This is a genomic window from Massilia arenae, assembly GCF_008014745.1.
GTDB lineage: Bacteria > Pseudomonadota > Gammaproteobacteria > Burkholderiales > Burkholderiaceae_D > Telluria > Telluria arenae.
The window spans coordinates 56,062-113,417 of the sequence record NZ_VPFD01000003.1 but is presented as its reverse complement, the minus strand read 5'-3'; the positions used below and the strand labels follow the sequence as shown (position 1 = coordinate 113,417).

Below are 57,356 nucleotides of genomic sequence, written 5' to 3'. Positions count from 1 at the left end.
CAGGGCCACCGCGATCCCGGCGATCACCACCAGGAACACGATCGCCGCGATATAGGCGAAGCCGGATTGTGGGCGCGGTCGGTTCATGGCACGTTGTCCACGTGGGCGCCGATGATGAGCGGGACCGACTCGCCCTTGTCGCTCAGGGTCAGTTGCAGCTGGACGAAGCCGCTTTCCTGGGTCGCGCCCTGGTTGGGGGAATAGATGAAGGCGCAATGCGATACCTTGTCCGCGACCAGCGCGGCGCCGGCCGGTGCATCGGTCGGGCAGGTCGGTTCGCGATGGAAGGTCGCGTCGGCGAGGCGATACAGCTTGCCCTCGCCGGTGCACAGGTAGGTGACGACTTTTTCGTCCTTTGGCACGACAACAAAGCGCCCGCCGTCATAGCCTGGGGGGATCTGGATGGCGGCGTCGAGGGTGATGCTGAAGACACCGGTGGCGGCGTTCGTGGGGGCGCCCGATGCATTGACGATGCCGACGTTAACCTCCTTATAGACGTCGTCCGTGTTCTGGTTGCCGATCACGATGGCATCGCCCTGAACGGGCGCATTGGTGGCGTCGGTCAGCACATCGAACCGGCTCCTGGCTTCGGTATCGTCGAGGAAGTCGCCGGCCACAGTGTCGCCGTCGATGTGGGGACCCATGCGATAGCGGCCGCCATCCTTGGTCGGCACCAGTTCCATGCACCTGGACGACCCGAGCCGCAGCGAATTGGGCACCGCGCTGCGCACTTCGCCGACGATCTTGCGCAGGGCGGTGTCGGCCTGGTTGGTCAGCGCCGCGCGCTGCCCGACCAGCAGGTAGCTGCGGATCGCCGGCAGCAGTTGCAGGACCAATACGCCGCCGATGATGCCGATCAGGACGATGACAACGATCAGCTCGACCAGCGTGAAGCCACGCGCAGGCAGGCGCTTCATGGTGTTGTTGGCTGCCATGGCCTGGTCCTCCATCCGGTGAGCTGCAATTGCTGGCCACCGCGTTCCGTCACCACCACCTGGATGCGCCGGGCATCGGCGGTATCGGCGATGTTCGTCAGCGTTGTCGGTGTGACGCTGACCGCGACGTCGTAGCGGTCCAGGCCCGCGACTGCGCTGCCGTCCACGGCCACGATGCCGCCGGCGGTCGCATACTTGTTGTAGTGGTCGATCTCGGTATAGTCGGCGCGGTCTGCGGGCTGTGCGGCGTTGCCACCGTCCGTCAGATAGGGCTTGAGCATGACCTCTTCCATCATGGTCTCGGCGATCGCCAGCATCTGCTGGGTGATCAGCGGGTCGGCGCTGGCGACGTTGGCGCGGTTGTAGACCGCGACCAGGCCGGCCAGCGCCGTGCCTACGATCACGATGGCGATGATCAGCTCGACCAGGGTCATCCCGGCCATGCGCTTAATTGACAAGGCCGGTCCTCCCGTCGACGTGGATCGTGCGCCGTACGCCACTGGAATCGCTGACCGTGATGTCGAAGCCCGTGAGCGGTGCGTCGCCCGCCGTGGCGGCGATGGTGCCGTCCGGACGGAAGAACAGGGCGGGCCGCGGGTTGTTCATGCTGATCTTGTCATCGTTGCTGTCGAACGTGCCGTCCCCGGCGCCGTCGAGCTGCAGGTTGCAACTGGCGGTGCCGGCAGTCGGGCTGATGCGCAGTTGGAGAGTGCGTTGGAGGGTCGTCACGCACACGATGCGGCGCTTGGCCACCGCGCTCTTCTGGGCGGTGCGCAATGCGCTGGCCACCTGGTCGCCGAAGACGATCGCATTGATGCTGTTCTCGCCCATCAGCCGTGGGATGCCGATCGCGGCCAGCACGCCGATCAGCACCATGACCGTGATCAGTTCGACCGTCGTGAAGCCGTCCTGCGGCCTAGTGTGCTTCAATTGAACACCTCGCGCATGTGGATGATGCGGCGGCTCTCGGGCGCGAAGATGCCGAAGGTGGCGCGGCCGGATGGGTCGGTGCAGCCGCTGAGCGATTGCAGCCAATGCAGGTTGGCGAACGATGTCTGAGGATGCGACTTCAGGCAGGATTGGTCCTGCCCGGTGCCTGCGCCGGCGCCGAGGTTGAATGCGATGTCGATCCAGCCCGCCGTATCGCCCTGGACTGGCAGTTTTGCCTTGCCGCCCTCGAGTTTTAGATCGGATAAGACCTGGGTCTTGGGCTTGGCGCCGTTTCCGTTGGCATGCGCATGCGAGGTCTGTGCGATGGCCACCGCAGGCAGGATGGTGAAATCATCCCGGTTGTTGAACAGCCAGCTCTTGCCGCTCCAGTATTCCGCCGTGACTGGTAGATCGAGCGTGGAGCCTGCGCGGCCGAATAGCGTGGCGATGCGCAGGCGTCCGCTGCGGATTTCCGGCTGCGCTTTTTCATGGGCTTTTTCGCCCGACGACGTGATGTCGTGGCCGGCAGGCAGGATGCCGGTGGCCGCCTTGTTTGCTACGCGCAGGCGAATCGGCGTGGGCGTGGTGCGCGCGTTACCGAACTGGAAGGTCGCCTGGGGCGACTTCGTCGAAGAAGTCCAAGTGGCGATGCCTGCCACGAAATCGCTCGCCGCGAGCGTTCCGGCAAGTGTGCCGAAATCGTCGGTAAACGGCGTGCCTTCGGTATCGACAGCACTCAGGGTAAATGCGTGATCCGACCCATACACGGCCGGATAATTGGTCGTCGGCTGGCCCTTCGCGTTCATGGCCGTGATCTTGAGCGGAATCGGCTCGCGCGAATAATAGAAGGTCAGGTCCTTGCCGTCCTGCTGCACGATGCGCGCGGTGTCGTTCAGCTCGACCTGGAAGTACATCGGCACAAAGGGGCCGACGGTGCTTGTCGTGCAGGGCTCCGGTTCATTCTTGCCTGTGGTGCTGACGGTATCCACTTCGGTGCCCAGGAAATCCTGCAAATCCGCCCGCAGGTTGATCGAGCCGGCTTCGGAATAATTCGCCGCTACCGTTGCCTTGCCGTCGGTGAACTCGGTCGTGACGGGCGCCAGGGCGCCTTTGGTGCAGGGCATGCTGACCGTGGTTCTGGTTGCATTAGCGGTGGTGGGATAGCCGGCCTTATTGAAGTTGGGTGTCGTGGCGCCGCCTGCGTTTCGCGCGGTCAGCTTCACGTCGAAGTCCAGGCCGGCGCGCAAGGGGCTCGGCGTGACGATGTCGAAATGGTCCGGTGCGGCCACGAACGTGACGGCACCGCTGATCTCGTCGGTCTTGGCGTTCAGCGCCACCTTGCCGGCGTCGGTGTAGGTCAGGCCGATCTGCGCTTTGGCGTTGCCGTCGAAAGCGGTGTCCCACAAGACCAGCTTGGTGGCTGAGCACATCAGTTCGACAGGATTGGCGGGATTCGTTCCGAGCGTGCGCGCGAGCATCACCGGCATGGTGCCGCTCTTCGGCTCACCATGGCTGCAGGTGTACTGGACCGGCTTGGTGACGTTGACGAAGGCCGGTTTGCATTCGGTGCCGTTCGACTTGAGTGCCTGCAGTTCGGCCGTCACCCAGTTGCCGGCCTTGTGGTTCGGCACCTTGATCTGGAAACCGACGTCGCCCGTGAAGTTGACGTCGCAACTGGACGAATTGTTCTTCGTGTTGCGGCACCTGAACTGCGTCGCCCCGCCGTCGAGCGTCAGCGACAGCTTGTTGACGCCCTTGCGGGCGCTCGATACCTGGACCGTGCCCGAGCCGATGAAGTTGGCGCTGGCGCCGCCCGGCTGCATGATCACCCTGGTGGAAGTGGCGAGCTTCTGGCTGCAGTCGTCATTCGCGCACGCACTGACCTTGACGTCCTTTGTCGAGCAGGTGGCGACGTCGTTGCCGTCATGTTTGATGAGGAAGTGGCTGAACGTGCCGCCTACGGGTTTTGGACTTTCGCAGCGCGGCCCATTGGCGGTATTGACCGGATAATCGCTCTGGTTGTCGACGCAGTCGCAATATCCCGGCCGCGTGCCCTTCTTGCAGAAGATCTTCTCGCTGACGCGACCATGCCAGTACAGGGTCGCGAAGTCCACGGCAGCATTGCCGTTGACAATCGCGTCCGAGGCTTCCAGCTTGAGTTGGCCGGTATCGACGTCGCCGTTGATGCGCACGGCGTGCCCCATGGTGAGGTATTTGGCCGCAGTGACCTTGCCGGTGACGACGCTGCTGGCCGCATACATGTCGATCTCGGGCGAGGTGATGTCGCCGTTGACCGTGCTGCCCGAGGCCAGCGTGAAGCGGCTGGTTGCGACGATATTGCCTTTCAGGGTGACGGGCGAACTGGTGGTGACGACGGTGCCGCTGATCGCGCCATCGATGTTCGCGTGCGATCCGATCGTGATCGGCCCTTTCGAGGTCACGGTGCCCACGATGGTCGACGGCGAATTGAGCGTGATCGAGGTCGTGCCGCTGATCGGTCCGCGGATCGACGAATGCGAGCCCACCGTCAGGACGTCGCTGGCCTTGACCGCGCCGGTGATCGTGACCGAAGCATCGAGGGTGATGGCGGTGCCGGTGACATCCGAGCCCACGCTGCTGCTGGAGCCGATCGTTACCCGCCCCGCCGAGGTCAGGCTGCCGCCGATCTTGACCGACGAGTTGGTGGTGACCTCGGATCCGCTGACCGCGCCGGTGACGATACTGCTGGAGCCGATCGACACCGCGCCTGGCGACGCCAGGTTGCCGGTAACCGTGACCGATGAGTCGGCGGTAATGGATGCGCCGGTGACGCCCGCGCCGATGCTGCTGCTCGAGCCGATTGACACCGCCCCCGTCGCGTTCAGGCTGCCGCTGATCTTGACCGACGAGCCGACGGTGACCTGGACGCCACTGACCGAGCCGTTAACGATGGCGCTGGTGGCGACCGACAGCGCGCCTTTCGACACCATATTGCCGGTGATCTGGAAACCCGCTTCGCCACCGAGCGTCATGGAGCCAGCCGTCACATTGGCCGTCACGCGGATCGGCTTGGTCAAGGTGAACTCGCCGGCCGCGTCGAACGAACCGCCGGAAATGCTGATTTTTGCCGGGTTGATCCCGTTGAGGTTGATGGAGCCGCCACTGGTCAGGCGTGCGCTGCCGGACATCGACACGCCATAGTCCCAGCCCGGACTGACACTGGATTTAATATGGACGCTGTAGCCGTTGGCGATCGCCATCGAGTCGTCCCATGCGGTCGAGGGCAGGTTGCCGCAGGTGTAGGCATTGCCGTCAAGTTGGCAACCTTTTACTTTATTTCCATTGAATGCATGCACCTCTCCAGCTTCGGCCGGCGCCTGGCTCAGGCATAGGGCGCCCAGCAGCAGCCACGCCCACAGGCGTAACGCTGGAGTCGGAATCGCGAAGAAGACGGAAGGTAAATGCACGAAGACCCTGACGCTATGCGTAATGCCCGAAAGTGTGCACTGGATTGCCGCCAGGCGACAATAAGTTTTTCACTTCGGCAACGATTCCCTTGCTTTCTCAGCCAATAATGCGTTCCCCCGACAACGGTGTGTGACTATCAGGGAAACAGACTTACAATAGTTTCCACCTTACTAACGCTTGCGGACACCATGGCCCATATCCAACCTGCCGGCTGGCGCGAGATGGCCGTCACCGGCGCCGCCGCGCGCGAGATCGAAACCCTAAGCTACCTCGAGCAGCGCCTGGCCGACACCCCCTACGTCATCTACCACGGCGTGCACTGGACGAATGTCGAGCAGGGTTACTCCGTATATGGCGACGTCGACTTCATCGTGCTGGCCCCGAACGGCCGCATGCTGGTGATCGAGCAGGTCGCGGGCTTTCTCAACGAGACGCCGGAAGGCCTGGTGAAAAGCTACCAGGGCAAGCCGCGCAAGATCCGCAGCCAGATCCTGACCACCATCGAGGGCCTGACCAGGCGCTACCACGGCACGCTGTCGGTCGACTATCTGCTGTACTGCCCCGACTACATCGTGCGCGACCAGCAGCTGGCCGGGATCGATCCGGACCACATCATCGACGCCACCAACAAGCCCAGGCTGGCGCGGGTGATCCGCGAGTCGCTGCCGGTCACCGACCGCACCGACGACTTCGACAAGGTCACGCGTTTTTTGGGCGACACGCTGAACCTGCGGCCCGACCCCAGCGCCATGATCGGCAACGCGGTCAAGATGGTGACGCGGCTGTCGGGCGGCCTGGCGACATGGGCGCGGCGGCTGGAGTTTTCTCCGTTCCGCCTGCACGTGATCGGCACCGCCGGCAGCGGCAAGACCCAGCTGGCGCTGGCCGAGTACACGGCCGCGCTCGACGCCGGCCTGCGTCCGCTCTACGTCTGCTTCAACCGGCCGCTGGCCGACCACATCGAACGGCTGGTGCCGGCCGGCGGTCGCGTCGCCACCTTCCACATGCTGTCCGACGCCTGGCTGCGGGCGCAGGACGTCACGCCCGACTACGGCGCGGCCGACGTCTGGGACCGCATCGAACACTCGATGACGGGCGCCGAGCTGCCCGAGACCTGGCAGTTCGACGTGGTGATCGTCGACGAGGGCCAGGACTTCTCGGTGGCCTGGCGCGACATCGTGCTGCGCATGCTCAAGCCGAACGGGCGCGCGATCTGGATGGAGGACCCGGACCAGAACCTGTACGGCCGCGCGATGGTGCCGCTGCCGGGCTGGGTCACCCTGCATTCGCACACCAACTACCGCAGCCCGCGCCAGATCGTCGACATGCTGACGGAGCTCGGCGCCGCGCGCCAGCCGGTGGAGGCGGGCAGCCCATTCAAGGGCGCCGACATCGAGGAGCTGACCTATCCGGAAGGGGACGAGGAAGCGATGCTGGCCCAGACGCGGCGCGCCGTGACCTCCTGCCTGGCGGCTGGCTTCGGGCGCCAGGACATCGCGATCTGCGCGTTTCGCGGGCGCGAAAAATCGGCGATCCTGAAGCTCGACCGCCTGAGCGATGCGCACACGCTGCGCTCGTTCACCGGCGCCTATGACTTGTTCGGCAACCCGGTGTTTCGCGAAGGAGGCTTGCTGGCGGAGTCGGTGTACCGCTTCAAGGGCCAGTCGGCGCCGGCGCTGATCTTCACCGAGATCGATTTCGAGGAACTGGACGAACGCGCGCTGCGTAAGCTCTTTGTGGGCATGACGCGTGCGCGCCTGAAGCTGGTGCTGGTGATGAGCGAACGGGCCTCGCTGCAGATACTCGACCGGATGAGCGGACCGGGAGCCGCCGAGTGAAGCGCGCGCCGCCTGGCGCGCGCCGGTGTATAGTCGGTGCATCCGGCCACATTGGCGGGGCACAGGAGGCAGCATGCGCGAAGCGACCCCGGGCACCACGTTCCACGGCCTGCCATTGACCTCCGAACAGCATAGCGAGATCCAGCACTACATCCACCGCCGGCAGCGCGTTGGCGAGGACTGGGACACGCCGGAACTGCAGGCCATGCTGGCCGACATGCTCGATCCGCCCGAGGCGGCCGTCCATTCCCCATCCGACGACGATGTATCGACCGTAGCCGAGCGCTTCACGGCCGGCCGCGACGACGGCGAAGAGCCGATGCCGCATTGAGCCAGTACGAACATTATTTTGTGCGCCGCACAAAAATGCTGTTATACTGGGTTGCTCGATCAGGTAACGCCTGCTCGAAAGTCCTCCGATCCGTGACCGCGCCTGTGCAGTGCGCGACTTTCCGGAGGACGTGTTTTCGGTATGTCAGTCAGCCTGTACAGCGGACGCACCGCGCAGATAGCGCGGGCGCCCACAGCTCCGGCACCACGCAGATAGCATGGGCGGGAGCGGCGATAAATCGGTAATGCTTTGAAACGAAGCCCGCAGGATGCGGGCTTTTTTTTCATCCCTCTCCTGGCGTTGCATGCCGGGCCCTAACGATCCCCCGCATCCACGACGCCCGGCGCCTGCCGGCGCCACACCAGGAGAACCCGCATGGCAAAAGAAGAACTGATCGAAATGAACGGCCTCGTGTCCGAAGTGCTGCCCGAACTGCGTTTTCGCGTCGAGCTGGAAAACGGCCACAAGATGATCGCCTATACGGCCGGCCGCATGAAGAAGAACCACATCCGCATCCTGATGGGCGACCGCGTCACGCTGGAGCTCTCGCCTTACGACCTGACCAAGGGGCGCATCGTGTTCCGTCATCTCGAGTCGCGCGGACCGGCCGGCCCGCGCCGCGCGCCACAGCGCCGCCGCTGATCGATCGGCGGCGCAGGCAGGGCGTTCCTCGCCCCGCCGCCCGCCCCGAACCTCAGGCCGCCAGCGCGGCCGAATTCTCTCCGCCCGCCGCCATGTGACGGTTCACCGCCGACAGCACCGACTTGAACGAAGCGGTCACGATATTGCTGTCGATGCCGACGCCGAACAGCGTCGGGCCATTCCCCACGCGCAGTTCGACGTAGCAGGCCGCGCGCGCATCGGCGCCCGAGCCGATCGCATGCTCGTGGTAATCCATCAGGCGGATATCCAGGCCCAGCGCCGTCACGAAGGCGTCGATCGGACCGTTGCCGGTGCCGCTGAAGGATTGCTGCGCATGGTGGCGCGTTACCGTCACGTCCAGCTGCACGTCATGCTCGCTGTCCTCGACCATGCGGTGCGAGACGTAGTGATATGGCTCGTCCTGCTCCAGGTATTCGCGCGCGAACAGCGCGTGCAGGTCGCCCGCGTTGATCTCGCGGCCGCTCTCGTCGGCCACGCGCTGCACGGCGCGCGAAAACTCGATCTGCAGGCGCCGTGGCAGCTGCAGGCCGAATTCCTGCTCCAGCAGGTAGGCCATGCCGCCCTTGCCCGACTGGCTGTTGACGCGGATGACGGCGTCGTAGCTGCGGCCCAGGTCGGCCGGGTCGATCGGCAGATACGGCACCTCCCAGATCGCGTCGGGCTGCTGCTTGGCGAAACCCTTCTTGATCGCGTCCTGGTGCGAGCCCGAGAAGGCGGTGAACACCAGGTCGCCCGCATACGGATGGCGCGGATGCACGGGCAGCTGGTTGCAGTCTTCCACCAGCTGGCGCACGGCGTCGATGTCCGAGAAGTCCAGGCCGGGGTTGACGCCCTGCGTGTACAGGTTCATCGCCAAGGTGACCAGGTCGACGTTGCCGGTGCGTTCGCCATTGCCGAACAGGCAGCCTTCGACGCGGTCGGCGCCGGCCAACACTGCCAGCTCGGCGGCGGCAACGGCGGTGCCGCGGTCGTTGTGCGGGTGGACGCTGATGACGAGCGATTCGCGATTGTTCAGGTTGCGGCACATCCATTCGATCTGGTCGGCATAGACGTTCGGCGTTGCCGCCTCGACCGTCGATGGCAGGTTGACGATCATCTTGTTATCCCGCGTCGGCTGCCACACGGCGCTGACCGCATCGGTGATCTGCTTCGAGAAATCGAGTTCGGTGGTCGAGAACGATTCCGGCGAATACTCCAGGCCCCATTGGGTCTGCGGGTGCTGGGCCACCAGTTCCTTGATCAGCTGGACGCCCTTGACGGCGATCTGCACGATCTCGTCGCGCTCCATATTGAACACCACGCGGCGGAACACCGGGGCTACCGAGTTGTAGACGTGGACGATGGCGCGCTTGGCGCCGACCGCCGATTCCACTGTGCGGCGGATCAGCTCATCGCGCGACTGGGTCAGCACGATAATGGTGACGTCGTCCGGAATGTGCTTGTCTTCCACCAGCATGCGCACGAAGTCGAAGTCGGTCTGCGAAGCGGACGGGAAGCCGACCTCGATCTCCTTGATGCCGATCTTGACCAGCATCTTGAAGAAGCGCAGCTTTTTCTCGACGCTCATCGGCTCGATCAATGCCTGGTTACCGTCGCGCAGGTCGGTGCTCATCCAGATCGGCGGCGTGGTGATGCTGCGGCTCGGCCACTGGCGGTCGGCCAGGGGGACGGCGGGGAAGGGACGGTATTTGGTGGCGGGGTTGTTCAGCATGATCGGGGCTCCTGATGGGGTGGTCACTGGGGCGACCTTTTGGGTCTGAGGGGTGGCAACAGGCTGCCGGGCGGGCCACGAAAACGCTAGGCCCGGCAACTGATCGGTAGCTTTAGCAGCGCACGCATCGGTGCGCGCAAGCCGGTCGCCAGGACGAACCCGGTGAGGAAAAACGATGGTGCGAAAAATTGGGTGGTAGACATCGGTGCGAATCCTACTGCTGTTGGGGCCGGCGGAGCCGGAACGTACGGCGGAATTTACGCGCGTAGTAGCAGGGCAGCGGGCGATAGCGCGCCGGCGGCTGGTAGGGTGGTCGACAGATGCGGGGTGAAAGACATAATTTCGACTTTAAGGAACTCTTGGCCGTATGTCAAGCGGGCAATTGGCAATTGTGGGAAAGAAAGTACGGGAAATTTTTCGTGTTACTTAAGTGAATTGCTTAGCGAAGGTGTCACTTCGACGTAGTGGCGGCGGATTGGCAATGCAGTTTATGCAGCTACCATGGCTGAGAGCAGGGCGGGTAGTTTGCTGCGTGGTAGCATCGAAGACGGACCTTTCTGGAGAGATTCATGACCCGCCGCGCCGTGACCGATACTGCCCGTCTTCGCCTCAAGCTGTGCGGGGCCGCCGCCCTGATGCTGCTGTGCTCCGCCTGCGGTGACGGCATCCCGAAGGACAAGGACGACGAGGACGGCGGCGATCCGCCGCCAGCGCCGGTGGCAGCGCTGTCGATCCTGGCAGGCGATCCGACGATCGAAGGCACGATGGACGGCGCCGGTACGGCCGCACGCTTCAAATCGCCGCGAGGCATTGCGATCGATGCCGATGGCAATCTGTATGTCGCCGACACCGGCAACTTCGTCATTCGCAAGATCACGCCGGCAGGCGTGGTCACGACGGTGGCGGGGGCCGCCGGCACCAGCAGCTTTGTCGATGGCGACACGGGCAATGCCCGCTTCGAGAATCCTATGGCCGTGGCGGTGAACCGGCGCGGCACCATCTATGTGGCCGATAATCTGCGCATCCGGAGCATTACCTCCGCTGGACGCGTCGGCACGACAACCTCGATCCCCATCGGAAGCAATGTCGCTGCGGGCCGCGTGACCTCGGTGGTGCTTGGCGCGATCGCAGTCGATGCCAACGATAACCTGTTTATCACCAATAGCTACAGTACACGCAGGATTTCGGGGGGCGACACGCTGATGCTGGAAGGCCAATCCGTCGTGAACGGTCTGACCGGCGTGAGCCTGTTCGAACCGCGCGGCGTGGCGCTGGACAGCAACAACAACTTGTTCGTGTTCGACCTGGAGCGCGAGATCAGCCGCTGGAACCCGAATGGCTTTATCGGCGTCAATAATATGATTACCCTGGCCGGCGCGCCGAATGCCAGGGGATCGTCCAACGGCGTCGGCAACGCCGCGCGCTTCGAGCAGGTGGTGGCGCTGACGGTCGACCCGCGCGGCAATGTGTACGCGGCCGATGCGATCAATAACCTCGTGCGCAGGATTACGCCGGAAGGCGTCGTCACGACGGTGGCAGGCTCGACGCGCTCGACCACCCTGCGCACCGGAGACCTGCCGGGTAGCTTGGCCGACGTGCGCGGCATCGTCACGGATGGCAAGGGAAATCTGTATGTCACGTCCGGCAATGCGGTGGTCAAGATCAGGCTGCCGTAGGCCCTGATCCGCATCTTCGGATGATCGTGCAAGCTTCCCGGATGATCGAGCTAACGTGCGCCAGCGCGTGCGCTGCACACTAGCCGGAAGCGGAAGAGCCCTAAATGGCCCTTCTCATCCAACGATCATCAAGGAGTGCGATATGAAATTCTCTCGATCCGGTTCGGGTACTGCGTTACGCTGGACGGCCGCCTGGATGTTGATGGCTGCGCTGGCGTGGTCCGCGTCCCCGGCACGTGCCGACAGCGGCTCGGCGCAAGCGCAGGGCAACAAGGAAGCGGTCGGCAAGGCATTCGCCGCCTGGGCCGCCGGCGGGCAGACCTTCTTCGACGACATGCTGGCGCCGGATGTCGTCTGGACCATCAAGGGTAGCAGCCCGACCGCGCGTGTTCTTCGCGGCAAGCAGGAATTGATCGACGGCGCCGTCACACCGCTGTCGACCCGGCTGCAACGCCAGATCCGGCCCACGATCCGCAACCTGTGGGCCGATGGCGACCACGTCATCATCGAGTGGGATGGCGAAGCGGTGGCGAAGGACGGCAAGCCCTATCGCAACAGCTATCTGTGGATTTTCCGCATGCAAGGCGGCCGCGCGACCCAGGTGACTGCTTATCTCGACCTGGCGCCTTATGACGACGTGTTGCGGCGGGTGCCGGCTTCGCAATAAAGCCAGTCAGGCAGTAATCGCGTCAAGTTAAGGCAAATTTCTTCTCGAGTTAGCATAAAAACGTCATCCCCACGAAGGTGGGGACCTAAGTTGCAAGCGTTTCGACGACGTTTGCAGCACTTGGGTCCCCGCCTGCGCGGGGACGACGTGCGGTTAGCTCAGCAGCTAACTTGACGGCATCACACTCTGCCCGGCATCACACTCAGCCAGGCATCACGACAGCCTGCTTCCCATACTCGACCATTCGCCCGCCGTGTTTGCGCTGCCAAGCCGCGGCCGTGGGCTGGTCCGCAAACCAGATCTGCTCATGGTCACCGAACGCGCCGAGGTCGAGCCGGAAGCGGTCCAGCACGTCCGGTGGATGGCGGTCAATGTCGCGCTTGCACGCATCCCATGTCGCGTAGCCCAGCTCCGCCGCCAGCGTGCGGAACATGTGCTTGAGCTGCAGCGTCGTGCGCGCATGATAGAGCTGCGTGACGCGCGCGTCGGCTGCCGTTCCAGCCGCGTGCACGCGGCGCACGATGGGCAAGGCTTTACTGGGCTGGTCCGAATGGGCGCTGCGCAGCATGCCGCGGGCGTAGCGGCGCAGGAAATCGGTATTGGTATCGGGAGGGGTGTTTCGATGGAGGCGCATGCCAAGTCCTTTTCACATGGTATTGGCCGTTCTCGCTACGGCATCAGTGAATGAACAGGGGATGACTCCTGAAAAACGGTCACGTCATGGACGTTGGCAGGTGCGCTGGCTTTCGCGAGAGTGGGCGTACTGCACAGCCCGGAGCGGATGGTAGCACGAGTTTTATGTCTTGTTGTCGCTGTGTTGCAAACATGCCATGGCAAAAAAGGCGCCACCAGTCAGTGATCGTGTTTGATACCATCCCGAAATGAACGTTACCCCTACTCACCTGGTCGCGACTTCGCGCATCCGCTACCGCCAGAATCTGGCACTGACGCTGCTGGTCGTCACCGGCGTCATCAACTACCTGGACCGCGCCACGCTGGCCGTCGCCAATGAATTCATCCGCGCCGACCTCGGCCTCTCGCTCGGCGAGATGGGCGTGCTGCTGTCGGCCTTTTCGTGGAGTTATGCGCTGTGCCAGCTACCGGTCGGCGCCCTGGTCGACAAGATCGGGCCGCGTTGGTTGCTCGGTGCGGGATTGGTGATCTGGTCGCTGGCCCAGGCCGCGGGAGGTCTGGTCTCCACCTTCGGCTGGTTCGTGCTGGCGCGCGTCGTGCTCGGCATCGGCGAGGCGCCGCAATTCCCGGCCGCGGCGCGGGTGGTGAGCAACTGGTTCCCCTTGCGCGCGCGCGGCACGCCGACCGGCATCTACAACTCGGCCTCGCCGCTGGGCTTCGCGCTGGCGCCTTTGTGCCTGTCGCCGCTGATCGCCGCGACCAGCTGGCACTGGGCCTTCTTCATCACTGGCGCGCTGGGCATCGTCGCGGCCATCGTCTGGGTCATGCTGTATCGCGACCCGATGCGCGAAGAGTTGACCGAGGCCGAGCGTGCCTACCTGGACGAAGGGCAGACCTCGGAAGACGCGCCGGCGGCGGGCTTCGCATCCTGGCGCGCGCTGTTCCGCCAGCGCGCCACCTGGGGCATGCTGCTTGGCTTCTTCGGATCGGTGTATTTGAACTGGGTCTTCCTTACCTGGCTACCGGGATATCTGCGCACGGAACGTCAGATGGACGTGGCCTATGTCGGTGTTGCGGCGACGATTCCCTTCCTGTGCGGCTTCCTGGGTGCGCTGTCGGCCGGCTGGGCGTCGGACCAGATCACCCGCCGCGCGAAATCGGTCGTGTCGGGGCGTCGGACAGCGGTAGTGCTGTCGATGTTGGGCATGGTGGCGTTCACGATTCCTGCTGCGCTGGTCGAGAGCAATACCGCGGCCATCGCCTGCATCTCGGTCGTGATCTTCCTGGCCAATGCGGCGTCGGCCTGTTCGTGGTCGCTGGTGACAGCGGTGGCGCCGCGCAGCCGGATTGCCTCGCTGGGTGCGATCCAGAACTTCGGCGGCTTTATCGGCGGCGCCTTGGCGCCGATCTTTACCGGCTATATCGCACAGGGCTGGTCGTTCGTGCCGGCCCTGCTGACTGGCGCCGGCATCGCCTTCCTTGGCGCGATGTCATACCAGTTCCTGGTGGTTCGGCCGATACCCGAGCAGGATTGAGCAGCAATAAAAAAACGGCCTCACGAAGAGGCCGTTTTGACTTGAAGTGCAATACGATCAGACGTCGATATTGCCAGCGCGCAGAGCGTTGGCCTCGATGAAGTTGCGACGTGGTTCGACCTCATCGCCCATCAGCGTCGTGAAGATCTGATCCGCCGCAATGGCATCCTCGATCTGCACTTTCAACAGACGACGCACGGTCGGATCCATCGTGGTTTCCCACAGCTGTTCCGGATTCATCTCGCCCAGACCTTTATAACGCTGCTTGGACACGCCACGTTCCGCTTCTTCACGCAGCCATTCCATCGCTTGATGGAAATCGCGCACCGCGAATTCCTTCATGCGCTCGCCTTCGCCGCGGCGCACGAAGGCGCCTTCGCCCATCAGGCCCTGGAAGGTCGCAGCCGAATCGGCCAGCAGCGCGTAATCGGCGCCTGCGACGAAGTCGGCGTCGATCGACGTCACCTGCACGTTGCCGTGGTAGACGCGTTCGATACGCAGGGCATGCTTCTCGGACAGCTCGTCCGAACGCACCTTGACCTGCACGGCCTTGTCGTTGATCGCGCTTTCCATGGCCTTGGCCGATGCTTCGGCGCTCTCGAGCGTCGTCAGGTCCAGCGCCACGCCGCCGCTGAAGATCGCGGTCAGCGCAGCGCGGTCGATCACGCGCGCCAGGCGCAGCATGATGGCGTTGGCCAGGTTGTACTTGCGCGCCAGTTCGCCCAACGCTTCGCCGTTGACCGGGTCCGCGCCTTCTTTCGGCAGCAGCGACGCGGTGTTCAGCGCGAACGTCATCATGTAGCTGGCTTCTTCGACGTCATCCTTCAGGTAACGCTCGTCGCGGCCGGCCTTGACCTTGTACAGCGGCGGTTGCGCGATATAGATGTGGCCACGTTCCACCAGCTGCGGCATCTGGCGATAGAACAGGGTCAGCAGCAGGGTGCGGATGTGGGCGCCGTCGACGTCCGCATCGGTCATGATGATGATGCGGTGGTAGCGCAGCTTGTCGACGTTGAATTCGTCCGGGCCGATCGAGGTGCCGAGGGTCGCGATCAGGGTCGTGATCTGCTCCGACGACAGCATCTTCTCGAAGCGCGCCTTTTCCACGTTCAGCACCTTGCCGCGCAGCGGCAGGATCGCCTGGAATTTACGGTCGCGGCCTTGCTTGGCCGAACCGCCTGCCGAGTCACCCTCGACGATGTACAGTTCGGCCAGCGCCGGGTCGCGTTCCTGGCAGTCGGCCAGCTTCGACGACAGGCCCAGGCCGTCCATGATGCCCTTGCGGCGGGTCAGGTCGCGCGCCTTGCGCGCCGCTTCGCGGGCGCGGGCGGCTTCGACGATCTTGCCGCAGATGATCTTCGCGTCGTTCGGCTTTTCCATCAGGAAGTCGGTCAGCGTCTTGGCGACGATTTCCTCGACCGGGCCACGTACTTCGGACGACACCAGCTTGTCCTTGGTCTGCGACGAGAATTTAGGTTCAGGCACTTTAACGGACAGCACGCAGGTCAGGCCCTCGCGCATATCGTCGCCCGAGATCTCGACCTTGGCCTTCTTGGCGAAGTCGTGCTCGTCGATGTACTTGTTGATCACACGCGTCATCGCCGCGCGCAGGCCGGTCAGGTGGCTGCCGCCGTCGCGCTGCGGGATGTTGTTGGTGAAGCACAGCACCTGTTCGTTGAACGAATCGTTCCACTGCATCGAGACGTCGACCGAGATATTCGTGTTCTGGTCCGACATGCGGTCGCCGGTCGCCTGGAACACGCTCGGGTGCAGCACGGTCTTGGCCTTGTTGATGTACTCCACGAAGCCGCGGGTGCCGCCTTCGAAGGCGAACAGCTCTTCCTTGCCGGTGCGCTGGTCGGTCAGCTTGATGCTGACGCCATTGTTCAGGAACGACAGTTCGCGGATACGCTTCGACAGGATTTCGTAGTGGAACTCCACCAGCGTGAAGATCGTTTCGTCGGCCCAGAAGTGCACCTCGGTACCGCGCTTGTCGGTTTCGCCGGTCACCTTCATCGGGGAGACTTCGAAGCCGTCGCGCATCTCGATCAGGCGATCGACCGGGACGCCGCGCGTGAATTCCATCTGGTGCACCTTGCCGTTCTGGCGCACGGTCACGCGCAGCAGCTTCGACAGTGCGTTCACGCAAGACACGCCGACGCCGTGCAGGCCGCCCGAGACTTTATAGGAGTTCTGGTTGAACTTGCCGCCGGCGTGTAGCTCGGTCAGGGCGATCTCGGTTGCCGAGCGCTTTGGCTCGTGCTTGTCGTCCATCTTGACGCCGGTCGGGATGCCGCGGCCGTTGTCGGCGATCGAAATCGAGTTGTCGGAGTGGATGATGACGTGGATCTCGGTGCAATAACCGGCCAGCGCTTCGTCGATCGAGTTGTCGAGGACTTCGAACACCAGGTGGTGCAGGCCGGTGCCGTCCGAGGTGTCGCCGATATACATGCCAGGGCGCTTGCGCACCGCTTCGAGGCCTTCCAGGATCTGGATGGAGGACGCGCCGTAATCATCCGCGCTTGGGGCGGGCTGTTCTGCTGGAATATTCTCGGACATGGACTGCTTTCTATAAAACGGTGAATCCGGTTGCCTGCGGCCAGCCGGCTTCAACACTGGCCTGCAACCCCGGAAACGTCGTTCCCGCGCAGGCGGGAACCCAAGTTCGTTGGCGTTCAAGCAAACTTGGGTCCCCGCCTGCGCGGGGACGACGGTCTTGAGGCTAACTGTTGTTGGCGCGCCGTCTGCCTGCCAACCTTCTTAAATGCGCATCGGCATGACGACGTATTTAAAGTCGCCATTGTCGGGAATCGAGATCAGGGCCGACGAATTCGAGTCGCCCAGGGCGATGTTCACCTGGTCGCACTTGAGGTTGTTCAGCACGTCGAGCAGGTAGGTGACGTTGAAGCCGATGTCGATCGAATCGCCACCGTAGTCGATCTCGAGTTCTTCGACCGCTTCTTCCTGGTCGGCATTGGTCGAGCTGATCTTCATGACGCCCGGCTCGATGATGCAGCGCACGCCCTTGAACTTGTCGCTGGTCATGATCGCGGCGCGCTGCAGCGAACGCAGCAGTTCATCGCGGCTGATCGTGAAGTCGTTCTTGTAACCCTTCGGGATCACGCGGGTGTAGTCAGGGAACTTGCCCTCAACCAGTTTCGAGACCAGCTCGATGTCGGCGAAGGTGAGCTTGACCTGCGAGGCCGCGATGTCCAGGCGCACGGTTTCATCGCTTTCTTCCAGCAGGCGCTGCAGCTCGATGATGGTCTTGCGCGGGATGATGACTTCCTGGCGCTCGAACTGCTGCTCGGTCTCCACCTGGCAGAACGCCAGGCGGTGGCCGTCCGTTGCCACGGCAATGATATTGCTGCCGTCCAGCACCAGCAGCAGGCCGTTCAGGTAGTAACGGATGTCTTGCTGGGCCATCGAGAAGTACACCATATTGAACAGGTGCTTCAGCGTTTTCTGCGGCAGGGTCACCGAGGCGTTGTAGCTGTCGGCCACCGAGACGGTCGGGAATTCCTCGGCCGCCAGGGTTTGCAGCGCGAAGCGCGACTTGCCGCTCTGGACCGCCAGGCGCTTGTTCTGCAGCGTCATCGTGACGTCGCCCGATTCCGGCAGCGCGCGCAGGATGTCCAGCAGTTTACGCGCGGCCACCGTGGTGCCGGTCACGTCGTCGCCCGAGCCGATATTGGCGTGCGTGGTGATCTGCACTTCGGTGTCGGTCGACAGGAAGGACACGCTCTCGCCGGTCTTGCGAATGAGGATATTGGCCAGAATCGGCATAGTGTGCCGACGCTCGACAATACCGCTCACGATCTGCAGTGGCCGGAGAAGCGTATCTCGGGTGGTTTTGACCAATTGCATAGTTATCCTCAGTACGTTTGAAAGGTGATGTGTTACTAAAGCGATATTGTGCCATTGCCTGAGGCAAACACAAAAAAACTGCTCAAAAGCAGGCGATCAGCCCTTGAGCGTCTGTTCCAGCACGTGCAGCTCGTGGTTGCACTCCGGATTTTTTTGGCGGTCGCCGGAGATCTTGCGCACCGCGTGCAGCACGGTCGTGTGGTCGCGGCCGCCGAACAGTTCGCCGATCTCCGGCAGGCTCTTTTGCGTGAGTTCTTTTGCCAGGTACATGGCGATCTGGCGCGGACGGGCTATGTTCGCCGGCCTGCGCTTCGAATACATGTCCGCGACCTTGATGTTGAAGAAGTCGGCCACCGTCTTCTGGATGTTTTCCACCGAGATCTGGCGGTTCTGCACCGACAGCAAATCCTTCAGTGCTTCCTTGACCACGTCGATCGTGATGTCCTTGCCGTGGAAGCGCGAGTAGGCCAGGATCTTGCGCAGCGCGCCTTCGAGCTCGCGCACGTTGGAGCGCAGGTGCTTGGCCACGAAGAAGGCGACGTCGTCCGACAGCGTCACGTCCTCGGACTGCGCTTTTTTCAGCAGGATCGCCACGCGCATCTCGAGCTCGGGCGGCTCGATCGCCACCGTCAGGCCGGAATCGAAACGCGAGATCAGGCGGTCGTCCATGCCCGTGATCTCTTTCGGATAAGTATCCGAGGTGATGATGATCTGCTTCTTGGCCGCGATCAGTGCCTCGAACGCATAGAAGAATTCTTCTTGCGTCCGGCTTTTGCCACCGAAGAATTGAATATCATCGATGAGCAGCATGTCGAGCGAATGGTAGTAGTGCTTGAAATCGTCGAAGCCCTTGCGTTGATAGGCGGTGACGACGTCGCGCACATACTGCTCGGCGTGGATGTAGCGGATGCGCGCGTTCGGCTGGTCGGCCATGACCTGGTTGCCGATCGCATGGATCAGGTGGGTCTTACCGAGGCCGACGCCGCCGTAGAAGAACAGCGGGTTGTACGACACGCCCGGGTTGTTGGCGACCTGGATCGCGGCGGCGCGCGCCAGCTGGTTGGCCTTACCGGTCACGAAGCTATCAAAAGTAAGCTCGGTGTTGATCCGGCTTTGCTCGCGCTTGGGCGAGTTGGCGATGTTCAGGTTCTGGGTCGAGCTCGGCCCGGCGGACGGCTGCGGGTTCTCGGCGCCAGGCGCAGGGCGCGGCGCGTTGAAATCGACGGTGGCCGAGTTGCCGGACGCGCTCGAGTCGGTCGCCTTGCGGGCAGGATTGTTCTTCGGGTCGAGCACGAACTGCACCTCGACCGGCGCTTCCCAGTACTGGGCGGCCAGTTCGGTGATGCGGGTGGCGAACTGCGTCTTGACCCAGTCGAGCTTGAAGCGGTTCGGCGCAGCGATGCGCAGCTTGCCGTCTTCGTAGTCGAGGGCGACCAGCGGTTTGATCCACGCGCTGAATTGCTGCGGCGTGAGCTCTAGCTCAAGCTGCGCGGATGCTGACTGCCAAAAATTTTCCATACTTCGCTTTTGATACGTAACACGCTATTTTACCTGTCTCGGCCCAAGTTATCCACAGGCGCTGCACATATTTTCCACCGAAATGGCGAGCCGGGCCGACCCCTTGCCAAGCTGGAAACGTACGCGGGTGGCGCTTGGTGAAACAACACCTGCCTTGACACAAGGGTGCGAAGTAGAGTCTAATTCAGGGTTCCCCGTCCATGCGCCATGCCAGGCTGTGATTTTTCAGCGGCTGGTGGTTGGGCGACGAAAGACCTGCTGTGGCGTGACGCTGGTATAACCTTGAGCGAAACTGTCATCGGCGCCGAATCTGACACGACGTCAGACCCGATTTTGCATCTTATTTTGCTTTAAGCGAGACCACCATGAAACGTACTTACCAACCTTCCGTCGTCCGTCGCAAGCGCACGCACGGCTTCCGCGCACGTATGGCTACCCGTGGTGGCCGTCAAGTCCTGAACGCTCGCCGCGCCAAGGGCCGCAAGCGTCTGGCTGTCTAAGTCACGCACCGCAGATCGATTGCGGTCGGTGATGACAGGCGAAGGTTCGCACGACTTCGCGCGCGCTCGGCGCATCGTTAAAACGGATGAATTTTCATCCGTTTTTCGTTTGCGGCCGACGCAAAAAACGGCGCATTTCGTGCTCTACACGCGTCCGAACGACCTGCCGCATGCGCGGCTGGGCGTCGTTGCGGCCAAGCGTTTTGCGCCGCGCGCGGTGACCCGCAATACGATCAAGCGCATGACGCGCGAGCTGTTCCGTACGAGCAGCCTGGCGCAGGTCGATTGCATCGTCCGCCTGTCGCGTCCCGTCAATGCCAAGGACGGCCCGGCCACCACGCGCGCCCTCAAGGCCGCGCTGAAGGTGGAACTGGCGCGCCTGTTCGGGTCACAGCAAGCCCTGCAGCAGCGGCCGCGTCCTACGCCGGCCAGCACGCCATGAAGACGCTGCTCGTCTGGTTGCTTCGCGGCTACCAGCTGCTGCTGTCCCCCATGCTCGGGCCGCGTTGCCGGTTCTATCCCAGCTGTTCCAATTATGCGATCGAAGCGCTGCGCGTCCATGGCGCCGCACGCGGTTCCTGGCTGGCCGCGCGCCGCGTGGGCCGCTGCCATCCGTGGAATGCGGGTGGCGTCGACCCGGTGCCGCCGAAAGACGGCCCCAAGGAATCTCACTCAGCCGCTTGCGGTTGCAACCACTCCTGAAGACTCCAATGGAATTCAATAAACGTACTGTCCTGTGGATCGTGTTCGCCATCTCCCTGATTGTTCTCTGGAACAACTGGATGGTGGCTAACGGAAAGCAGTCGCTGTTCTCGGCGCAACCACCAGCGCAAGTCGCGCAGCAGACCAAGCCGACGGATGTTCCAGCTGCGGCGCAGCCGGGCAGCGCCGCCGTGCCGGGCGCTCCGGCCGCCGCCGCTACCGCGGTGCCGGGTGCTCCCGCTGCCCCTGCAGCGCCTGCCAGCCAGATCGTCACCGTCACCACCGACGTGGTGAAAGTCGACATCGACTCGGTCGGCGGCGTCATCAAGCGCCTCGAGCTGCTGCACTATCCGGATCACTTCGACAAGACCAAGAACCAGGTCCTGTTCAATGTGAACGGCCCGAGCGTCTACCTGGGCCAGACCGGCCTGATCGGCACCAGCGCCGCCGGCGTGCTGCCGAATCACACGACGCCATTCACCGTCAAGTCGGCGCAGACCACGCTGGGCGGCAACAACCAGGCGCAGGTCGTGCTGGAAGCCGAGCAGGGTGGCGTGCGCCTGACCAAGACGCTGACCTTCCGCAAGGGCGACTACCTGGTCGGCGTGCGTCATGACGTCACCAACATCAGCGCCGCGCCGGTCCAGCCATCGATCTACCTGCAGCTGCAGCACGACGGCAACAAGCCGGCGACCGATTCCTGGTTCATGCCGAGCTACACCGGCCCGACCCTGTACACCGACGCCGACAAGTACCAGAAGCTGACCTTCGAGGAAATCGAAAAAGGCAAGGCCGACCACTCGACCAAGGCCGACAACGGCTGGGTCGCGATCTCGCAGCACTTCTTCGTCTCGGCCTTCATCCCGGCCGACAAGTCGCCGCGCGACATCTTCACCAAGAAGATCGCCAACAACCTGTACGCGATCGGCACCGTGCAGTCGCTGGGCACCGTGGCGCCTGGCGCGACCGTGTCGAACGACACCCGCCTGTATTCGGGTCCGCAGGACGAGCAGATCCTGGAAACCATCACCCCGGGCCTGGAGCTGGTGAAGGACTACGGCATGCTGACCGTGATCGCCAAGCCGATCTTCTGGGTGATGACCCAGCTGCACTCGATGCTGGGTAACTGGGGCTGGACCATCGTCGCCCTGACCATCCTGATCAAGCTGGCCTTCTTCCCGCTGTCGGCGGCCGGCTACCGCAGTATGGCGAAAATGCGCGTCGTGACGCCGAAGATGCAGGCGATCCGCGAGCGCTACAAGAGCGATCCGGCCAAGATGCAGCAGGCCACCATGGAGCTGTACAAGACCGAGAAGATCAACCCGCTGGGCGGCTGCCTGCCGATCCTGGTGCAGATGCCGGTGTTCTTCGCCCTGTACTGGGTGCTGCAGGCATCGGTCGAAATGCGCGGAGCGCCATGGATCCTGTGGATCCAGGATCTGACCCAGCCCGACCCGTTCTACATCCTGCCGGTGATCTACGCGGTGTCGATGTACATCACGACCAAGCTGAACCCGCAGCCGACCGATCCGGTGCAGGCCAAGATGATGCTGTTCATGCCGATCGCGTTCTCGGTGGTGTTCTTCTTCTTCCCGTCCGGCCTGGTGCTGTACTGGGTGGTCAACAACATCCTGTCGATCGCCCAGCAATGGGTCATCACCCGCAAGTTCGAGACCGCCGCGGCCAAGTAATCCGCAGCTTCTCGTGAAAAGCCCGCGCTTGAAAAGCGCGGGCTTTTTGTTTTTGAAGATCCCGTATCCCTTACAATCGTTCCATGAAACTCGACACATCTCCCATCGCCGCCATCGCCACCGCTCCGGGCCGCGGCGGCATCGGCGTCGTGCGCGCCTCCGGCAAATCGCTGGCCTTCCTGGTCGACGCCCTGTTCCCCGGCGTGACCCTGGCGCCACGCCACGCGACCTATATCCCGTTCAAGGCCGCCAATGGCGACATCCTCGACGAGGGTCTGGCCCTGTTCTTCAAGGGACCGCATTCGTATACCGGCGAGGACGTGCTCGAACTGCAGGGCCATGGCGGCCCAGTGGTGCTGCAGATGCTGCTGGCGCGCGTGCTGGAAGCCGGCGCGGCGTCCGGCCTGCGCCTGGCCGAACCGGGCGAGTTCACGCGCCGCGCTTTTCTGAACGATAAACTCGACCTGGCCCAGGCCGAGGCGGTGGCCGACCTGATCGACGCCTCCACCGAAGCCGCCGCCAAGTCGGCGTCGCAATCGCTGTCGGGCGCCTTCTCGCAAGTGGTGCACACCCTGGTCGACGGCACGATCAATCTGCGCATGCTGGTCGAGGCCACGCTCGACTTCCCGGAAGAAGAAATCGACTTCCTGGAAAAATCGAACGCGCGCGGGCAGCTGGCCGGCATCATCGAATCGCTCGAGAACGTGTTCCGCCAGGCGGCGCAGGGCGCGCTGCTGCGCGAAGGGCTGAACGTGGTGCTGGTCGGGCAGCCCAATGTCGGCAAGTCCTCACTCCTGAACGCGCTGGCCGGGGCCGAGGTGGCGATCGTCACGCCGATCGCCGGCACCACGCGCGACAAGGTGAGCGAGACGATCCAGATCGAGGGCATCCCGCTGAACATCATCGACACCGCGGGCATCCGCGCAGTGAGCGAAGAGATCGACGTGGTCGAGCGCATCGGCATCGAGCGCACCTGGGGCGAGGTCGGCAAGGCCGACGTGATCCTGCACCTGCTGGACGCGAATCTCGGCCCGAGCGCCGCGGACGAGGCCATCGTCGCGGCCTTCCCTCCGAACGTGCCGGTGGTGCGCATCTGGAACAAGATCGACCTGTCGGGGCACAAGCCGTCGAAGGACGAGAGCTCGGACGCCGTTCACCTGTACCTGTCGGCGCACGAAAAGCTCGGCATCGACCTGCTGCGCGCCGAGCTGCTGCGCATCGCCGGCTGGCAGCAGACTGGCGAATCGCTGTACCTGGCGCGCGAGCGTCACCTGATCGCGCTGCGCGCCGCGCGCGAACACCTGGAGCTGGCGCGCCAGCATGCGATGCAGGACGATCAGTCGCTAGACCTGTTCGCCGAGGAGCTGCGGCTGGCGCAGGATCGGCTCTCCAGCATCACCGGGCAGTTCACGCCGGACGATTTGCTGGGGGTGATCTTCAGCCGCTTCTGTATCGGCAAGTGACAGTTCGATGATTGAGCGGGAACTGTAACTATTGCAGTGTGGTGAGGGAATGCGTATGACGTCAGCAGATTTAAAGGTACTGCTCGATCAGTTGATCGCTGCTTGGGAAAACGAGGTGGCAGAGTTCAAGCAGGCAGGTAACGAGTACGACACGGACAAGATCGGTGAGTATTTTTCTGCGTTGAGCAATGAGGCCAATCTTCGCTGCGTTGAACGCGCTTGGCTAGTCTTCGGAATCAACGACAAGACCCGTGCCATCGTCGGGACTGATTATCGTCGCGACGCTGATCGTCTTCAGAGGTTGAAGAATCAACTGGCGCAAGGAACTGAACCCAGCATCACGGTGCGGAATATTCATGTCCTCGACGATGAGCGCGGTCGAGTGATACTCATGGAAATTCCGGCAGCACCACGAGGTATTCCGATCAGCTGGAAAGGCCATTACTACGCTCGTGCTGGAGAGAGCCGGGTTCCATTAGGGCTGGACAAACTGGATGAAATTCGTCAACAGACTCTCTTGCAGGATTGGACTGCTCAGCTTGTAGCAGGAGCTTCTTTGGATGATTTGGATGAGGGCGCCGTGCGCAGGGCGCGTGAGTCGTTTGCTCAGAAATATGCTAACCGTTTTTCATCCGAGGAAGTAGAACGCTGGCCTCTTACTGTCTTCCTTGATCGAGCCCGCATCACTCAGAATGGCAAAATCACGCGTGCGGCCTTGCTCTTGTTGGGGCAAGCGAAATCGGCATGGCACTTGTCTCCTCATCCGGTGCAATTGACTTGGAAACTGGAGGGTGTGGAACGGGCCTATGAGCATTTCGGTCCGCCATTTTTACTGGAGACAACACATCTCTACCAACGTATTCGCAATATTCAACTGCGAATTTTGCCTGAAGATCAGCTATTGCCTGTAGAGGTTTCGAAGTACGATCAAAAAGTCGTGCTGGAAGCGCTGCATAATTGTCTTGCACATCAGGATTACACACGCAACGGCCGGGTTGTGGTGACGGAACGTCCGGACAGGTTGTTGTTTGAAAACGAGGGCGGCTTTTTCGAAGGTCAACCAAGTGATTACCTCGAAGGGAACAAGATTCCTCGGCGCTATCGGAATCCATTCTTGGCCCAGGCCATGGCCGAACTGAATATGATCGACACGATGGGCTACGGTATTCACGATATGCATGCCCGTCAAGCCAAGCGGTATTTTCCTATGCCTGATTACGATCTGGACGAGGCGAGCGCAGTAAGGCTGACGATTTATGGAGGTGTCGTCGATCCGGCCTATAGTCGTTTGCTGATTCAGAAAACAGATTTGCCATTGGCTGATGTTCTTGCACTTGATCGTGTACAGAAGAAGTTGCTTATTCCTGAAGAAGCAGTGACTCGTTTGAAGCGAATGAAGCTGATCGAAGGACGTAAGCCAAATTATCATGTATCGGCTGCTGTGGCGGAGGCAACGGCGAACAAGGCTGAGTACATTCGTACCAGAGCGCAGGATGATGAGTTCTACGCCAAGCTCATCATTGACTACTTGGAGAAATTTGGACAAGCAACGCGTGCTGAGATCAACAAGCTGCTAGGGAGTAAGCTCAGCGATGCATTGGATGATAGACAGAAATATAACAAAATCGGCAACTTACTCACCAAGCTGCGACGCCAGGGGAGAATTGTTAACACGGGATCAGATACCGCCCCCTCATGGAAACCCGCAAAGAGGATTACATAGAAAAAATAGAGATTTGCAGAGAGAGTTTATTTTTTCCTAAATAATATCAAGCACTTAGCTCTCTCTTGCAAAGCTTGTTTAAGAGAGCCTGAAAGAGAGGCGTCTTGCGTCCTGTACTGACGTGATCGGAGCTTATTCGTCTGCGATCATGTTACGCTTGGCTGTTCCCTAGTAGAAGCTGATTCGCATGCAATCTCCTACACTTATGTTCCCTCGTCACTTACTGAAACTGGCCGGCTTAACCTTTGCAGTTACTCTGCTCGCCTCCTGCTCCAGCCTGATCGGCCCGCGCCAGGTCGAGCTCCCCCTGCACAAGCTGCAGGCCGGCCTGGACAAGCGCTTCCCCGTCAATGAGCGCCTGCTGGAACTGTTCGACGTCCAGCTCACCCGTCCGCAGCTGGCGATCCAGCCGGAAGACGACCGGGTCGCGCTGGCCGTCGAGGCCTCGGTCGCGCCGCCGTTCGCGCGCGCCTGGACCGGCAATATCGCGTTCTCGGGACGCCTGTACGTCGACCCGGCTCGCGCCGCAGTCATGATGGCCGAGCCGCGCGTCGATCGCCTGCAGCTCGGCAACCCCGAAGCCGAGCGTCAACTGACCCGCGTCGCCAACGGCCTGATCGACACCGTCGCGCGCGACATGCCGGTCTATACCTTCGAGCAGAAAGACTTGCGCTACGCGGGCGTGCAATTCGTTCCCACGCGAATCCAGACCACGCGCACCGGCCTGGTCGTGACGCTCGAGCCGGCAAAATAAGCAGTGTGCGCAAGCATGCATGCCGATAGTTGGCATTACGCTACGTTTTTTGGTGGTGCATTGGGGCTCGTGCAGCCGAAACGTTGCACGCATGTCAAATCGGTCCCCGGGAGCGGGGCAGGGGATTGCACCCGCCTGGCATTGGGCGCACACTGATACGCAACGAAAGTCGTGATGGGTTCGCCTGTCGCGGTCCGGCTTGCGCTTTCTCATGCGCACGGAGTTCCGCTGAAGTAATCTTTCTCTGACTAAAGGCTGCCGTATCAGGGGGTGGATCTTGGAAACGACACACGAGAGTCTTCCGGACAGTGGGCTGCCCGCTGAGCCGCCGGTGGCCGTCTCAGTTGCCTCCACAGGCAGCATGCCGACCCGCGCCAGTCTTCCGGCCAAGGGTTCGTGCTGGTACTGCGAAAAGCCGCTCGACAGTGTGCGGCGCTTTTGCGGCAAGCCCTGCGCCGACTCCTTCGACGAAGAAGCCGAGTTCACGCGCTGAGCGCTGCTAGCGGCGGCCGGTCTGCTCCAGCAGCGCCAGCGCGTTCTCGAAATCGAAGCGCCTGAGCGCCGCGTCGAACGCCGCCACCTTCTCGCTTCCCATGCTCGCCAGCAGGCGCGGACGCAGTTGCGTGGCCAGGTCCGGCGCACGGCCATCGCCGAGGTCGAGCATGTCGCGCAGGCGCGCCAGGTCGTCCCGGGCGACTGGCAGGCTTGCGGGCGCCGGCGCCGGCGTTAATGTCTGCGTTTCGGGCGCGGCCAGCAGCGTGTCGACTTCCGCCAGCACCCGCGCCAGCTCCTCGTCCAGCGCTGCGATCAGCGCCAGCGGCGCCGCGTCGCCGGCCTTCATCGCCAGTTCGACCTTCAGCGCCAGCTCGCGCAGCCGGTTCGCCTCGATCATCCCGGCCGCGCCCTTGAGCGTGTGGGCGATGCGGTGGGCCAGCACGGCGTCGCCGGCATCCAGCGCCGCGTGCAGGCGCGCCGCGAGGTCGCGGTAGTCGCCGGCGAAGCGTCCCAGCACGCGCAGGAACAGCGCGCGGTCATCCATCACCCTTTCCAGGCCGGCCGCGAAGTCGATGGCCACCGCTGCGCCGCTCACCGCGTCGTGAACGACCAGGCGCGCGCAACCGCCGCACCATTGACCGTACCGCTGAAATTGACCTCATAGGTCGTGGCCGCGCGCAGCGGAGCCACGGGGATGATGGAGGCCGCCGTTGCCTGCCCGAGCGGATCGACGCGCAGCACTTGCAGGTTGGCGCCGCCGCGCGGGCGCACCGTGAAGCTGCCGACCGCCAGCGTCGAATCGAGATTGGTGTGCACGCTGATCGGATACCCCACCTCGTTGCGGTCGGGGACCGGGTCCGGTTCCTCGGTATCGCTGAAGAAGTTGGGCGCGACCCCGGTCTGGCCGTTGAAGGGCCAGCTGACGATCGTGCCGCGCGCGATGCCGGGGCCATAGCCGTTGCGGCTGGCGAAATCGGCGGTGAAATAATGGTAGCCGCGGCTGGCGCTGGCGGCGCCGGTGCCGAGCTCGCGGAACATCGGCTCGAAGATCACGAAGCGGTGATAGATCGCCGTGATCAGTTCTTCGGTCATGAAGAATCCCGAGCCGTTGTTGCTGCCGGAGATCACTTCGCCATAGGCAAAACCGCGCGCCCGGTCCAACGTGTAGCTGGCCGCGTTCAGGCGGTCACCCAAGGTGGCGCCGGTAAAGCCCTGGCGACCCGGCACCTGGTCGTGGCTCATCAGGTTATTGATGCGCAGGTATTCGGAGTGTCCGAGCGCTGCATTGTCGATCTGCGCGTTCTGGGTGACCGTCGGCACGCCGGCCTGGGCGCGCCGGTAATTGATCCAGTTGCGGCCATCGAGGGCGATATTGCCGGTCAGGGCGGGGGCATCCACCGCTGGGGCGGGTGCGGGTGCAGCGGGGCTTGGCGCGACCGCCATGCCGCCACCGGCCTGGGGCGTCGGACTGCTGCTCCCGCCGCCGCCGCCGCATGCACTCATGGCCAGGGCAGCGCCCAGGATCGCGGCGATCGACTGCCAGCGTGGCGTATAGCTCATCTTGCAACTCCTGTCAATACATAAGCGTGGGGCATCATTCTAGGCCAAAAACGACGATCGTGACCGCCGCTGCAACCATCGCGCAACACCCTTACAGGGCTCACTGTAGAATAAGCCAACATTTCCCTTGTCGAGTCGACCATTGAAGCTATCTAACCAGCAACGCCTCGCGCGCGCCAAGTTCGCCCTGCCCAGTTCCGTGACGCTGCTATCGATCGCCTGCGGTTTCGCCAGCATCGTGATCTCGGTCGACAACGCACGCGTCGGCGACCCGGACGACTTCCGCCTGGCCGCGATCCTGCTGGTGCTGGCCGGCGTGTTCGACGCGCTCGACGGTTTCGTGGCGCGCGCCACCAATACCCAGTCCAGCTTCGGCGTGCAGCTCGACTCGATCGCCGACGTGATGAACTTCGGCTGCGCGCCCGGCCTGCTGCTGTACTGCTACGGCTTCACCCAGCTGGGCGATGTGCACCCGACGCTGGAGCGCATGGGCGGCCTGGCCTGCTTCGTGTTCGTCACCTGCGGTGCGCTGCGCCTGGCGCGCTTCAATATCAGCCATGGCCGCACCGACCCGCGCTACTTCGTCGGCATGCCGATCACCGCCGGTGCGGCCTGCGTGGCCTCGGTAGTGGTGGCCTGGCCCGATCCCGTCGTTTCCCTGGCGCCGGCCTTCATGGTGTGCGCGCTGATGGTCTGCGTCGGCGCGCTGATGGTGTCGACCATCCGCTTCCCCAGCTCCAAGCACCCGAAAGGCAAGGTGATGCTGGCGCTGGTGGGCGTGTGCCTGGTGCTGCTGGCGTTGTTGCAGGAGCGTTTCTTCGTGCTGTTCTTCCTGCTCTATGTGTGCGTGACCCTGCTGCTCAACATCGGCTGGAAGCTGGGCTGGCGCGGCGTGGCGCCGCCGAAGGTGTTCGAGGACTGATGCGATACCGTCGTTCCCGCGGAGGCGCACTGCTGTCCGGAATAATCTTCTTGATTTTTCCATCAGAATAGGCATCCCTGTTTGAGTGCCAAGTCCTCTCGATATCGACGCTGTCGTCGGTATCGAGAGAGTTCGGTGGCGCCGCGTTGAAACAGGGTTTCCCGTACCTGCACCAAACACTCCCACAATGTGCCTTTGACGGCATTTCGCTGCTTGTAGAGGGCGACAAGNGCGCACTGCTGTCCGGAATAATCTTCTTGATTTTTCCATCAGAATAGGCGTCCTTGTTTGAGTGCCAAGTCCTCTCGATATCGACGCTGTCGTCGGTATCGAGAGAGTTCGGTGGCGCCGCGTTGAAACAGGGTTTCCCGTACCTGCACCAAACACTCCCACAATGTGCCTTTGACGGCATTTCGCTGCTTGTAGAGGGCGACAAGCAGGTAGCTGATCAATGCAGTAAGCACCTGGATACGTACAGCGTTTTCGGATCTGCCCAAGAATGATTTGATCTTGAGATGCTGCTTGATCCATTTGAAGAACAGCTCGATGTCCCATCGCTCCTTGTAGCTCTGGGCGATCTCCAGCGCTGAGCTTTCCAGATCATTGGTGGCAAGAACAAGTGCAGTCTTGTCGGGACGAGCAATGGTCACGCGGCGCAGAGTTGCAACATAAGGATTGGCCCGTCCACCAGGACGGCGGTGTTTAAGCTGGACGATTTCATCGTCGATGACTCCCAGCGCGTCGGTTGGAACCTCGCGCTGTTCGATCACGGTCAAGCCCGCGTTTTTCTTGAAGCGAGTGACGAACAATGCACCAGCGTTATCGATAGCATGCCACCAGCTGTAATCGCAGTAGCCTTTATCGAACACATACAAGGCGCCCTGTCGCAGCGGGACCTCCCACGCCTTCTCGATGTCGTTGACGTTGGCAGCACTGAAGCTGTACCAATCGGGAGACTGCGTCGTGGCATCCAACAAAACATGCACCTTCATGCCCTGCGTGTTGCGGGTGCTGTTATCGAGCGTCCAACGATCAAACTCGCGGCCTTTGAGCGTGAGCGAAGTTGAATCGAGCAAATACATCAGTTCGGAACTATCACTGCGCAACTTGCGTGAAACGAGCTTCATCAGCCATGCCGCTGTTTCGGCAAATACTGCATCACTACGCCTGGCGTTAGCGTCGGCAATGGTCGTGCGCTGAATAGATGCCGCCCCTAGATGATGATGGTGGGACTGATGGCTGTTAAAACCGATGGCCAAGGTGCGAAGGCTGGATGCTCCACTGAGCTGCCCGTACAGCATGCTGATGAGATGCTGCCAATGACTGAATTTCTTCGAGTACTTGTCGGCGTTGTGCTGTTTGACCAATGCGTCGAACTTCTGACGCGGAAGGCCCTTCATTAATTCTTGAAAAGTGGATATGCTGAACATGTTGCAGGGGTGGTTTTTAAGTTTGGCGACTCCGGTATACGCCGGTAAACCAGTCCCTGCAACCCTTCCAGCAATTTCCCCTCAAATTATCCCGGACAGCAGTGCGCGAAGGCGGGAACCTAAGCTTGCTCGCGGACCGACTACGTTTCAAGATATCTCCAGGCTACAGCCTTGGGTTCCCGCCTCCGCGGGAACGACGTGGAGGGTGTGCTTATTGTGCAGCTGCTGCTTGCGCCGGCGCCCCCTGCGCCTGGCTCGGCGACACCGGATCCACCGGCCCCGTCACCGCACGCTTGACGAAATACTCGGTATCGCCAAAGCAGCTGGTCGGCACGCCCTTGTGCTGCTCGTACGAGATCTGCACGCGGCGGCCGATATTGCTGTTGAGTTGCTGTACCACCGTCTCATCGCGCACGGTGAAGGCGAAGCGCTCGGGAATCGCTCCCGGCATGCTCGACAGCAGGATCTCGCCCTCCCAGGTCTTGCACAGCCAGCCTTTCTTGGAGAACGTCTGCAGGTAGCCGGCGCGGTCGCCCTCGGAATACGCCCAGGTCAGGGTGAACCACGTGTACAGGGAACCGAGCACCGCCACGACGGCGACGACGGATAGCAGGATGGCGGTAGAACGGGCTTTGGGCATGGTCGGGCAGGCGATCAAAAAGGTTGGCACGGGTTGTCAATATTGCAGCGCAAACGCGGTGCGCGCTCATTCTGCCATGCCTTGCAGTAATCGCAAACTGCGAATCTCATCCGGGCCGCTAATTAACCGGTCCGCGCCGCCACCTCGGCCTCCTGGGCCGCAATCCTCCTGCGGTAGCGTATGGACGACCACAGCGACACCAGGATGAAGGCCAGCCCCGACAGCCCGGTGAACCATTCCGGGATGTGATAGTGCACGCTGGCGAACATGATCAGGGCCAGGATGCCGATCGCGTAGTGCGCTCCGTGCTCTAAATAGACGAATTCCTGCAAAGTCCCCTTGTAGACCAGGAACACCGTCATCGAGCGCACGAACATGGCGCCGATGGCCAGGCCCAGCATGATGATCACGACGTCATTGGTGATGGCGAAGGCGCCGATCACGCCGTCGAAGCTGAACGAGGCATCCAGCACTTCCAGGTAGAGAAAGCCGCCGATGCTGCCTTGCGAGATCATGGCGCCGACCGAGGGATCTTGTTCCTTTTCTTCGAGCAGTCCGCTCAGCCACTTGACGCCGATATAGACCAGCACCCCGGTCACGCCGGCGATCAGCACCGCCAGCTTGCGTGCCTCGGGCATCAGGCGCATGGCGCCGATCACGCACAGCAGGGTGAGCAGCACGGCCAGTCCCTCGGACCCGTACTTGCCGACCTTTTCCTCGAACCAGGTGATCCAATGCAGCTCTTTTTCCTCGTCAAAGAGGAAGTTCAGGAACACCAGCATCAGGAAGGCGCCGCCGAAGGCTGCGACCTCGGCGTGGTGCTCGGTCAGGTGGCGCGAATATTCATTGGGATTGTCGATCGCCATATGCCAGACGTCGAACAGGCCGAGGCCGGTGGCGGCGGCGACGATCACCAGGGGAAACAGCAGGCGCATGCCGAACACCGCCACCAGGATGCCGACGGTCAGGAACAGCTTGCGCCAGAACTCGTTCCAGTGCTTGAGCACCGAGGCATTGACGACGGCATTGTCGAAAGAAAGCGACACTTCCAGCACGCCGAGGATGGCGGTGATCCACAGGGCCTGCAGCAGGCCGGGCAGTCCGCGGTGCTCGTAGCCCCACCAGCCGGCCAGGGCCATCAGGACTGCCGTGACGATGAAGGACCAGCGGAAGTGCCGCATACATACCTCTTGTCTGTATTGACTCGTTGGGTCAATATTACCGTTTCCCGGCCTGATGCGTCCGTTCCAAAAGTCGCCCACGAGGCCTTGCTTCTGAGATAATTCCGCCCAGCATTTTCACCTATAAGACATCATGGACATTATCTACCTCGCGACGCCCATACTGACCTGGATGGTGGTCGGTCCGATCAAGTTTCTCATTTCCAGCGTCCGCCTGCGGCGCTGGGCCTTCGACCTGGTCGGCAATGGTGGCTTTCCCAGCAACCATAGCGCGGTCGTTTCCAGCATGGCCACCCTGATCGCCCTGCGCGAAGGCATGGACAATCCGGCCTTCGGCGTGGCGTGTGCGCTCGCCTTCATCGTCATGATCGACGCCAACAGCCTGCGCCAGCACGTCGGGCGCCACGCGGTGTCGATCAACCGCCTGCACGACGGCAAGGAGGACTACGTCATCCTGCGCGAACGCATGGGCCATACCAAGATCGAAATCGCTGGCGGCGTCCTGACCGGCATCGGCATGGGCTTCCTGATCAACGCCGTCCTCGGTGGCCTCTAGCCATGTACATACAGCGGGCGTCCACTTGCCGGACGTCCGCCTGTCCGTTTTACCCCGCATCTCATCCGGGCTGGAATGCAGCTCATCGCCAAAAAACGCAGTTCATCCATCGAATTCGGCGTTATACAGGTTCGTCAATTGACGCCATCAGGGGCCTCCTGAATACTGCGCGCTGAGTACCTATTCTCATTTTTATAAAAACGATCAAGTCCTACTCTGGAGAATCACAATGCTGCGCAAAACCCTCCTCGTTCTAGCCATCGCCTCAAGCCTCGTCGCCTGCGGCAAGGATTCCGCCAAGGCCCCCGGCCAGGGCAAGGACAACAAGCCGACGCAGCTGACGGTGGCGCCCGAGGATGTATTGACGATCCAGAGCGATTCGATTTCGTCGGGCCCGGTGGTCACGGGGTCGATCCAGCCGGAACGCAAGGCCGACCTGCGCGCCGAAGTCTCGGCCATCGTGCTGCAGGTGCTCAAGGAGAACGGCGAGCCGGTCAAGCGCGGCGACGTGCTGGTGCGCCTCGACGAGACCTCGATCCGCGACACCCTGACGTCGGCCGAGGATGCGCAGCGCGCCGCCAGCCTGGCGCTGGAACAGGCCAACCGCCAGCTCGAGCGCCTCAAGACCCTCACCGCATCCGGCATGACCTCGGCCAAGGCCCTGGACGACGCCGAAATGGCGCGCAATAACGCCCTGAGCGAACTGTCGGGCGCCCGGAGCCGCGTCGCCACCGCGCGCCAGCAACTGGCCCGCACCACCGTGCGCGCGCCGTTCGACGGCATCGTCTCCGAGCGCAAGGTCTCCAACGGCGACACCGCCAATATCGGCAAGGAGCTGGTCAAAGTCATCGATCCGACCAGCATGCGCTTCGAAGGCGCGGTGTCGGCCGATTCGGTCAGCACCGTCAAGGTCGGCCAGAAGGTCAATTTCCGCGTCAACGGCTATGGCGAGCAGCAGTTCGCCGGCATCGTCAAGCGCATCGATCCAGCCGCCAACCCGGTTACCCGCCAGGTCGAAGTGCTGGTGGGCTTCGCCGACAAGGCCCAGCCGCGGGTGGCCGGCCTGTACGCCGAAGGCCGGGTCGACGCTTCCGCCACCGACGCCCTGATGTTGCCTGAATCGGCCCTGGTGCGTGTCGGCGACAACAGCCACACTTGGCGCATCAAGGATAAAACGCTGTCCAAGGTCAACCTGGTGGTTGGCGCGCGCGACCCGCGCACCGGCAACCTCGAAGTCAAGCAGGGCCTGGCCGCAGGCGACATCGTGCTGCGCGCGCCGACCTCGAACCTGAAAGACGGCCAGAAGGTCGACATGCCGGCCGCGCGCGTGGCCAGTGCCGCGACCGGCGCAGCCGCCCAAGGCAAGTAATACGGGAAATATATAAGGAAAAACAACCATGTTCCTGTCCAATTTTAGTGTCAAGAAACCGGTCGCGACGATCGTCATCATCGTCGCGATGATGGCCATCGGCCTGCTCGCGTTGTCCAAGCTGCGGGTCAACCAGAATCCCGACGTCGACATCCCCATCATCGTGGTCGACATCCCGTATCCGGGCGCCTCGCCCGAAACGTCCGAGCGCGAAATCACCAACCGCCTCGAGAAGCAGATGCAGGCGATCCAGGGCGTCAACAAAGTCAATTCCAACTCCTATGAAGGCGGTGCGTCGATCTGGATGGAATTCGATTTCGACCGCAACCTGATCGAAGCGTCGGACGACGTGCGCAACGCCATTGCCGCAGTGCGCTACAAGCTGCCCATCGAGATGCGCGAGCCCGTGCTGCGCCGCATCGACCCGGCCGCCGAACCGGTGATGTCGCTGGCGCTGTCGTCGAGCACGCAAAGCCATGCCGAGATTTCGCGCTATGCAGAAGACGTGCTCGCCGACCAGTTCCGCGCCATCGACGGCGTCTCGACGGTCGCCGTCAACGGCGCCCTGCGGCGCGAGCTGTCGGTGCTGCTGCGCGCCGAGAAACTGCGTGAGTTCAATGTATCGGTGACGGAAGTAACTAACGCCCTGCGCAGCGGTAACACCAACGCGCCGGTCGGCAAGCTGCGTAGCGAACTGGACGAGAAGGGCATCCGCCTGGTTGGCCGCATCGAGCGTCCCGAGGATTTCTCGCAGATCGTGGTCAAGCGCAATGGCGACACGATCGTGCGCCTGAACCAGGTCGCCGAGATCCGCGACGGCTTCGCCGACATCAACAGCCTGTCCATGCGCAGCGGCAAGCCGAATGTCGGCCTGCAGATTTCCCGCTCGCGTGACGCCTCGACCGTGTCGCTGGCCAAGAAGGTCCATGAAGTGGTCAAGGAAGCCAGCCAGCACCTGCCGGAAGGCACCAAGCTGGAAGTGACCCGCGACGGCGGCGAAGATGCGCAGTCGAGCCTGAACAACGTCATCGAGGCACTGGTGCTGGGCGCCGTGCTGACCGTGTTCGTCGTGTATGCCTTTCTCAATTCCTGGCGCTCGACCCTGATCACCGCGCTGGCCCTGCCGACCTCGGTGCTGGCCGCCTTCATCGCGGTCTGGCTATGCGGTTTCACCCTGAACTTCATGACCCTGCTGGGCCTGTCGCTGGCGATCGGCGTGCTGATCGACGATGCGATCGTGGTGCGCGAAAACATCGTGCGCCACATGGAGATGGGGTCGGACCGCCGCACCGCGGCCCTCGAAGGCACCGCCGAAATCGGCATGGCCGTGGCCGCCACGACCTTCTCGATCATGGCCGTGTTCGTGCCGGTGGCCTTCATGCCGGGCGTGTCCGGCGAGTGGTTCCGTCCGTTCGCACTCACCGTGACCTGCTCGGTGATCGTGTCGCTGTTCATTTCGTTCACGCTCGACCCGATGCTGTCGGCCTACTGGGGCGATCCGCCAGACCACCACAGCGCGCCGAAGAAGGGCATTGGCCGCATGCTGGACAAGTTCAACCACTGGTTCGACCGCCAGGCCGACCGCTACGGCAATGTGATCGCGTGGGCGCTGCATCACCGCCGCTGGATGGGCTTCATCGCCCTGGCAAGCTTGGCCGGCGCGATCGCCCTGCACTCGGCCTTTGGCGGCTCCAGTTTCCTGCCGAAGATGGATTCGGGCACCATCATGGTGGAGGTGCGCGTGCCGGCCTCGTCGAGCGTCGAGTATGCCCGCCGCAAGGTCGAGGCGGCCGCCGAACTGGCGCGCACCCTGCCGGAAACCGAGGACACCAACAGTAACGTCAACCTCTCTGGCGGCCGCGTGTACGTGGACATCGGCAAGCGCCGCCAGCGCGAGCGCAGCGCCTCCGAGGTCGCGGTCGAGCTGCGCGAGAAGATCAGCCGCCTGGTCGGCGCCGAGTACGTGGTCATGGATGACCTGAGCGGCAACGGCAAGCCGGTGCAGATCGAGTTCAGCGGCCCGGATTCGCGCAAACTGATGGAACTGACCAATGCCTATATGGTCAAGCTGCGCGAGGTGCCGGGCGCGGTCGACATCACCCTGTCGGAGCAGGATCCGAAGAACGAGCTGCAGATCGTGCTCGACCGCGGCCTGGCCAATATGATGGGCATCTCGGTCAACGACGCCGCCCAGTCGCTGCGCGTGGCCTTCGCCGGCATCGAAGTGGGCGACTGGGTCGACCCGACCAGCGAGACCCGCGACGTCGCCGTGCGCCTGCATCCTGACGACCGCGTCAACACCGAGAGCATCGAGCGCCTGCCGATCTCGGTCGGCGGCACGGGCATGATGGTGCCGCTCGACCAGATCGCTTCGATTACCATGGGCAAGGGTCCGTCGGCGATCCGCCACAAGAACGGCGAGCGCATGATCACCGTCTCGGCCAATGCCCAGGGCCGTTCGCCGGGCGAGGTCACGGCCGACGCCATGAAACTGGCGCGCACCTTCGACTTCCCGCCGGGCTACGGCCTGGCGCTGGGCGGCTCGGGCGAGGACCAGCAGGAGCTGTTCACCGAGATGGTCATCGCGCTGCTGTCGGGCATCGCCCTGATGTACCTGATCCTGGTGATGCAGTTCAGTTCGTTCACCGCGCCGATCGGCGTGATGATGTCGCTGCCGCTGTCGCTGATCGGCGTGGTGGTGGCGCTCATCATCACGGGGCATACGCTCAACCTGATGAGCATGATCGGCATCATCATGCTGATGGGCCTGGTGGCCAAGAACGCGATCCTGCTGCTGGACGCCGCCCGCGCCCTGGAGCACGAAGGCATGGACCGCGAGGATGCCCTGATGGCGGCCGGCCGCAAGCGCCTGCGTCCGATCCTGATGACCACCTTCGCCTTGATCGCCGGCATGCTGCCGGTGGCGCTGGCCTTCGGCGATTCGGGCGAGTTCTACCAGCCGCTGGCGATCGCCATCATCGGCGGCACGATCACCTCGACCGTGCTGACCCTGCTGGTGGTGCCGACCTTCTACGACAGCATCGAGATCGCCCGCGACCGCATGGTGGCCAAATATGGCCGCCGCGCCGAACGCTGGAATACGTTGCCGGCCTTCCTGATGACCTTTGTCGAAGCGATCCTGACCCTGACCCTGGTGCGCCTGGTCTACCGCGTGATCGTGCGCATCGGCCGCTTCGTGACCGGCCGCGGCAAGGCCGTGCCGGCCTGATCCTGTCCCTGAGGGCGGCGCCGGCCGCCTGCTGCACCCGACACGGCCAGCCACGCGCTGGCCGTGTCTTTTTGGCAACGGGTTCGGTGCGCTCGCCACCGGATCCGAGCTGTCGCGCTAGTGTTTCCTGTTGTTATGTTCTAATGGCGGGCGGCTCGTCGGTAATTCGATGCTGAACTACTTGCCTTGCAGTACACAGTTTCTCAAGAATCCCGTTTTCTATCTTCCGCCCTTAGGTCTCCCCATGTCCGCACTCCCATCTTCCCCCGTCCTGGGCGATTCCGACCTGAACTGGCTTGCCGGCGGTGGCGAAATGGGTGAACTGATCCGCAGCATGGACTGGTCGCAGACGCCGCTTGGCCCCTTGTCCGACTGGCCGCAGAGCCTGCGCACCTCGGTCAGCCTGTGCCTGTCCTCGACCTTCCCGATCCTGGTGTGCTGGGGACCGGACGACATCCAGATCTATAACGACGCCTACCGCCCGATCTGCGGCGACCTGCATCCGGCGTCGATGGGGGCGCCGTTCAAGGTGGTGTGGGCCTCGGCGCTGCCGGTGGTGGGCGCGGCCTTCGAGCGTGCGCACCAGGGGGAGGGCGCCTACATCAAGGACCAGCAGATGTTCCTGGACCGCAGCGGCTACCTCGAGGAGGCGAATATGACCTTCTCGTTCTCGCCGATCCGCGACGAGTCGGGGACGGTGGGCGGGGTGTTCCACCCGATCACCGAGACCACGGCCCAGGTGCTGGGCGCGCGCCGTGCCCAGGGACTGCGCGACCTGACCGCCAGCCTGGCCTCGACCCGTTCGATGGCCGAGATCGGCCAGCAGTTGACGATCCATGTCGAGCGCATGAAGGCCGACGTGCCGTTCCTGCTGTTCTACCAGATCGACCAGGACAGCGGAATGCTGGAGCTGCGCGGCGGCGGCGGCCTGCCGCCGCATGGCGTGCTGGCGCCAGGTTCGGCGCCCCTGGACGACGCCTGCTGGCCGTTCGCGCGCTGCGCCGCCGCGCATGCGGCCGCACAGGTGGACGACGTCCCGGCGCGCCTGGCCGGGATGACTTGCGGACCCTACGAGGATCCGCCGCGCTCGGCCCTGGTGTTGCCGCTGTCGCTGCCGGGCCAGCAGGAGCTGTTCGGCTTCGTGGTCGCCGGCGTGAGCGTGCGCCGCGCGCTCGACGCCGACTACCGCAATTTCTATGAATTGCTGGGTGCGGCCGTGAACACGGCCGTCGGCAACGTGCTCGCCTACGAGCAGGAACAGCGCCGCGCCGAAGAACTGGCCAAGATCGACCGCGCCAAGACCGCCTTCTTCTCGAACGTGTCCCATGAATTCCGTACCCCGCTCACCCTGATCCTGGGTCCGCTCGACGACGCCCTGGCCGATGACGCGGACAGCATGAGCGCTGCGCAGCGCAAGCGCATCGAGGTCACCCACCGCAATGCGCTGCGCCTGCTCAAGCTGGTCAACTCGCTGCTCGACTTCTCGCGCATCGAGGCCGGCCGGGTGCAGGCCAGCTACGTGCCGGTGGACCTGGCGCACCTCACGCTCGACCTGGCCGGCGTGTTCGAGTCGGCCATGGCCAAGGGCGGCCTGGAATACCGGATCGAACTGCAGGACCTGGGTCAGCCGGTGTATATAGACCGCGATATGTGGGAAAAAATCGTCTTCAACCTGCTGTCGAACGCCTTCAAGTTCACCCTGCACGGCGGCGTCACGATCAGCCTGCGCGAACACGAGGGCATGGCGCGGCTGTCGGTGCGGGACACCGGCACCGGCATTCCCGAACACGAGCTGCCGCGCATGTTCGAGCGCTTCCACCGCATCGAGGGCGCGCCCGGGCGCACCTATGAAGGCACCGGCATCGGCCTGGCCCTGATCCAGGAACTGGTGCGCCTGCACGGCGGAACCATCGCCGTTTCCAGCGTATTCGGCGAAGGCACGCGTTTCGACGTCGACCTGCCGTTCGGCCAGGCCCACCTGCCGCAGGACCGCATCCTGCATGCCCCGGACGCGATGGAAGACCGCCAGCGCATGGGTTCGGCCTTTGTCGAGGAAGCGCTGCGCTGGCTGCCGGACGCCGAGGTTTCTGCGCACGGCGAAGGACAGCCGGCGCCGATCGACATGGGTGGGGAGGGGCGCCCGCGCATCCTGATCGCCGACGACAATAACGATATGCGGGCCTACCTGAAGGCCTTGCTCGAGCCACATGCCGAGGTGCGCGTATGCGCCGATGGCCAGGCGGCGTTCGAACTCGCGCTGGCGGATCCGCCCGATCTGCTGCTGAGCGACGTGATGATGCCGAAGCTCGATGGCTTCGGCCTGATCGCGCAGATCCGCGCCAGCGAAGCGCTGCGCCTGCTGCCAGTGATGCTGCTGTCGGCGCGCGCCGGCGAGGAAGCCAAGGTCGAGGGCCTGCAGGCCGGCGCCGACGATTATCTCGTCAAGCCGTTCTCGGCCAACGAGCTGCTGGCGCGGGTGCGCACCCAGGTGGAAATGGGACGCGAGCGGCGCCAGATGGAACGCGATGCGCGGGCGCGCGAAGCCCACGTGCGGGCCCTGATCGACGCCTCGCCGTCGATGCTGTGGACTACCGATAATGACGGCCAGTGCACCTACCTGAGCCAGCGCTGGTATGACTACACGGGCCGCACGCCGGAGCAGGACCTGGGCCTGGGCTGGCTCGACAACGTCCACCCCGAGGAGCGCGACCGCGCCCGCGAAGCCTTCCTGTCCGCGAATGCGGCGCGCGCGCCGTTTTCGTTCGACTACCGCCTGCGCCGCCCTGACGGCAGCTATCGCTGGTTCATCGACTCCGGCCTGCCGCGCGTCAATGCGGCGGGCGAACCGGACGGCTTCGTCGGCACGGTGATCGACATCCAGGTGCGCAAGACCTTGCAGGAGCGCTTCGAGCGGGTGTCCGAGGCGGGCGACATCGGCGTCTGGTACGCCGACGCGCCGTTTACGCAGTTCCAGATCAATGCCGAGATGGCCGTGCACTTCGGCCTGGATGGCGCGCGCCCGGCCTCGGTCGACGCGCTGCTGGCGGCGGTCGACCCGGAAGACCGGGAACGGCTGGCCGCCAGCGTCGAACACGCGGTGCGTGCCGGCGCGCCGCTCGACCTGGAGTTTCGTACCATGGCGGGCGGCGCGCCGCGCTGGCTGCGGGCGATCGGCTGGTGCGGCCTGGACAAGCATGGCCAGCCGGAGCGTTTCGACGGCGTGACCCTCGACATCGACAGCCAGAAGCACGCCGAGCAGGAACTGCAGCGCCTGGCCAGCGAGCTGGGACAGAAGAACCGCGCGCAGAGCGACTTCCTGTTCACCCTGGCGCACGAGCTGCGCAACCCGCTGGCCCCGATCCGTTCGGGGCTGGAGCTGATGCGCATCGGCGCCGCCAGCGGCGACGTGCAGGCCATCATGCGGCGCCAGGTCGACCACATGGTGCACCTGGTCGACGACCTGCTCGACATGGCGCGCCTGGCCGAGGGTAAGGTCACGCTCAAGCTCGAGCGGGTGCGGCTGGCCGACGTCGTGCGTGAGGCCGTCGACATGAGCATGCCGCTGATGGAGGCGCGCAAGCATGCGCTGACCGTTCGTCCGCCCGACGCGTCGCTGGCGCTGCACGCGGACCGCCACCGCGTGGCGCAGGTGCTGAGCAACCTGCTCAACAATGCTGCCAAATACACGCCGCAGGGCGGCGCGATCGAGATCGCGGCGCGGGTCGAGGCGCAGGAAGTGGCGATCACCGTATCGGACAACGGCATCGGCATCGCCGCGCCGGCGCTCGAGACGGTGTTCGACATGTATGCCCAGGCCCATCTCGGCACCGAGATGGCGCAGGGTGGGCTGGGCGTCGGCCTGAACCTGGTCCAGCGCCTGGTCAAGCTGCACGGCGGCCGGGTGGCGGCCAGCAGCGCCGGCGCCGGCATGGGCAGCCAGTTTACGGTGTGGCTACCGTTGCCGCAGGATGCGCTGGCTGGACTGCCCGTCGCCGCCGCGCCCGAAGCGGCGACCGCACCGGTCCCCGCCACGCCGGGCGGCGCGCTGCGCATCATGGTGGTGGACGACAATGTCGACGCGGCCGAGACCTTGCAAGCGCTGCTCGAAATGAACGACCACACCGTCAGCGTCGCCAACGACGGCGCTGCGGCGCTGCGCCTCGCCAGTGAAGACCTGCCGCAGGTGGTGTTCCTGGATATCGGCCTGCCCGACATGAGCGGCCATGAGGCGGCCGAGGCGATGCGCCGTATCCCGGGCATGGAAGACGCCACGCTGGTGGCGCTGACGGGATGGGGGGCGGAGCAGGACCGGCGACGTTCGAGCGAGGCGGGGTTCGATCATCACCTGACCAAGCCGGCCGATTTCACGATGGTGGAGAATCTGATCCGCGACGTCGCGGCGAACCGGCGCACGACGGCCTAGCCAATTGCGGCGGACGGATGTGGGCCTGAAAAAAAACAACCCGGCCGTGAGGGGCCGGGTGCTGGTATTGAATAGAGCGCTACCCCGAACGCGCCCCGCGAGCAGGGCGCCGTTCGGTGGCTGGCCCAGCCGATTACTGGCCGGTGGTGCCGGTCGGCGGCGTGGTGGTGGTCGCCGGATCGGTGGTGGTGGTGCCGGTGGCGCCTTCAGCGGTGCCGGTGCCGATGGTGCCGGTGGTGCCCGTTGCGCCGCTGGTGTCGCCTGCGGTGCCGGTTGCGCCGGTGGTGCCGCTGGTGCCCATATCGGTGGTACCGGTGCCGGTGGTGCCGGTGCCGGTAGCGCCGGTGCCCACATCACCCGTGGTGCCGGTGGCGCCCGAGGTGCTGCTTGGCATGGTCGCCGAGGTGTCGGCCGGGGTGGTGGTGGTCGCGGCGTCGTCCTTCTTGCAAGCGCCCAGCAGGGTGGCCAGGACGGCGGCGGTCAGCAGGATTTTTGGTGCTTTGGTCATTGCATTCATTTTTAACTCCTCGTTTACGTCTATCTTCGTGCCGAAGTTTCCAGCTCATTGTGGTGAGGCGCTGGAAGGTCTGCGGCGCCAGTTAGTTCCATCCCTTTGCAATTCAAGGGAGGAACACTCAGGGAACCGACGCAATACGCGGCCCCGGTGCGTACTTCAATCCAACTGTGCCCATTAGACCGGAAGCCCGGCTGTCGGTTCGTTAGATACCGCACTCTTGCGAAACTCCGTAACATTTTTTACAGAGTTTTCTTTCGCCGGGCGTCAGGCACCCAGCTGTTCGTCTCCCGGCACGGGCCGGATGTTCCTGTGATCGGCACTGGGCTTGATGTGGTCGGCGTGGCCGATCTGTTCCAGCAGCGCGGGCACTTCCATAGAAATTTCTCGGGCCAAATATCCCAAAGTACCGAGGCGCTCTGCCAGGCGGTCGCCGGCGCGCGCATGCAAGGCCACGCCCCAGCAGGCCGCCTGTTCCGGCGGTGCGCCGCGCGCCAGCAGGCCGGCGATGACGCCGGCCAGGACGTCGCCCGAGCCGGAAATGGCCAGGCCGATATTGCCCGCGCCTTCGTGTTGCCACAGCGTGCCGTCCGGCGTCGCGATCACCGTGCGCGCGCCCTTGAGCGCGATCACCGCATTCCAGTCGCGCGCCGCCTGCAGCGCCGGAGCGTCGGGCTGGCCGACGATGCATTCTTTCTCGAGGCCGGTCAGGTGCGCCATTTCGCCGCAGTGCGGGGTCATGATCACGGGCCGCGCGAAGCGCATCGGCTTGCCCTCTGGCCAGTCGTGCGGCATGTGCAGCATGACGTCCATGGCGCAGGCATCGAGCACCAGGCCGACGCCGGCTTCGTTCAGGCGCGGCAGCAGCGCGTGCACCAGGCGCGCGGTGCAGGGGGCGTCGCGCATGCCGGGGCCGATCAGCACCGCGTCGACCTTGTCGGCCAGCGGATCGAGGCTGTCCAGCGCGTCGAGGTGGAAGCCGTCGGTGTCGTTTTCAGTCAGGCCGATCACGCGCGCCTCTGGCATCGCCAGCGCCACCAGCTGGGCCACGCTGGCCCCGGTGGCGATGGTCAGCTTGCCGGCGCCGGCGCGCAGGGCCGCGGTGGCGGCCAGGATGATGGCGCCCGGCATTTCGCGCGAGCCACCCAGGACCAGGACGTGGCCGCGCAACTCCTTGTCGCCCTCGGCCTGGGGTTGCGGCAGCGGCCATGCCGCCAGGCAGGCGGCATCGACGTCGTGCACGGTTTGATTGTTGGAATCCATGGCGGGGCGTTAAGCCTTGGGTGAGGTCGGCAAGTCCTTGGCGACGGTGACCGGGGTGCCGGTGGCTTCCAGCGGCGCCACGAAGTTAACCAGGCGCAGGGCCAGGTCGCCGCGCTTGCTCTGATTGGGGTCGAATTCGTAGGAGGTGACCGAGCAGTTCGGCACGTCGCCGGCGCGGTCGAATTCCAGGATCTTCGCCTCATCGAGATGTTCGAACAGGTAGCGGAAGCAATTGACGGTGACTTGGTGCGCAACGATCAGCACGCGCTCGCCGCAAAAGTCGCGCTCGAGCGTGTCCATCACGCTGCGCAGGCGCAGGATGACGTCGCACCAGCTTTCGCCGCCGGGCGGGCGGAAATAGAACTTGCCGACGTGGTGACGCTGTTCGTACAGGTCGGGGAAGTGGTGGGCGATGCCGTGCGTGGTGAGACGGTCGAGCACGCCAAATTCTTTCTCGCGCAGGCGCTCGTCGGCCAGCACGCACAGCAGCTCGTCGCGCTCCAGGCGCTGCATCAGGATGTTGGCGGTCTCGGCCGCGCGGACGTAGGGCGAATGCAGCACCACATTGGGACGCTGGTGCGGCGGCAGGGCCGCGAACCAGGCGCCGAGGGCTTCGGACTGTTGCTCGCCCAGTTCGGATAGGGGCACGTCGACGTCGCGATCGGCGATGTCGATGCGGTGCCCAGCGGCGGCTTCGGCCAGGTCACGCGCGACATTGCCCGCGCTTTGTCCATGCCTGACCAGCCAGATTTCCTGTGGCCACTTCTGCTCCATCGCCGTCCGCCGAAAAGTTAACATGGCGTCATCATGACGGATTCGGCAAGGCGTCAGCGCACGATTGCTGCCGCCCGCGCCGATGTTTATAGGTGTCTACACGGCCTGTTCTTCGCCGTCGAGGCTGACGTCGGCGTCGTCCTGGAACACCCGCATATCGGTCTGGCCCAGCACCCGGCTGGTGACGCTGCCGGCTGCGATCGAGCCGCTGACGTTGAGCGCGGTGCGGCCCATGTCGATCAGCGGTTCGACCGAGATCAACAAGCCCGCCAGCGCCACCGGCAAGTCCATCGCCGACAGCACGATCAGGGCCGCGAAGGTGGCGCCGCCGCCGACGCCGGCCACGCCGATCGAGCCGAAGGCGACGATCGCCAGCAGTGGCAGCAAGAAGCTCGCCGTGAACGGATCGATGCCGACCGTCGGCGCGATCATTACCGCCAGCATGGCTGGATAGATGCCGGCGCAGCCGTTCTGGCCGATGGTGGCGCCGAACGAGGCGGCGAAGTTGGCCGTGCCTTCCGGCGTGCCCAGGCGCGCGGTCTGGGTCGCCACGCTCATCGGGATCGAGCCGGCGCTGGTGCGCGAGGTGAAGGCGAACACCAGCACCGGGAAGATTTTCTTCACGTAGCGCAGCGGGTTGAGCCCGACGCCGGCCACCATCGCCAGGTGCACGCAGAACATCAGCGCCAGCGCCGCATACGAGGCGACCACGAAATTGAGCAGGCCGAGGATGTCCTGCAGGCTGGAACCGGCCACCATCTTGGCCATCAACGCGAACACGCCGAACGGGGTCAGGCGCAGCACCAGGGTGACCATCCGCATCACGATCACGTGGGCCACGTGCACGAAGCCGCTGAAGGACTGGAACACTTCCGGCTTCTTGCCGGCGATACCGACCGCGGAGATGCCGATGAAGACCGCGAACACCACCACCGCGATGGTCGAGGTCTTGCGCGCGCCGGTCATGTCGAGGAAGGGATTGGCCGGGATGAAGGACAGCAGCAGCGACGGCAGCGACAGCTGCTGCGCGGTGGCCAGGTTGCCCTGCAGGTATTCGCCGCGCGCGACTTCGGCGCTCGACGCGGTCAGGCCGACGGCCGACAGGCCGAACAGCTTGGCCATCGCGATGCCGATGATGGCCGCGACCACGGTCGTGACGAGCAGGATGCCGATGGTGAGGGTGCTGATCTTGCCCAGCGACGCGGCGTCGCGCAGCTTGAGGATGGCCTGAACGATCGAGACCATGATCAGGGGGATGACGATCATCTGCAGCAATTTGACGTAGCCGCTGCCGATCACGTCGAGCCAGGCATTGGTCGCCACGATCTCGCTCGATCCCGCACCATACACGGCCTGCAGCCCGGCGCCGAGCACGACGCCCAGGCCGAGGCCGGCGAACACGCGCTTGGTGAACGATGCATGACGGGCCTGCATGCCATACAGGAGTGCGCAGATGGCCAGGGCGAGGGCCAGGTTCAGGAGAACGGGGAGGGTCATAACACTTGGGTTGAAGCAGGGAATCGCACCATTCTATCGGCAAAGTTGCCTTGCCGTAGTGTTAATGTCACATTTGCTTATGCGGTCAGCGCATATTGACGGAGGATTATGATGTCATGCTGCATCTGTTGCTGCACTGCGACGGAAGACGAGTCATAACGCAAGGAAATACTCAATGCTTCCCATAAAGGGAACAATGTTTCTATAATCCAATGGATACCACATTTTTTATCCATGGGCTTAAGGCAAGCGAATCATGTTCAAACATCTCAGTATCAAGTCGCGCCTCATCTTCGTCATCGCCTTCCTGGCAGTCGAGCTGATTGCCGGTGCGGTTATCGGCATCTATAACCTCGGCATCGCGAACACCGAACTCAAGCAGATGTACGACCACCGCCTGGTGGGCCTGAACCAGGTGGGGCAGGTCACCCAGCTGATCACCGCCAACCAGCTGGCCATCGCCAAGGCCGTCAACGTCGAGGATCCCGGCCAGCGCAATGCGGCCCTGACCTCGATCGACGCCAACATCGCCACGGTCAACAAGCTGTGGGGCGAGTACACGAAGATGGTCAACAACGACGCCGAGCGCGCCCTGATCGAGCAATTCACCACGGCGCGCAAGGCATTCCTGGAGCAGGGCCTGCTGCCGGCGGCAGCGGCGATCCGCGCCAACGACAATATCGGGGCGATCGCGCTGCTGAACGGTCCGATGACCCGCCTGTACCTGCCGCTGAACGACCTGGGCGCCAAGCTGATCAAGGAACAGCAGGACGCCGCGCTGAAGGAATACCAGGCTTCGCAATCGACCTTCGAGATCGTGCGCGCGGTCTGCCTGGCCGGCCTGGTGTTCGGCCTGATCATGGCCGCCTTCGTCGGCTGGGTGCTGGTGCGCGCCATCGTGCGTCCGCTGGAGCAGGCGGTCGCGATCGCCGGCGCCGTGGCCAAGGGCGACCTGACCCAGACCATCGAAGTGACCTCGAACGACGAGACCGGCCGCCTGCTCAAGGCGCTGAAAGAGATGAACGATTCGCTGGTGAAGATCGTGAGCCAGGTCCGCACCGGCACCGACAACATCGCCACCGCCTCGAGCCAGATTGCGGCCGGCAACCTGGACCTGTCCTCGCGCACCGAGCAGCAGGCCGGTTCGCTGGAAGAAACCGCTTCGTCGATGGAAGAACTGACCTCGACCGTCAAGCAGAACGCGGACAACGCACGCCAGGCCAACGCCTTGGCCACCTCGGCCTCGGAAGTGGCGGGCAAGGGCGGCGCGGTGGTCGAGCAGGTGGTGCAGACGATGGGCGCGATCAACGCCTCGTCGACCCGCATCGTGGACATCATCGCCGTCATCGACGGCATCGCCTTCCAGACCAATATCCTGGCGCTGAACGCGGCAGTCGAAGCGGCGCGTGCCGGCGAGCAGGGCCGCGGCTTCGCGGTCGTGGCGGGCGAAGTGCGCAGCCTGGCGCAACGTTCTGCGGCAGCGGCCAAGGAAATCAAGCTCTTGATCGACGACTCGGTGGACAAGGTGCACCACGGCTCCGAGCTGGTCGAACGCGCCGGCGCCACGATGCAGGAAATCGTGCAGAGCGTGAACCGCGTGACCGACATCATGTCCGAGATCACCGCCGCCAGCCAGGAACAGACTGCAGGCATCGAACAGATCAACGGCGCCGTGGCCCAGATGGACCAGGTGACCACGCAGAATGCGGCGCTGGTGGAAGAAGCATCGGCTGCAGCGGCCTCGCTGCAGGAAGAAGCGACCGCGCTGGCGCACACCGTGGGCGCGTTCAAGCTGAATCAGGCGGGCACCAGCCGCGCCAGCGCCGCCATGGCCCCGGCGCCGCGCGTGACCACGACCTTGCCGGCGGTGGTGGCGAAGGCGCCGATGAAGGCGGCCGCCAAGCCGACCAGGGCCGCGGCGTCGACCAAGCCGAAGGCAGAAGCCGCGCCGGCTGCCGCTGCGAAGCCGAAGAAGGCCGAAACCGCGGATGTGGCTGACGGCTGGGAAGAGTTCTGATGCAGTAAAGAGGCCAGTGAGCTCGCGGCCTCCAACATTTTAGTTAGCCATACCACGTCGTCCCCGCGCAGGCGGGGACCCAAGTTAGTAGCGCAGCCACTTCAATCTACATAAGTGGTCTACTGAGAAACTTGGGTCCCCGCCTTCGCGGGGACGACGTTTTGAGGGTAACGAAAAAATGGTGTTAGCGTGGAGCGCGCAACTTGCGTAAGCCGATCGCGAGCAATGCGAACGCCAGCACCGCCAGCGCCAGCAACTGGCGCACCGGCAAGCCGCCTGGCACCGCCACATGCTCAAACCGCGGCAGCTTCGCTAGATCGTCCTGCGTCATCGCCCGCTCTTCGAACAGATACGGATAGAAAAAGCGCCGCAGCTGCGTGTGATACGCCGCGATGCGATCCTGGTACGCCAGCTGCGCCAACAGGTCGGTATCGGCCAGGCGATGCAGCAGCACCTGCACGTTCACCGATGCCAGCAGCAGTCCGACGCGCGCCGTCCAGTCCTCGCGCGCCTGCATGCTGGCGCGGTATTGGGCGACGTCGGCGGCCACGGCATCGTCGCCGGCCTGGTGCATCGCGTAATACCATTTCCAGTGGAAGCGACCTTCGACCGGCGGCGTGTCCTTCCACTCGGGGTGGCTGCGGAAGAACTTTTCAAACGTCTCCGGCTTCGGGATGTCCCAGCCAGAGTGCACGGCCTGGCGCTGCGCCAGCGCCAGTTCGACGCCCTTGGAGACCGGCGACAGGCGCGCGATCGCGGCGTCGGCCAGCGTCGGCAGGATCATCGTCAGGCCGACCAGGCAGGCCAGCAGGATCGCGGCGCTGCTGCTCGAGGTGCGGGCGCGCGCGGCGACCCAGCTGGCGAGACCGAACCAGAAGGCGAGATAGAGCGTGGCCACCAGCGCGATCGCCGCGAAGCCTGCCACCCCGGCGCCGGCCACCAGCGCGCCAACGCCCACCGGCAGCAGGGCGGCCAGCCACACCAGGCCATAGCGCAAGCCGACCCGGCGGCGCCAGGTGTTGGCGGCAGCCGCGGGAAGCGACGCCAGCAGCCGCAGGCGGCCCGCTTCGCGCTCGCTCGAGACCAGGTCGTGCATCAGCGCGATGACGAACAGCGGCGCCAGGAAGACCAGCACGAAGGCGAAGTCGAAGCGGCCCGGCATGGCCAACTCGGGGTTGATGGCTTCCGACTCGTACAGCTGCGAGTGCAGGCCGAGCAGGCGCACGCGCAAGGCCTGCGGCTGCAGGTCGCGCTGGCCGATGGCCACGAAGGCCAGCGGCGACGGCGGGTTCACCGTCAGGTGCGGCAGGTAGTAGCCAACCGAGCCGGCTTCGGCCGCGCCACCCGCGCCACCCTTGAGCTGCTTGGCGGCGATGGCGGCGTAGTCCTGCGCGTGGCTGGCGGCGATGCGCTCGAGCGCCGCGCGCTGCTGGCCCACGGCCTGCAGGCCGGTCCAGACCGACAGCGCGCACAAGAGCGCCAGCAGCACGACGGCGCCGACCGCCAGCCTGGAATGCGCCACCTGGCGCAGTTCGAATATAAGCGTTTTCATTTGGCCTTCCTTTCGAGGCGTTTCGCGATCGGGTAAGCGGCGCCGAACAGGGCCAGCAGCCAGCCGCCCAGTACCGCGAAGGCAGGCCAGGCGTGGCGCGCGGCCACCTCGGCAAAGGGTGCGGGCGGATAGCCGAAGCGCGGCGTGTCGTTCCAGTGATGCTTGTCGATGCGTTCGTCGCCGGCGCCTTGTGGCGAAACGACGTTGGCGTGCAGGCCGTTGAGCGACTGGACGAAGGCGTAGCGGTATTTTTCACCCTCGATCAGGAAGCGCGCATGGCTGTCGAGGTTGGTGCCGGCCAGCGCGGTCGACATGCGGCGCAGCGCTATCACGGGGCTGAACAGGCTGGCCGAGTGCACGATCGCGTTTTCCTGGCGCTGGCGCGCGAAGTCGGCGCGCATGAATTCGTCGAACAGTTCGCTCGTCATGCGTTCGCCTTCGGCCATCAACAGGCCGCCGTAGTTCACCGGCAGGTCTTCGACCCGCTGCACGCCGTACTTCTCCAGCGTGCGTTGGCGGAAGGCGTTGAAATACGGGTCGTTCGGATTGTGGCTATCGCCGATCGCGGCCAGGCGCTCGTGAATCGCTACTTCGGTTTCGATGCGGCTCGGCCGGCCGACGTCGTCGGCGGCGAAGTCGGGCATCACGCGCGGCAGCAGGATCGCGGTGACGATCCAGCCGGCCACCAGGGCCAGCAAGGCATCGCGCGCACGCGGCAGGCTGCTCGACACGAGCACCGCCGCCACCACCCACAGCAGCAGGTAGAGCGCATACCCGAGCAGCAGCGTCAGCGCCTGCGGCGCCACCGCCGGATGCAGCAGCGCGATCGCGACCAGTGCGGCGAAGGCGGGCGCGCCGAGCAGCAGCGCCACGCCCGCATGCGCGGCCAGCTTGCCGAGCAATAGGGTGGCGCCGGGGATGCCCTGCACGATCTGCAGGCGCAACTGGCCGCGCTCGCGCTCACGCGCCACGCTGCCGAAGGCCAGGAACACGATCAGCAAGGGAGTCAGCACCTGCAGCACGAAGGCCGGGGTGAGCTGGCCGAAGCGCAGCAGCACCGAGGACTGGCCGGCGTCGCTGAAATTGGCGCTGTTCTGGCGGTGGCCCTCGAGGAATAGCGTGTTGCCGGTGAAGGGATCGACGCCGAAATCGAAGAAGGCGAGGGGGCTCAATGGACGGAACACGTAATGCCCGTAGTGCACCACGCGGTGCGGGTGACGGTCGGGCTGCTTATTCCACTGTTCGTCGGCCGTGCTTTGAAAACGCGCGCGCTCGGCGTTCACGGCGTCCACCCGTTCATGGCTGACCAGGATCGCGGCCAGCGTCAGCGCCAGCATCAGGATGCCGGCGGCCACCGCCACCTGGTTGCGCAGCATGGCGCGCCATTCGCTGCGGGCGATGGCGGGCAGCGCCTGCATCAGGGTGGCGCTCATGCCGCATCCTTTGCCTGGCTCGTTCCCGCATAGCGCCGGTACAGGTCGCGCACGTCGTAGCGTTCGTCCCCGCTGGCCGCGACTTCGTGGCTGATGTGGCCGCGCTCGAGAAAGCCGATGCGGTCGGCCACCTCGGCCGCCCCCAATAAATCGTGGGTGACCATGAAGATCGCGCTGCCGCGTGCACGCAGGCCTTGCAGCAGGGCGTTGAACTCGCTGGTGGCTTGCGGATCGAGGCCGGTGGTGGGTTCGTCCAGCAGCAGCACCGGCACCTGGCGCGCCACGGCCAGCGCGATCGCGACCTTCTGGCGCATGCCTTTCGAATAGCCGCCCAGGCGGCGCCGCCAGGCCGAGGCATCCAGGCGCACGGCGTCCAGTGCCTCGTCGATGGTGGCGTCGGTCCAGCTGCTGCCGGCCAGGCGCAGGAAGTATTCGATGTTCTCGCGCGCGTCCAGGTGCTCGTACAGGGCGACGTTTTCCGGCACATAGGCCAATTGGCCGCGCGCCGCCAGCGGATCGGCGGCGACGTCGATGCCGCACACGCGCACGCTGCCGGAGCGGGGTACCGTGAAGCCGAGGAAGGTGTTCATGGTGGTCGATTTGCCGGCGCCGTTGCCGCCCAGGAGGGCATAGATCTCGCCGCGCGCGACGCGCAGTGACAGCTCGTTGAGCACGGGCGTGGACTGGTAGGCGACGGTCACGCCGTTCGCTTCCAGGGCAGGGGTAGTCATGGTCATCGTGGTCCTTTGTGGTGAAGCTGAAATGGTGGGCGCACGCCGTGCGCGAATGCGCATGCGCGCCCGCAGGCCGGTTTGACGCGGCCCGCGAGGGATTCAAAGACGGATCAGTGGCGCGGAGGCGCCTGGCGGGAAGGAATCAGGTAGCGGCGCAGGACGACCGGCACGGGGCGCGGCAGGCGCGCAAGGACGAAGGCGATGACGAGGAAGAGCGCCAGCAGTTGTGGCGATGCCGCTGGAAGGTCGGCTGTGGAATGTGAAGCGATCTGGCAGCTGACGCAGTCGGACAGCTGTTCGGACAGGTCATGGTCGTGGAACGAGGCGCCCACGAGTTGCAGGGCAAGGATCAGCGCGCACAGGCAGGCCAGCACCCGGCGCAGGGGTGCGCTCGTTACGCAATAAGATGCGTGCTGACGTGTGGCCTGGAACTGCATGCGATCCCGATCGACGATGATGCGGGGCAGTATAGCCCAGCCGGCATCGAGCCGACAACCGGGCCGCACGCAGCATGGCGCACGGCAGTGTTTACTCGAAGTTGATCAGCAGCGCGGTCAGGCCGATGCAGGCGGCGGCGATGACGCCGATGCGGGTGCGCAGGCGGCGGCCGCTGGAGACGATGTCCTTGGCGATGCCGCGTTTCGGCGCGCGTGGGTTGCTGCGGTCGACCGCGGTGGCGGCGTGGATCGACGAATGGTGGCGTTCGGTATGCTCGGTGTTCATGGTTAATTCCAGCGCCGTCTCGAATGGAGACTGGCAAATTAAAGAATGGCCGGCGTGTGCCGGGCGGTATATGAAGATGGTTCGCCGGTCAGGCGCGCGGTGCGCGTTGGGCGGAAGCGGATTTACTGACAACTGCGCCGGCCCGCCAAGTCGGTCTGGTGACGCTGGCTGGAGTGAGGCGGGCGGTGGATGCGTGACATGCGGATGCCAGTACAAAAGCTTCGAAATCGGGATCCGGAACGGGAGCAAGACCTGGAAGTCGGGCTGCGTTCAGGACGTTATTTATTTTACATGTATGCCCGGTATATACAAGGGGCGCACGATTGAGACAACTGATGTTTTCTCAGTGCAACAACCCATCCTAGCATGCCGTATGTGGTAGCAGAAGAGCGTATTTGCAGGTTCTCTGCGCTCACGCAACAGCCCGTCCAAAATGATGCGCTGCGCAATCGCAGTGCGCCATTTCCGCCATCGCGCGGTGCGCCGGCGGTGCGAAATGACGGCGCGTCACTCTGCGTGCTCGCTGGCATGAAGATTGCGTAATCATCATCAGCGCAATGGAGCGCTGCGTGCGCCGCCAACGAAGGCAGCGCCCACCAAGACAACGACGTCTACCGGAACATGAATGCGTTCATGTCGGGTACGCGTCTTTTTTTTTGCCTGACTACATTGGGATTGCGATGAAAAATCAGAAGCTTGAAGCGAAGAGCGTAGCGACGGCGGATGTCGGCGGAGTCGACGTCACGCGCAGGAAGGTCATTCATGGCGCAGGTCTGGTAGCGGGAGGAAGCTTGATGGGGCTGGCAACGGGCGGCGTGTGGGCGGCGGGTTCGGACAAGCCGGAAAAGACCGAGATCAAGATCGGCTTCATCCCACTGACCGATTGCGCGTCGGTGGTGATGGCCTCGGTGCTGGGCTTCGACAAGAAGTACGGCGTGAAATTCGTGCTGAGCAAAGAGGCTTCATGGGCCGGCGTGCGCGACAAGCTGGCCAATGGCGACCTGGACGCGGCCCACGTGTTGTACGGGCTGCTGTATAGCGTCCAGATGGGCATCGGCGGACAGCGCAAGGACATGGCGGTGCTGATGGGCCTGAACAACAACGGCCAGGCGATCACGCTCTCGAAGCAGCTGGCCACCAAGGGCGCGGTCGATGGCCAGTCGCTGGCCAAGGTGATGCGCACCGAAAAGCGCGAGTTCACTTTCGCCCAGACCTTCCCGACCGGCACCCACGCGATGTGGCTGTATTACTGGCTGGCGGCGAACGGCATCAACCCGATGAAGGAAGCAAAAGTCATCACGGTGCCGCCGCCGCAGATGGTGGCCAATATGCGGGTCGGGAATATGGATGGCTTCTGCGTCGGTGAACCGTGGGGCCACCGCGCGATCATGGACGGCATCGGCATCACCGCCATCACGACCCAGGACATCTGGCGCGACCATCCCGAGAAGGTGCTGGGCTCGACCCTGGAGTTTGCGAAGAAGTACCCCAATACCTGCCGCGCCATGATGGCCGCCATCATCGAGGCCGGCCGCTGGATCGACGCCTCGATGGCCAACAAGAACAAGATGGCCGAGGTCATCGCCGCCAAATCGTACGTCAACACCAGCAAGGACGCGATCGACCAGCGCATCATGGGCCGCTACCAGAACGGCCTCGGCAAGACCTGGGACGACCAGAACTACATGAAGTTCTACAACGACGGCGCGGTCAACTTCCCGTATCTGTCGGACGGCATGTGGTTCATGACCCAGCATCGCCGCTGGGGCCTGCTCAAGCAGGATCCGGACTACCTGGCCGTGGCCAGCGCGGTCAACCAGGTCGCGCTGTACAAGGATGCGGCGACGCTGGCCAAGGCGCCGGCGCCTGCGAGCCCGATGCGCAGCTCGAAGCTGATGGACGGCACCGTATGGGACGGGAAGGACCCGAAAGCCTACGCAGCCTCGTTCAAGGTCAGGGTCTGATTTTCATTTGCTGTCATCTTGTCTGAATAGGGGAATGCCATGAACGCTATCCTGAAATCCGAGCACCATGCGCCTGCAGGTGGCGGCGCGACCGTTGTTACGTTGCCGCTTGCCGTCGACGCGCCAGTCGCCAGTGCCGTTAATGCCGCACCTTCCGCGCGCAAGCCGGCGCCCGTCGTGCGCGGCGCGCAGCCGTTCGCCAGGGCGGTGAAGGCGGTCCTGCCGCCGCTGGTGGGCATCGCCTTCGTGGTGCTGGTGTGGCAGCTGATCGCCACCCGCAACGAGGCCTTCCCGTCGCCGCTGATGACCTTCCAGGAAGCGCTCAAGCTGTTCGCCGATCCCTTCTATCACAACAGCCCGAACGACCAGGGCATTGGCTGGAACGTGCTGGCCTCGCTCAAGCGGGTGGCGGTGGGCTTCGGGCTGGCGGCGCTGGTCGGCATTCCGCTGGGTTTCATCATCGGGCGGGTGAAGTTCGTGAACGGCATGTTCGGCCCGATCATCAGCCTGCTGAAACCCGTGTCGCCACTGGCCTGGTTGCCGATTGGCCTGCTGGTGTTCAAGTCCGCCGATCCGGCGGCGATCTGGTCGATCTTCATCTGCTCGATCTGGCCGATGATCATCAATACGGCGGTCGGCGTGCAGCGCGTGCCGCAGGATTACATGAACGTGGCGCGCGTGCTGAACCTGTCGGAGTGGAAGATCCTGACCAAGATCCTGCTGCCGTCGGCGCTGCCGTACATCCTGACCGGCGTGCGTCTCGCCATCGGCACCGCATGGCTGGTGATCGTGGCGGCCGAGATGCTGACCGGCGGCGTGGGCATCGGCTTCTGGGTGTGGGACGAGTGGAACAACCTGAACGTGGCGAACATCATCATCGCCATCGTCGTGATTGGCGTGGTGGGGCTGCTGCTCGAGCAGGCGCTGGTGGCGCTGGCGCGGGCGCTGACGCACGAACAAGTGGCTAACTGATTAAGGAGCGCGATCATGGATGACCTTCAAACCAAATTCATCGACATCACCGGTGTGGAGATGGCGTTTCATACGAAGAAGGGCGTGTTCCAGGCGCTGCAGGGGATCGACCTGCAAGTACGCAAGGGTGAGTTCATTACGCTGATTGGGCACTCGGGGTGTGGCAAGTCGACGTTGCTGAACCTGATCGCCGGCTTGTTGAAACCGACGGCGGGTGTGCTGCTGTGCGCAAATCGCGAGATCGCCGGGCCGTCGCCGGAGCGGGCGGTGGTGTTCCAGAATCACTCGCTGCTGCCGTGGCTGACCTGTTACGAGAATATCCATCTCGGGGTCGAGCGGGTGTTTGGTGGTGCCGAGACGCGGGCTCAGTTGCGTGAGCGGACCATGGCGGCATTGGCGCTGGTGGGCTTGACCAGTGCCGAGGCGAAGCGGCCGCATGAGATTTCGGGCGGCATGAAGCAGCGTGTCGGCATCGCGCGGGCGCTAGCGATGGAGCCGAAGGTGTTGTTGATGGATGAGCCGTTCGGTGCGCTTGACGCGCTGACGCGGGCGCATTTGCAGGATGAGCTGCTCAAGATCGTGGCTGCGACCAAGTCCACGGTGGTGATGGTGACGCACGATGTGGATGAGGCGGTGTTGCTGTCGGATCGGATCGTGATGCTGACGAATGGGCCGGCGGCGACTATCGGCGAAATCGTCGAGGTGTCACTGGAACGGCCGCGCGATCGGGTCGCGCTGGCGCAGGATGCGCGCTATACCGAGCATCGCAAGGCGGTGCTGGAGTTCTTGTATCGCAAACAGGCGCATCCGGCGGCGGAAGCGGCGTAGCTAGCCAGGCGCCGATCGCGGATAGAACTTCCACAGGAAGGAAGGTACCGACTGGCGCCATTCTTCCTCGGTCTGGTCCGGCACCGCGCGCAGGTCGAGTAGCCATTCGCGCACGACCCTGCCGGCGGCGATCTCGACGTAGATCTCGTCCGGGTAGATATCCCGGGGCGGGTAGCCGGTACGGCGGCGCTCGCCCCGAACGCCGCGGATGATGCCGCTGAACCAGGTCGCGGCCAGCGGTAATGTAGCGTTGGGGAATAGCAGCGGCAGATCGGCCACCGGGTGGAAGCCGATCATGAGCAAGGTGCGCTCATGGCCGCATTCCCGGATTTCCCAGGTCGGGCGATAGCCGTTCGAGCAGCCGGGCCAAGGGTTGAAGCGGGGCGGCGAAGGAAGTGATTTGCGATACGGCTCGACCGCGAAGGTATGGGTCGAGTAGACGAGGCCATCGACAGTCATGCGCTCGGCGAAGTCCATCGTCATGGGTGTTCCTCCGGCTCAGGATGGGCTCAGGGGGCTTTCTTCTTCTGCACCTGGCGCTGCTGCTGCTTGCGCTGCGTCTGGTTGCGGTTCTGCTTGGCTTCGTACAGCGCGACGGCGTCCAGCTTGGCCTGGGCGACCGTACGCAGTTCTTCCTTGTCGTCGTGGGCGACGAAGTACTCTGCGTCCTGCGCATCGACCACCAGTTTGATCGCC

Annotated in this window: 49 protein-coding genes (2 of these 49 only partly in view); 23 read left to right on the top strand and 26 right to left on the bottom strand. The window is 63.9% G+C overall.

Annotated features, from left to right (window positions below):
* The 5 genes in view from FVD38_RS03190 to FVD38_RS03170 are tightly spaced (each overlapping or abutting the next) and all read right to left on the bottom strand, a layout consistent with a single transcriptional unit that may run on beyond the window.
* Window positions 1-87, bottom strand: partial view of an MSHA biogenesis protein MshP gene (locus FVD38_RS03190; protein ID WP_147933494.1) — the beginning only. Its footprint begins 396 nt before the window's first position; only the first 87 of its 483 coding nucleotides appear in the window; it begins with the start codon at window positions 85-87; its stop codon lies off the left edge, out of view.
* The gene (locus FVD38_RS03185; RefSeq protein WP_187271465.1) at window positions 84-935 is read right to left on the bottom strand and encodes a prepilin-type N-terminal cleavage/methylation domain-containing protein; all 852 of its coding nucleotides are present in this window, start codon (window positions 933-935) and stop codon (window positions 84-86) included. Before FVD38_RS03185 ends, FVD38_RS03190 begins: the two co-directional genes overlap by 4 nt.
* Complete coding sequence (locus FVD38_RS03180; RefSeq protein WP_147933492.1) at window positions 914-1,393, bottom strand: prepilin-type N-terminal cleavage/methylation domain-containing protein; 480 nt, start codon at window positions 1,391-1,393, stop codon at window positions 914-916. The genes FVD38_RS03185 and FVD38_RS03180 overlap by 22 nt, the downstream gene beginning before the upstream one ends.
* On the bottom strand, window positions 1,383-1,865 hold the full coding sequence (locus FVD38_RS26395; protein ID WP_187271464.1) for a GspH/FimT family pseudopilin: 483 nt from the start codon (window positions 1,863-1,865) through the stop codon (window positions 1,383-1,385). Before FVD38_RS26395 ends, FVD38_RS03180 begins: the two co-directional genes overlap by 11 nt.
* Window positions 1,862-5,311 (bottom strand): DUF6701 domain-containing protein, encoded by a 3,450-nt coding sequence (locus tag FVD38_RS03170; protein ID WP_147933490.1) that lies wholly within the window; start codon window positions 5,309-5,311, stop codon window positions 1,862-1,864. Before FVD38_RS03170 ends, FVD38_RS26395 begins: the two co-directional genes overlap by 4 nt.
* Before the next feature lie 189 nt (window positions 5,312-5,500).
* Here FVD38_RS03170 and FVD38_RS03165 point away from each other — a divergent pair, with 189 nt between their 5' ends.
* The 3 genes from FVD38_RS03165 to infA all read left to right on the top strand — a co-directional run bounded on the left by FVD38_RS03165 (window position 5,501) and on the right by infA (window position 8,123).
* Window positions 5,501-7,150 (top strand): ATP-binding domain-containing protein, encoded by a 1,650-nt coding sequence (locus FVD38_RS03165; RefSeq protein ID WP_147933489.1) that lies wholly within the window; start codon window positions 5,501-5,503, stop codon window positions 7,148-7,150.
* Between the two features lie 73 nt (window positions 7,151-7,223).
* The gene (locus FVD38_RS03160; protein WP_147933488.1) at window positions 7,224-7,481 is read left to right on the top strand and encodes a hypothetical protein; all 258 of its coding nucleotides are present in this window, start codon (window positions 7,224-7,226) and stop codon (window positions 7,479-7,481) included.
* A gap of 375 nt (window positions 7,482-7,856) precedes the next feature.
* Entirely contained in the window at window positions 7,857-8,123 is a 267-nt protein-coding gene (gene infA / locus FVD38_RS03155) for a translation initiation factor IF-1 (RefSeq protein ID WP_005664553.1), read from the top strand.
* 52 nt (window positions 8,124-8,175) lie between these two features.
* Here infA and leuA read toward each other — a convergent pair whose 3' ends face one another.
* The gene (gene leuA / locus FVD38_RS03150; protein ID WP_147933642.1) at window positions 8,176-9,858 is read right to left on the bottom strand and encodes a 2-isopropylmalate synthase; all 1,683 of its coding nucleotides are present in this window, start codon (window positions 9,856-9,858) and stop codon (window positions 8,176-8,178) included.
* A gap of 566 nt (window positions 9,859-10,424) precedes the next feature.
* On the opposite strand from leuA, the gene FVD38_RS03145 reads away from it, so the two are divergent.
* The gene (locus FVD38_RS03145) at window positions 10,425-11,531 is read left to right on the top strand and encodes an NHL domain-containing protein (protein WP_147933487.1); all 1,107 of its coding nucleotides are present in this window, start codon (window positions 10,425-10,427) and stop codon (window positions 11,529-11,531) included.
* Window positions 11,532-11,673: 142 nt separating this feature from the next.
* Window positions 11,674-12,198, top strand: a complete 525-nt coding sequence (locus FVD38_RS03140; protein ID WP_147933486.1) for a nuclear transport factor 2 family protein — start codon at window positions 11,674-11,676, stop codon at window positions 12,196-12,198.
* 202 nt (window positions 12,199-12,400) lie between these two features.
* On the opposite strand, the gene FVD38_RS03135 is transcribed toward FVD38_RS03140, so the two are convergent.
* Window positions 12,401-12,832, bottom strand: coding sequence for a hypothetical protein (locus FVD38_RS03135; RefSeq protein ID WP_147933485.1), 432 nt, complete (start codon window positions 12,830-12,832; stop codon window positions 12,401-12,403).
* Window positions 12,833-13,079: 247 nt separating this feature from the next.
* Between FVD38_RS03135 and FVD38_RS03130 the strand changes: the two genes are divergently transcribed.
* A complete protein-coding gene (locus FVD38_RS03130; protein ID WP_147933484.1) occupies window positions 13,080-14,366 on the top strand; it encodes an MFS transporter in 1,287 nt (428 codons plus the stop codon).
* Window positions 14,367-14,423: 57 nt separating this feature from the next.
* Here the strand turns inward: FVD38_RS03130 and gyrB are convergent, their stop codons facing one another.
* The 3 genes from gyrB to dnaA form a co-directional block, all read right to left on the bottom strand.
* Window positions 14,424-16,925, bottom strand: a complete 2,502-nt coding sequence (gyrB, locus tag FVD38_RS03125; RefSeq protein ID WP_147933483.1) for a DNA topoisomerase (ATP-hydrolyzing) subunit B — start codon at window positions 16,923-16,925, stop codon at window positions 14,424-14,426.
* A gap of 201 nt (window positions 16,926-17,126) precedes the next feature.
* Window positions 17,127-18,233: a DNA polymerase III subunit beta gene (gene dnaN, locus FVD38_RS03120; RefSeq protein WP_109345937.1), complete on the bottom strand. Its 1,107-nt coding sequence runs from the start codon at window positions 18,231-18,233 to the stop codon at window positions 17,127-17,129.
* A gap of 96 nt (window positions 18,234-18,329) precedes the next feature.
* Window positions 18,330-19,751, bottom strand: coding sequence for a chromosomal replication initiator protein DnaA (gene dnaA, locus FVD38_RS03115; RefSeq protein ID WP_147933482.1), 1,422 nt, complete (start codon window positions 19,749-19,751; stop codon window positions 18,330-18,332).
* A gap of 365 nt (window positions 19,752-20,116) precedes the next feature.
* Here dnaA and rpmH point away from each other — a divergent pair, with 365 nt between their 5' ends.
* The 8 genes from rpmH to FVD38_RS27050 all read left to right on the top strand — a co-directional run bounded on the left by rpmH (window position 20,117) and on the right by FVD38_RS27050 (window position 27,077).
* Window positions 20,117-20,251, top strand: a complete 135-nt coding sequence (gene rpmH, locus FVD38_RS03110) for a 50S ribosomal protein L34 (protein ID WP_040378179.1) — start codon at window positions 20,117-20,119, stop codon at window positions 20,249-20,251.
* A 31-nt stretch (window positions 20,252-20,282) separates the two neighbouring features.
* Window positions 20,283-20,693: a ribonuclease P protein component gene (gene rnpA / locus FVD38_RS03105; RefSeq protein ID WP_147933641.1), complete on the top strand. Its 411-nt coding sequence runs from the start codon at window positions 20,283-20,285 to the stop codon at window positions 20,691-20,693.
* On the top strand, window positions 20,690-20,953 hold the full coding sequence (yidD, locus tag FVD38_RS03100; protein WP_123067961.1) for a membrane protein insertion efficiency factor YidD: 264 nt from the start codon (window positions 20,690-20,692) through the stop codon (window positions 20,951-20,953). Before rnpA ends, yidD begins: the two co-directional genes overlap by 4 nt.
* A gap of 8 nt (window positions 20,954-20,961) precedes the next feature.
* On the top strand, window positions 20,962-22,644 hold the full coding sequence (gene yidC / locus FVD38_RS03095; RefSeq protein ID WP_147933481.1) for a membrane protein insertase YidC: 1,683 nt from the start codon (window positions 20,962-20,964) through the stop codon (window positions 22,642-22,644).
* A gap of 83 nt (window positions 22,645-22,727) precedes the next feature.
* The gene (gene mnmE / locus FVD38_RS03090) at window positions 22,728-24,107 is read left to right on the top strand and encodes a tRNA uridine-5-carboxymethylaminomethyl(34) synthesis GTPase MnmE (protein WP_147933480.1); all 1,380 of its coding nucleotides are present in this window, start codon (window positions 22,728-22,730) and stop codon (window positions 24,105-24,107) included.
* A 55-nt stretch (window positions 24,108-24,162) separates the two neighbouring features.
* Window positions 24,163-25,830 carry an RNA-binding domain-containing protein gene (locus FVD38_RS03085; protein ID WP_147933479.1) on the top strand — a complete coding sequence of 556 codons (1,668 nt, stop codon included), beginning with the start codon at window positions 24,163-24,165 and terminating at the stop codon, window positions 25,828-25,830.
* 205 nt (window positions 25,831-26,035) lie between these two features.
* Window positions 26,036-26,584: a DUF1439 domain-containing protein gene (locus tag FVD38_RS03080; RefSeq protein WP_147933478.1), complete on the top strand. Its 549-nt coding sequence runs from the start codon at window positions 26,036-26,038 to the stop codon at window positions 26,582-26,584.
* Between the two features lie 361 nt (window positions 26,585-26,945).
* Window positions 26,946-27,077 (top strand): hypothetical protein, encoded by a 132-nt coding sequence (locus tag FVD38_RS27050; RefSeq protein ID WP_267874118.1) that lies wholly within the window; start codon window positions 26,946-26,948, stop codon window positions 27,075-27,077.
* Between the two features lie 6 nt (window positions 27,078-27,083).
* Here the strand turns inward: FVD38_RS27050 and FVD38_RS03070 are convergent, their stop codons facing one another.
* Together FVD38_RS03070 and FVD38_RS03065 are read right to left on the bottom strand one after the other, a co-directional pair.
* Window positions 27,084-27,674: an Hpt domain-containing protein gene (locus tag FVD38_RS03070; protein ID WP_229493379.1), complete on the bottom strand. Its 591-nt coding sequence runs from the start codon at window positions 27,672-27,674 to the stop codon at window positions 27,084-27,086.
* Window positions 27,671-28,639 carry a CAP domain-containing protein gene (locus FVD38_RS03065; RefSeq protein ID WP_147933477.1) on the bottom strand — a complete coding sequence of 323 codons (969 nt, stop codon included), beginning with the start codon at window positions 28,637-28,639 and terminating at the stop codon, window positions 27,671-27,673. The genes FVD38_RS03070 and FVD38_RS03065 overlap by 4 nt, the downstream gene beginning before the upstream one ends.
* A 142-nt stretch (window positions 28,640-28,781) precedes the next feature.
* On the opposite strand from FVD38_RS03065, the gene pssA reads away from it, so the two are divergent.
* Window positions 28,782-29,561, top strand: coding sequence for a CDP-diacylglycerol--serine O-phosphatidyltransferase (gene pssA / locus FVD38_RS03060; protein ID WP_123068601.1), 780 nt, complete (start codon window positions 28,782-28,784; stop codon window positions 29,559-29,561).
* Window positions 29,562-29,830: 269 nt separating this feature from the next.
* Here pssA and FVD38_RS03055 read toward each other — a convergent pair whose 3' ends face one another.
* The 3 genes from FVD38_RS03055 to FVD38_RS03045 all read right to left on the bottom strand — a co-directional run bounded on the left by FVD38_RS03055 (window position 29,831) and on the right by FVD38_RS03045 (window position 32,812).
* Entirely contained in the window at window positions 29,831-30,991 is a 1,161-nt protein-coding gene (locus FVD38_RS03055; protein WP_147933476.1) for an IS4 family transposase, read from the bottom strand.
* Window positions 30,992-31,202: 211 nt separating this feature from the next.
* Entirely contained in the window at window positions 31,203-31,661 is a 459-nt protein-coding gene (locus tag FVD38_RS03050; protein ID WP_370660624.1) for a DUF8785 domain-containing protein, read from the bottom strand.
* Window positions 31,662-31,753: 92 nt separating this feature from the next.
* Window positions 31,754-32,812, bottom strand: coding sequence for a DUF475 domain-containing protein (locus tag FVD38_RS03045; RefSeq protein WP_147933475.1), 1,059 nt, complete (start codon window positions 32,810-32,812; stop codon window positions 31,754-31,756).
* Window positions 32,813-32,945: 133 nt separating this feature from the next.
* Here FVD38_RS03045 and FVD38_RS03040 point away from each other — a divergent pair, with 133 nt between their 5' ends.
* The 4 genes from FVD38_RS03040 (at window position 32,946) to FVD38_RS03025 (ending at window position 42,389) form a co-directional block, all read left to right on the top strand.
* The gene (locus FVD38_RS03040) at window positions 32,946-33,368 is read left to right on the top strand and encodes a divergent PAP2 family protein (RefSeq protein ID WP_123072129.1); all 423 of its coding nucleotides are present in this window, start codon (window positions 32,946-32,948) and stop codon (window positions 33,366-33,368) included.
* A gap of 229 nt (window positions 33,369-33,597) precedes the next feature.
* Window positions 33,598-34,737, top strand: a complete 1,140-nt coding sequence (locus FVD38_RS03035) for an efflux RND transporter periplasmic adaptor subunit (protein ID WP_147933474.1) — start codon at window positions 33,598-33,600, stop codon at window positions 34,735-34,737.
* A gap of 28 nt (window positions 34,738-34,765) precedes the next feature.
* Entirely contained in the window at window positions 34,766-37,966 is a 3,201-nt protein-coding gene (locus FVD38_RS03030; RefSeq protein ID WP_147933473.1) for an efflux RND transporter permease subunit, read from the top strand.
* A 244-nt stretch (window positions 37,967-38,210) separates the two neighbouring features.
* The gene (locus FVD38_RS03025) at window positions 38,211-42,389 is read left to right on the top strand and encodes an ATP-binding protein (protein WP_229493377.1); all 4,179 of its coding nucleotides are present in this window, start codon (window positions 38,211-38,213) and stop codon (window positions 42,387-42,389) included.
* 133 nt (window positions 42,390-42,522) lie between these two features.
* Here the strand turns inward: FVD38_RS03025 and FVD38_RS03020 are convergent, their stop codons facing one another.
* From FVD38_RS03020 to FVD38_RS03005, 4 genes are all read right to left on the bottom strand, one after another.
* A complete protein-coding gene (locus tag FVD38_RS03020) occupies window positions 42,523-42,906 on the bottom strand; it encodes a hypothetical protein (RefSeq protein ID WP_147933472.1) in 384 nt (127 codons plus the stop codon).
* Between the two features lie 264 nt (window positions 42,907-43,170).
* Window positions 43,171-44,166 (bottom strand): NAD(P)H-hydrate dehydratase, encoded by a 996-nt coding sequence (locus FVD38_RS03015; RefSeq protein ID WP_147933471.1) that lies wholly within the window; start codon window positions 44,164-44,166, stop codon window positions 43,171-43,173.
* A 9-nt stretch (window positions 44,167-44,175) separates the two neighbouring features.
* Complete coding sequence (locus FVD38_RS03010) at window positions 44,176-44,940, bottom strand: histidine phosphatase family protein (protein ID WP_147933470.1); 765 nt, start codon at window positions 44,938-44,940, stop codon at window positions 44,176-44,178.
* Window positions 44,941-45,036: 96 nt separating this feature from the next.
* A complete protein-coding gene (locus tag FVD38_RS03005) occupies window positions 45,037-46,437 on the bottom strand; it encodes an L-cystine transporter (protein ID WP_147933469.1) in 1,401 nt (466 codons plus the stop codon).
* A 256-nt stretch (window positions 46,438-46,693) separates the two neighbouring features.
* Here FVD38_RS03005 and FVD38_RS03000 point away from each other — a divergent pair, with 256 nt between their 5' ends.
* Complete coding sequence (locus FVD38_RS03000; protein WP_147933468.1) at window positions 46,694-48,454, top strand: methyl-accepting chemotaxis protein; 1,761 nt, start codon at window positions 46,694-46,696, stop codon at window positions 48,452-48,454.
* Window positions 48,455-48,638: 184 nt separating this feature from the next.
* Here FVD38_RS03000 and FVD38_RS02995 read toward each other — a convergent pair whose 3' ends face one another.
* From FVD38_RS02995 to FVD38_RS02975, 5 genes are all read right to left on the bottom strand, one after another.
* On the bottom strand, window positions 48,639-50,006 hold the full coding sequence (locus FVD38_RS02995) for a DUF3526 domain-containing protein (RefSeq protein WP_147933467.1): 1,368 nt from the start codon (window positions 50,004-50,006) through the stop codon (window positions 48,639-48,641).
* Window positions 50,003-51,439, bottom strand: a complete 1,437-nt coding sequence (locus tag FVD38_RS02990; RefSeq protein WP_147933466.1) for a DUF3526 domain-containing protein — start codon at window positions 51,437-51,439, stop codon at window positions 50,003-50,005. Before FVD38_RS02990 ends, FVD38_RS02995 begins: the two co-directional genes overlap by 4 nt.
* A complete protein-coding gene (locus FVD38_RS02985; RefSeq protein ID WP_370660623.1) occupies window positions 51,436-52,170 on the bottom strand; it encodes an ABC transporter ATP-binding protein in 735 nt (244 codons plus the stop codon). Before FVD38_RS02985 ends, FVD38_RS02990 begins: the two co-directional genes overlap by 4 nt.
* A 113-nt stretch (window positions 52,171-52,283) precedes the next feature.
* Window positions 52,284-52,610, bottom strand: coding sequence for a hypothetical protein (locus FVD38_RS02980; RefSeq protein WP_147933464.1), 327 nt, complete (start codon window positions 52,608-52,610; stop codon window positions 52,284-52,286).
* A 91-nt stretch (window positions 52,611-52,701) separates the two neighbouring features.
* On the bottom strand, window positions 52,702-52,896 hold the full coding sequence (locus tag FVD38_RS02975; RefSeq protein ID WP_147933463.1) for a hypothetical protein: 195 nt from the start codon (window positions 52,894-52,896) through the stop codon (window positions 52,702-52,704).
* A gap of 794 nt (window positions 52,897-53,690) precedes the next feature.
* Here FVD38_RS02975 and FVD38_RS02970 point away from each other — a divergent pair.
* The 3 genes from FVD38_RS02970 to FVD38_RS02960 are packed head-to-tail and all read left to right on the top strand — an operon-like array spanning window position 53,691 to window position 56,660.
* Window positions 53,691-54,860, top strand: coding sequence for a CmpA/NrtA family ABC transporter substrate-binding protein (locus FVD38_RS02970; protein WP_147933462.1), 1,170 nt, complete (start codon window positions 53,691-53,693; stop codon window positions 54,858-54,860).
* 39 nt (window positions 54,861-54,899) lie between these two features.
* Window positions 54,900-55,832 carry a nitrate ABC transporter permease gene (ntrB, locus tag FVD38_RS02965; RefSeq protein WP_147933461.1) on the top strand — a complete coding sequence of 311 codons (933 nt, stop codon included), beginning with the start codon at window positions 54,900-54,902 and terminating at the stop codon, window positions 55,830-55,832.
* Between the two features lie 15 nt (window positions 55,833-55,847).
* On the top strand, window positions 55,848-56,660 hold the full coding sequence (locus FVD38_RS02960; RefSeq protein ID WP_147933460.1) for an ABC transporter ATP-binding protein: 813 nt from the start codon (window positions 55,848-55,850) through the stop codon (window positions 56,658-56,660).
* Here the strand turns inward: FVD38_RS02960 and FVD38_RS02955 are convergent, their stop codons facing one another.
* Window positions 56,661-57,143 (bottom strand): hypothetical protein, encoded by a 483-nt coding sequence (locus FVD38_RS02955; RefSeq protein WP_147933459.1) that lies wholly within the window; start codon window positions 57,141-57,143, stop codon window positions 56,661-56,663.
* 26 nt (window positions 57,144-57,169) lie between these two features.
* Window positions 57,170-57,356, bottom strand: partial view of a hypothetical protein gene (locus FVD38_RS02950; RefSeq protein WP_123068712.1) — the 3' portion only. The gene runs 71 nt beyond the window's last position; the window shows 187 of its 258 coding nt (coding positions 72-258); its start codon lies beyond the right edge, outside the window; the stop codon is at window positions 57,170-57,172.

What these genes read in the sequence shown, in the direction of transcription:
- FVD38_RS03130 (WP_147933484.1), top strand. Translation starts at nt 13,080, where the DNA reads ATGAACGTTACCCCTACTCACCTGGTCGCGACTTCGCGCATCCGCTAC.
- rnpA (WP_147933641.1), top strand. Translation starts at nt 20,283, where the DNA reads ATGACAGGCGAAGGTTCGCACGACTTCGCGCGCGCTCGGCGCATCGTT.
- FVD38_RS02985 (WP_370660623.1), bottom strand. Translation starts at nt 52,170, where the DNA reads ATGACTACCCCTGCCCTGGAAGCGAACGGCGTGACCGTCGCCTACCAG.
- dnaA (WP_147933482.1), bottom strand. Translation starts at nt 19,751, where the DNA reads ATGGAAAATTTTTGGCAGTCAGCATCCGCGCAGCTTGAGCTAGAGCTC.
- FVD38_RS03025 (WP_229493377.1), top strand. Translation starts at nt 38,211, where the DNA reads ATGTCCGCACTCCCATCTTCCCCCGTCCTGGGCGATTCCGACCTGAAC.
- FVD38_RS03030 (WP_147933473.1), top strand. Translation starts at nt 34,766, where the DNA reads ATGTTCCTGTCCAATTTTAGTGTCAAGAAACCGGTCGCGACGATCGTC.
- FVD38_RS03065 (WP_147933477.1), bottom strand. Translation starts at nt 28,639, where the DNA reads ATGAGCTATACGCCACGCTGGCAGTCGATCGCCGCGATCCTGGGCGCT.
- ntrB (WP_147933461.1), top strand. Translation starts at nt 54,900, where the DNA reads ATGAACGCTATCCTGAAATCCGAGCACCATGCGCCTGCAGGTGGCGGC.
- FVD38_RS03135 (WP_147933485.1), bottom strand. Translation starts at nt 12,832, where the DNA reads ATGCGCCTCCATCGAAACACCCCTCCCGATACCAATACCGATTTCCTG.
- FVD38_RS02990 (WP_147933466.1), bottom strand. Translation starts at nt 51,439, where the DNA reads ATGAGCGCCACCCTGATGCAGGCGCTGCCCGCCATCGCCCGCAGCGAA.
- FVD38_RS03045 (WP_147933475.1), bottom strand. Translation starts at nt 32,812, where the DNA reads ATGCGGCACTTCCGCTGGTCCTTCATCGTCACGGCAGTCCTGATGGCC.
- FVD38_RS03005 (WP_147933469.1), bottom strand. Translation starts at nt 46,437, where the DNA reads ATGACCCTCCCCGTTCTCCTGAACCTGGCCCTCGCCCTGGCCATCTGC.
- FVD38_RS03165 (WP_147933489.1), top strand. Translation starts at nt 5,501, where the DNA reads ATGGCCCATATCCAACCTGCCGGCTGGCGCGAGATGGCCGTCACCGGC.
- dnaN (WP_109345937.1), bottom strand. Translation starts at nt 18,233, where the DNA reads ATGCAATTGGTCAAAACCACCCGAGATACGCTTCTCCGGCCACTGCAG.
- gyrB (WP_147933483.1), bottom strand. Translation starts at nt 16,925, where the DNA reads ATGTCCGAGAATATTCCAGCAGAACAGCCCGCCCCAAGCGCGGATGAT.
- FVD38_RS02995 (WP_147933467.1), bottom strand. Translation starts at nt 50,006, where the DNA reads ATGAAAACGCTTATATTCGAACTGCGCCAGGTGGCGCATTCCAGGCTG.
- FVD38_RS03055 (WP_147933476.1), bottom strand. Translation starts at nt 30,991, where the DNA reads ATGTTCAGCATATCCACTTTTCAAGAATTAATGAAGGGCCTTCCGCGT.
- FVD38_RS03015 (WP_147933471.1), bottom strand. Translation starts at nt 44,166, where the DNA reads ATGGATTCCAACAATCAAACCGTGCACGACGTCGATGCCGCCTGCCTG.
- FVD38_RS02960 (WP_147933460.1), top strand. Translation starts at nt 55,848, where the DNA reads ATGGATGACCTTCAAACCAAATTCATCGACATCACCGGTGTGGAGATG.
- FVD38_RS27050 (WP_267874118.1), top strand. Translation starts at nt 26,946, where the DNA reads ATGCCGACCCGCGCCAGTCTTCCGGCCAAGGGTTCGTGCTGGTACTGC.
- yidC (WP_147933481.1), top strand. Translation starts at nt 20,962, where the DNA reads ATGGAATTCAATAAACGTACTGTCCTGTGGATCGTGTTCGCCATCTCC.
- FVD38_RS03085 (WP_147933479.1), top strand. Translation starts at nt 24,163, where the DNA reads ATGACGTCAGCAGATTTAAAGGTACTGCTCGATCAGTTGATCGCTGCT.
- FVD38_RS03145 (WP_147933487.1), top strand. Translation starts at nt 10,425, where the DNA reads ATGACCCGCCGCGCCGTGACCGATACTGCCCGTCTTCGCCTCAAGCTG.
- FVD38_RS03020 (WP_147933472.1), bottom strand. Translation starts at nt 42,906, where the DNA reads ATGAATGCAATGACCAAAGCACCAAAAATCCTGCTGACCGCCGCCGTC.
- FVD38_RS03140 (WP_147933486.1), top strand. Translation starts at nt 11,674, where the DNA reads ATGAAATTCTCTCGATCCGGTTCGGGTACTGCGTTACGCTGGACGGCC.
- FVD38_RS03035 (WP_147933474.1), top strand. Translation starts at nt 33,598, where the DNA reads ATGCTGCGCAAAACCCTCCTCGTTCTAGCCATCGCCTCAAGCCTCGTC.
- FVD38_RS03040 (WP_123072129.1), top strand. Translation starts at nt 32,946, where the DNA reads ATGGACATTATCTACCTCGCGACGCCCATACTGACCTGGATGGTGGTC.
- FVD38_RS03185 (WP_187271465.1), bottom strand. Translation starts at nt 935, where the DNA reads ATGGCAGCCAACAACACCATGAAGCGCCTGCCTGCGCGTGGCTTCACG.
- rpmH (WP_040378179.1), top strand. Translation starts at nt 20,117, where the DNA reads ATGAAACGTACTTACCAACCTTCCGTCGTCCGTCGCAAGCGCACGCAC.
- FVD38_RS02955 (WP_147933459.1), bottom strand. Translation starts at nt 57,143, where the DNA reads ATGACGATGGACTTCGCCGAGCGCATGACTGTCGATGGCCTCGTCTAC.
- mnmE (WP_147933480.1), top strand. Translation starts at nt 22,728, where the DNA reads ATGAAACTCGACACATCTCCCATCGCCGCCATCGCCACCGCTCCGGGC.
- FVD38_RS02975 (WP_147933463.1), bottom strand. Translation starts at nt 52,896, where the DNA reads ATGAACACCGAGCATACCGAACGCCACCATTCGTCGATCCACGCCGCC.
- FVD38_RS03010 (WP_147933470.1), bottom strand. Translation starts at nt 44,940, where the DNA reads ATGGAGCAGAAGTGGCCACAGGAAATCTGGCTGGTCAGGCATGGACAA.
- FVD38_RS02970 (WP_147933462.1), top strand. Translation starts at nt 53,691, where the DNA reads ATGGGGCTGGCAACGGGCGGCGTGTGGGCGGCGGGTTCGGACAAGCCG.
- yidD (WP_123067961.1), top strand. Translation starts at nt 20,690, where the DNA reads ATGAAGACGCTGCTCGTCTGGTTGCTTCGCGGCTACCAGCTGCTGCTG.
- FVD38_RS02980 (WP_147933464.1), bottom strand. Translation starts at nt 52,610, where the DNA reads ATGCAGTTCCAGGCCACACGTCAGCACGCATCTTATTGCGTAACGAGC.
- infA (WP_005664553.1), top strand. Translation starts at nt 7,857, where the DNA reads ATGGCAAAAGAAGAACTGATCGAAATGAACGGCCTCGTGTCCGAAGTG.
- FVD38_RS03000 (WP_147933468.1), top strand. Translation starts at nt 46,694, where the DNA reads ATGTTCAAACATCTCAGTATCAAGTCGCGCCTCATCTTCGTCATCGCC.
- FVD38_RS03160 (WP_147933488.1), top strand. Translation starts at nt 7,224, where the DNA reads ATGCGCGAAGCGACCCCGGGCACCACGTTCCACGGCCTGCCATTGACC.
- FVD38_RS03080 (WP_147933478.1), top strand. Translation starts at nt 26,036, where the DNA reads ATGTTCCCTCGTCACTTACTGAAACTGGCCGGCTTAACCTTTGCAGTT.